The sequence below is a fragment of the Pseudonocardia terrae genome, assembly GCF_021343995.1.
In the GTDB taxonomy this organism is placed as follows: domain Bacteria; phylum Actinomycetota; class Actinomycetes; order Mycobacteriales; family Pseudonocardiaceae; genus Pseudonocardia; species Pseudonocardia terrae.
Window position 1 is genome coordinate 1 of the sequence record NZ_JAJTTE010000037.1, and the last position, 57,671, is coordinate 57,671.

The following is a 57,671-nucleotide window of genomic DNA, read 5'->3' on the forward strand; positions in this document are numbered from 1 at the left end:
TCCCGCGCCCGCTCCAGCTCGGCGGTGAGCTCCTCGACGCGGGCGGTGGCGTCGTCGCGGTCGGACTCGGCGTCCCGGAGCGCGGTCGCGGCGTCCTCGAGGGCGTCGTCGGCGGCGTCGGCGGCCCGGCGGGCCTCGTCGACGGCCTCCCGGGCCTCGGCCCGCTCCCGTTCCCGCCGTTCGCGCTCCTCCCGCTCCCGGCGCTGGCGCTCGGCGCGCTCGGCGGCGCCGGTGTCCTCGGCGGTCTCGGCCGCCCCGGTCGTCTCGGTCGTCTCGGCGTCCTCCGCTTCCGCCCGCTCGCGCGAAGGCCGGCGCGCCGGGCGGCTGACGGGCCGGCGGCGCCGGGCGCCGTCCGCGTCCCGGTCTCGGGGCTTCCGGGTCCCGGTGCCGACGCTCGTCTCACCGCCGAACCCGAAGCCCGACCAGCTCACCGTGCGGGTCAACCGCCCGGACCGCACCTCGTCGGCGACCTCCTCGTCCGCGAGGGCTGCCTCGAGGATGCCGCGCAGGTCCTTCTCGACGGACTCGGTGACCCGGTGCCCGTCCTCGGCGGCCAGCCGCCGCGCCTCCCGGGCCATCGCCCCCACCAGCTTCGAGCGCTGCGCGGACAGGTGACGCAGCTGGACGCCGTCGAGGGTCCGCTGGGCGGAGGACAGCTCCTCGGCCAGGTCGAGCAGGGCGTCGAGCTGGTCGCCGCGTTCCCGGGCGAGCAGGTTGGCCAGCCAGGCCGCCTGCGTGGGCCGCCGAAACCGGCCGATCGCCTTCGCGGCCTCCTTGTCGCCGGCCTCCTTGGCCTCGGCGACCAACTCGTCGCGCACGGGGACGAAGTCGTCCGGGGCCACGCCGTAGAGCTCGTCGGCGGCGGCCTCGACCCGTTCCTCGGTGTCCACGGGCGCACCGGTGGACGTGCTGCCGGAGTCCGCTGCAGGCGGTCCGGCCGAGCCGTTGTGGGCATCCGGAGCAGAGCGGTTCATGCTCACTCGATTCAGTGTGGCATCGGTCACAGATCAATCCGGTACTCACGGATTGTGACAGGTCCTCAGTGGGCACCCGACGTCCATGAGCAGCACCGCAGTCATCGTAGTGATCGTCGTGGTGGTGATCGCGCTGCTGGCGCTCGCCGCATTCGCATGGTCGATGAACGGGCGCCGCAAGAGCCGGCGCCTGAAGGAGCGCTTCGGCCCCGAGTACGACCGCCACCTGGCGGAGACGAACGACCCGGCCGAGACCGAGCGCGCCCTGGCGGAGCGTGAGAAGCGCCACCGCGGGCTGAGCCTGCGCACCCTCGACGACCGTGAGCGGGAGACGTTCGAGCGCCGCTGGACGGCGGTCCAGGCGGAGTTCGTCGACGACCCCGACCACGCCGTCGACCGTGCCGACGCGCTGGTGGACGAGCTGATGTCCGCCCGCGGCTACCCGGTCGACGACTTCGAGCAGCGGGCGGCGGACGTCTCCGTCGAGCACCCCGTGGTGGTGCAGCGCTACCGCGAGGCGCGCCGGATCGCCCAGGCGAACCGGGAGCACCGCGCCGACACCGAGGAGCTGCGCGGCGCCGTGACCTCCTACCGCGAGCTGGTGCAGGCCCTGCTGGGCGGCGACCGGCACCACGACGGGCAGCACGACGGCCGGTCCGGCGGCGATGCCGCCGGTTCCCACGACAGCCGCCGGAAGGAGACGAGCGCATGAGCGAGCACGTGGGCCACGAGCGACGCACCGACGACACACGAGGTGAGCGACCGATGGACGAGCGCGACCCGCGAACCGGCGACGGCACCGACGGCAAGGGCCACGACCACGACGACCGCAGCTTCCTCGACAAGGTGCTGGGCCGGGAGCCGGGTCAGCACGGCGGTCACGGCGCAGGCCACCAGGACCGTGGCGGGGTGGGCACCCGTGAGCGCGAGTACGACACCGGCGAGGTCGGCGGCGTGCCGTCTCCCCGCGGGCACGACGACCATCTGCCGCAGGACCGCGGCCGCGGCGACCTGGGTCCGGGCGACGAGCCGGACGACGGCCTCCGCGCCCGCGACGCCGGGGGCACCGGGCACCGCGACGTCCGCAGCGACGAGGGCGCACGCACCGTCGACCTGCGCGGCGGCGGCACCGACACCGCCACCCCGCGTGACACGGACCGCGACCGTGGCAGGGACATGGGCGGGGACACGGGCGTGGACACGGGCGGGGACATGGGGCACGACACCCACGGGGCCCACCGCACCGCCACGCACGGCTCCGGCGTCCCGGACGAGCGGATGCCCGGGGACGAGGGCGGCAGCGGCCTCCGCGAGGCCGGCCGGCACGACCAGCAGCCCGACCGGCGTCACGACACCCACGACACCGGCCGCTCCCGCGCCGAGTCGATGGGCGCGGCGACCCAGGAGACCGACTCCTCCGGCCACGCGACCCTCGTGCCGCAGGACCGCTCCGCCGAGTACCTGCGCCGCTGGGAGTCGCTGAAGGCGAGCTTCGTCGACGAGCCCCGTGGGGCCGTCCGCGACGCCAACGTCCTGGTCGGCGAGGTGCTCGACGAGCTGGAGGCGCTGTTCAAGCGGCAGCGCAGCGAGCTGGAGCGCGACCTGAACAACGAGTCCGCCTCGACCGAGGACCTCCGGCTGGCCCTGGGCCGCTACCGGAGCTTCTTCGACCGCCTGCTCACGATCTGACGGGCGTCGCACCACCACGACGGAGGGGCCGCGGACCACCCGCGGCCCCTTCGTCGTGTTCGGGGATCAGAGGGTCAGCACGAACGCCGCGTCCGGTTCGACGACCTGGAACGTGAAGCTCTCCTCGAGGTAGAGGCCCACCGAGTCGGCGTCGTGGTGGGAGTAGCCGATGGCGAGGTCCTGCCCGACGTCGAGCGCGAAGTCCCCGCCGCGCTCGCTCACCAGGACCGCCCCGTCGACCCCGGCCGTCCAGATCACCGAGCCGCCGAGGATCCGCTTGAGGTGGTCGAAGAGCAGGTAGCCGCCGTGCTCCGTGGTCTCGACGATCTTGGTGTAGAGGTCCGGCCCGACCGCCAGCGAGTAGGGCCCTCCGATGCCGTTGCGGCGCAGGGTGTCCACCCCGCGCGCCACCACGCCCGGCCACGTGAGGCAGTCCGCGCCCAGGGCGAGCGACTCGTACGGCGCGACCTGGGCGATGCCCTCCACGAGCGCGGCCGGCCAGCCGTGGAACACGGCCCGGTTCTCGATCTCGGCGGCCACCCGGGCGGCACGGTCGAGGTCCTCGAACTCGGGGTCGGGGGCGCCGCGCTGGATGTCGTCGATCTCCGCGCGGGAGACCGTGAACGGCACCCGGACCTCGGCGAGCGGGAGGACCCGCCGGACGCGGGCGCTCACCCCGGCGCTGCTCTCGACGCCCGGCGGCGGGCCCGCGAGCCCGGTCGTGCGGCCCAGGCTGCGCGCGGAGTGCTGCCAGCCGCCGCTGCCGACGAAGTCGACCACCTTGCGCGCGGCCAGCAGCGGGGTGAGCCGCTCGCGGGCCTCGTCGTCGATCGCCTTCCAGGCCTCGGTGGGGACGGGCGCGTTCGCCCTGAGGAGATGGTCGGAGGGTCCGGTCACGTGGTGCTCCTTGTGGTGGGGAGGGCGTGGGGTCGGGGTCAGCGTCCGCGCAGGCCGCCGATGCCGAGCGAGACGTCGCCGGAGAAGTCCGACGGCGGGTGGATCTCCCGCTCGATGGTCTCCACGTACTCCTCGGGGTCCTTGTCGGTGATCTCGATGCCGCGCCCGTCCGGGTGCCGCTCCTTGAACTCGGTGAACTGCCGGCCGAGGGCGTCGCGCAGCCCGGACGGCGCGTTGAGCCGGAAGTCGGGGAGACCCTCGTTCTCCTCCTCGCCCATGTGCTCGTCGTTGGCCTCGCGGGCCTGGTCGACGCCGGCCCACCAGCCCGCGCTGCCGACCGGGTTGCGGTCCGCCTCGCGCACGCCGTCGCGGATGTCGTTGTGGTCGCCGATGGCGTCGAGCGTCTCCTCCTGCGGGTCGTTCTCGCCCTTCCGCAGCAGCTGCGGGTAGAAGATCTGCTCCTCGGCCTCGGCGTGGACGTCGAGCAGGTCCGCGAGCGGGCGCCAGACCGCCCGCAGTGCCGTCGGCTCGGCACCCTGGGCGCGCAGGTCGTCGAGCTCCGCGAAGCGGCGGCGGAACCACTCGTGGTCGTCGAGGATGAGCTGGGTGATGTCGGGCACGGCCGGACCGTACTGCCGTACGGCCCAGCCGCGCCCGTTCTGACCCCCGGCTCAGCCGGTGTTCTCGTGCGTCGCGGTGAGGGTCGCGCGCGCGATGGCGTGGCTGAACAGGTTGAACCCGAGGAAGGCCGGGGTGGCGCCCTCGGGCAGGCCGAGGCTCTCCACGTCGACGGCGTGCACCACGAAGATGTAGCGGTGCGGGCCGTGCCCGGGCGGCGGGGCGGCGCCGACGAAGCGCTTCATCCCGGCGTCGTTGGCCAGCACCACGGCGCCCCCGGGCAGCGACGACGCGTTCTCGTCGCCGGCGCCGGCGGGCAGCTCGGTGACCGACGCGGGGATGTCGGCGACGGCCCAGTGCCAGAAGCCCGACGCGGTCGGGGCGTCCGGGTCGTAGCAGGTCACCGCGAACGACTTCGTCCCCTCGGGGAAGCCGCTCCAGGACAGCTGCGGCGAGCGGTCCTCGCCGCCCGCGCCCATGAGGCCCGACAGGTGCGGCGTGGCCAGGGTGCCGCCGTCCGCGACGTCGTCGCTGGTCACCGTGAACGTGGGGAGCTGCGGGAGCTCGCTGTAGGGGTCGTGGCTCATGGCCCCCGATCATGGCACCGATCGGGCTGCGAAGCTTCCCCGGTGGAGAACCTGCTGCTCATCGTCGGCCTGATGCTCGGCGCGGTGCTGCTGGTGGGGGTCGGGGACCGGCTGCGGCTCCCGTGGCCCGCGCTGATGGTGGTGCTCGGCGCCCTCGTCGCGCTGACGCCCGGCCTGCCGGACACCTTCGAGCTGGACCCGGACCTGATCCTGCCGCTGTTCCTGCCGCCGCTGCTGTTCGCGACGGCGCAGCGCACCTCCTGGTCGCTGTTCCGCGCCCGGTGGCGGTCCATCGCGCTGCTGGCGATCGCGCTCGTCGTGGTCACGATCGTGGTGGTGAGCGGGCTGACGGTCCTGCTCGTCCCGGGGATCACGCTCACGGCCGCGGTGGCGCTCGGCGCGATGGTCGCCCCGCCGGACCCGGTCGCGGTGGAGGCCGTGGCCGGTCCGGTGCGGATCCCGCGGCGGCTGCTCGCGGTGCTGCAGAGCGAGGGACTGTTCAACGACGCCACGGCGCTCGTCGTGTTCCAGGCGGCGGTGCTGGCCACCGTGCAGGGCGACGAGCTGTCGCTCGGCGGCCTCGCGCTGTCCTTCCTGCTCGGCGCGGCCGCGGCCGTGCTCATCGGGCTGGTCGTGGCCTGGCTGGCGCGGATGGTGCTGTCCCGGGTCACCGACACGATCGGCCGCAGCGCCCTGACCCTGATCCTGCCGTTCGCCGTCTACCTCGCCGCGGAGGAGGTGCACGCGTCGGGCGTGGTGGCGGTGGTGGTCGTCGCGCTGCAGCTGCGCCGGCTCGGCGACGCCGACGAGGCCGCCGAACGCTTGGTCCAGCGCTCGTTCTGGGACGTCGTCGAGCTGCTGGTCACCGGCGTGGCGTTCGGGCTGATCGGGCTGGACCTGCGGGGGGTGGTGGAGGACGTGGGCGCGGCCCTGCCGCGGATGCTGGGCCACGCCGCGCTGGTCTGCCTCGCGGTCGTCGGGGTGCGGGCGCTGTGGATGACGGTCGCCTGGCTGACCGTCCGGCACTCCTCCGACGCGTCCGCCGCGCCCCGCACGGGCCGGGAGGCCGTGGTGCTCGCCTGGTGCGGCATGCGCGGGCTCGCAACCCTGGCCCTGGCGCTCTCGCTGCCGGTGACTGTCGCGTCCGGCGCGCCGTTCCCGGCCCGGGCCGAGATCACCCTCATCGCCGTGTCGGTGCTGCTGGTGACGCTGCTGCTGCCCGGGTTCACCCTGCCCACGCTGGTCAAGTCCCTGGGCGTGGCCGAGCGGGCCGACGCCGAGGAGCGCGCGGAGAAGATCGTGACCCGCCGGGCGCAGCGGGCCGCGCTGAACCGCATGGCGGCGCGGATCGGGGAGGTCGACCGGTCCGACGAGCTGCCGGAGGAGGTCGAGGCCGCCATCCGGCAGCGGATGAGCCGGCTGGACGCCGTTCTCTCGGGCGAGTCGCTGTCCGAGGACGAGCGCCAGCGGCTCCGCGCGATCCGGGACCGCCGGGACGTCCTGCAGGCCATCGAGGCCGACGCGCTCGCCGCCGCCCGCGCCGAGGTGCTCGCGGCACGCCGCGAGCCGGGGGTCGACCCGGAGGCCGTCGACCGGGTGCTGCGCCGGCTCGACCTCCGGACCGTCCTCCTCGACTGATTCGCGCTCCGCTCAGCGCCGATGTTCGCTCCGCACGCTCCGCTCAGCGCCGATGTTCGCTCCGCACGCTCCGCTCAGCGGGGCCCGTAGACCACCACGGTGTTGCCCCACGGGTCGCGGGCCACGGCCCGGACCTCGTGCGGGCCCTGCTCGGGCTCCCGGACCACGGACCCGCCGCCCTGCACCAGGGCGGCGAGCGCGGCGGCCACGTCCGGGACCTTGAACGACGCGGCCGGCACCCCTCCGGTGACGTCCACGGCCGGGCCGGCCAGGGCCAGCGTGGTGCCGCCGGCGTCGAGGGCGGCGTAGCGGTCGCCGTCGACGAACTTCGTGGCCAGGCCGAACGTGTCGGCGTAGAAGCGCACGGCGGCGTCGACGTCGGCCACGGGGTGCAGGACGTTGCCGATCTTCACGGGGGTCTTCGCGGGGTCGCTCACGAGGGGACCGTAGCCGGTCAGGTGATCGTGATGCCGCCGTCGACGGCGATCGTCTGGCCGGTGACGTACCCGCCCGCCGCGCCCGCCAGGAAGACCAGCGCGGCGGCCAGCTCCTCCGGGTCGCCCTTCCGCCCCAACGGGACCCGGGCCATCATCGAGTCCAGGTAGCCCGGCTTGTACTGGTCGGTCATCTCGGACTCGAAGAAGCCCGGCGCCAGCGCGTTGACCCGGATGCCCTTGCGCCCGCCCCACTGCTGGGCGAGGTCGCGGGTGAGCCCGATGAGGCCCGCCTTGCTGGCCGCGTAGGCCGCCTGCGGCAGGTTCGCGGTGGTGATCCCGAGGATGCTGGAGATGTTCACGATGCTGCTGCCCGGCTGCATGACCCGCCCGCAGGCCTGCGCCATCCAGTAGCATCCGTTCAGGTTCACGTCGATGACCTGCGTGAACTCCTCGACGGACTCCCGGGTGGCGGGCACGGCGGTGCCGATGCCGGCGTTGTTGACCAGGACGTCGACGCGACCGAGCTCGGCCATCGCGGTGTCGACGAGGTTCTGGCAGTCGGGCTGGCGTGCGACGTCCGTGGTCACCGCGACCGCCCGCCGGCCGAGGTCCTCGACCATCTTCCGCGTGCCGTCGAGCCGGTCGGCGCGGCGCGCGCCCAGCACGACGTCGGCGCCCGCCTCCGCCAGCGCCTTCGCGAACGCGACGCCGAGCCCCGACGACGCGCCCGTCACGATGGCCACCTTGCCCTCGAGCGAGAACCGCTGAAGTACCGTCATGGGCGGGACCTTAATGCAGTCGCACCAACTCAGGAACGAACGGAGACGTGGCGCGGGCGACAGCGGGTTGCGCCCTGTGGGGAGCCCGGTGCGAGGATCGGACCGAAACGATCGGTCGTTCGCACGGCCGGTACGTCAGCGCGAGTCGAGCAAGTCGAGCGAGTCCAGCAAGTCCAGCGAAGTCGAAGGAGACGAAGACATGGCGGAGTCCCAGCAGCGCGTCGCGATCGTCACGGGAGCGGCGCGGGGGATCGGTGCGGCCACCGCACAGCGCCTGGCAGAGGACGGGTTCAAGGTCGCGGTGATCGACCTCGAGGAGGCGGCCGCGAAGACCACCGTCGACGCCATCGTCTCCGCCGGCGGCACGGCCATCGCCGTCGGCGCCGACGTGTCCGACGCCGCGGCCGTCGAGGCCGCCGTGGCGCGGATCGCCGAGGAGCTCGGCGCGCCGACCGTCCTGATCAACAACGCCGGCATCACCCGGGACAACCTGCTGTTCAAGATGTCCGAGGGCGACTGGGACTCGGTCATGGGCGTGCACCTCAAGGGCTCGTTCCTCATGGCCAGGGCCGTGCAGAAGCACATGGTCGACGCCGGCTGGGGCCGCATCGTCAACCTGTCGTCGACCTCGGCGCTGGGTAACCGTGGCCAGGCGAACTACTCCACCGCGAAGGCCGGCCTGCAGGGCTTCACCAAGACCCTCGCGATCGAGCTGGGCAAGTTCGGCGTCACGGTCAACTGCATCGCCCCCGGGTTCATCGCCAGCGAGATGACCAAGGCCACCGCCGAGCGCCTCGGCGTGGACTGGGAGGAGTTCAAGGCGGCCCGCGCCAAGGAGATCCCGGTGCAGCGCCCCGGCGCGGTCGAGGACATCGCGCAGACCGTGTCGTTCTTCGTCGACGAGCGCTCGAGCTTCGTCTCGGGCCAGGTCATCTACGTCGCCGGCGGCCCGAAGGCCTGACGTGTCGGTCGATCTGATGGTGGCGCCGGTCCTGCTGACGGCGCCCCTCGGGCCGGACCGCCTCGTCGGGATGGGCCCGATCGAGGTCGACGACACCGGGCTGGTCCGCGCGACCATGCCCACCGCCCCGTGGATGGTCGGCCCGGACGGCCGGCCGTCCGCCGGGGCGCTGGGCGTGCTGCTCGACGCCGTGCTGGGGCAGGCCATGCTGCTGCCCCGGCCGGTCGACGGCTGGGCGGTGACCACCGAGCTGGCCGCCGACCTCGTCGCGCCGGTCCCGCTCGACGGTTCCCCCGTGACCGTCGAGGCCCGGGCGGTCGCGGCCGACGCCGAGGGTTCGCTCTCGCAGGGCCGGGTGCTGGCCGCGGACGGCACGCTGCTCGGCGTCGCGACCGAGTGGGGCAAGTTCACGTCGGGGGTGCCGGACGTCGACGCGGTGGTCCCGGAGGTGCGGGTGCCGCCGGCGGGCTCGGTCGTCGGGCTGCTGGGCGGCGAGATCTCCGGCGACCCCGTGGTCCTGTCGGTGCCGGGCGTGGCGGCGCTGGCCAACGAGCTGGACACGATCCACGGCGGGATCATGCTGACCGCCTCGGAGGTGGCCGCGGCGGCGGCGCTGCCCGGCCCACCGGAGCGGCCGCTGGTCACCGGGTCGATGCGGATCTGCTACCTGCGGCCCTCGCCGGTCGCCGGCACCACGCAGTTCCGCACCCGGGTGCTGCACGCCGGCCGGTCCTTCGGGGTGGTCGAGGTGGAGGCCTGGGGCCCCACCGGCAAGCTGGCCACCACCGCCACGGTCACCCGCCGGGTGCGCTGACCAGCACGGTCAGCGCCACACCGAGCGCACGCCGGGCCCCACGCCCGGCACGACTGCGGCCGCCGCGGGACGGCGGCCGCAGTCCGGCGGTCAGGTCGCGGCGGTGCGGAACCCGATCGCGTAGGGCGCCAGCGGCTGCTGCCCGGCGACCGGCACCTCCTTGTCGGACACGTTCACCACCACCGCGGAGCCGTCGGGCGCCCGGAAGGCGATCAGCGGGGCGTCCTGCGCGGTCCCGAGCTCCACGTTCCCCTGCGCGAGCCGCGGGACCAGCCACTCCCACGCCCGTGTGAGCGGGGTCGGTTGCCCACCGTCGGCCTCGGTGGCGTCGGTCCAGAGCGCGGAGTAGGGCAGCGAGCTGCCCTGGGGACCCCACAGCAGCGCGACCGACACCCCGGACCGGGCGAACGCGGCCAGCGAGGCGAGCGTCGACGCGGCGCTGGCCTGGCTGTCGGCGGCACCCGTCGCGCCGTCGGGCACCTCGGAGTAGAACTCGGTCCACCAGACGGGCAGCGGGCTGGTGTTCCGCAGGTACCGGGTGACGTCGGAGAACTTCAGGGCGGCGTCGTCGAGCCGGCCGCTGATCGTGCCGTCGCGCTGGGCCGTCCCGCCGTCGACGGCCAGGAAGTCGGCGCCGGCCTTGTTCGCCTCCCAGTACTTGAGCACGTCGAGGATCCGCTGGTCGACGGCGCCCCAGCTGCCCTTCAGGGCGTCCGAGGCGTTCGGGTCGTCCGCCGGCAGGCTGATCATGACGGGGTAGGGCCCGCCGACCTGGACGTCCGGCCGGACAGCCTTCACCGCGGTGTAGACGGCGTTGTAGAGCGCGGTGTAGCCCTCGTAGTCCCAGCGGTTCTTCGTCATGTCGAAGAAGCCCTTGAGCTCGTTCCACACCACGACCCGCTCGATCTGCGGGTAGCGCTGCACGGTCTGCGCCACGAGGTCGGCGTAGGCCTGGAAGTCCTGCGGCAGCGGCGCCACCTCGAGCTTGTCCCAGTCGGTCTGCCCGGCGACGCCGCCCTTCATCCAGTCCGGCGAGCAGCAGGCGGTGAGGACCGTGCGGGCCCCGGAGCGCTTCGCCAGGTCCATGCGCGCATCCAGCGTCGACCAGTCGTACCGGCCGGGCGCGGGTTCGGGGTTGAGCGTGCCGAAGCCCATGAGGTGCACGTTCTGCCACACCGCCGAGTCCTTGAGGATCGCCTCGCCGCGGGCGTTGGCCTCGGCCGGGTCGTGGTCGTCGAGGCTGTCCTGGGTGTGCGTCACGCCGAGGTCGAGCGGGGCGCCCTGGGGCGTCCAGTCCCAGCCCTGCCCGAGGTCGAGCCCGGCCGCGGACCGGTCGGTGTCCGGACCGGTCGCGGGCAGGGTGGTGGACGAGCAGCCGGTCAGCACGAGCAGGCCGGCCGCCAGGGCGGCGAGGACGGGAAGGCATCGGCGGAGACGCACGGCCCGGAGGGTGTCAGCGCCCGGCTGTGGCGGGGCTGAGAGCGCCCCTGTCCGACAGCAGCCCCGACGGCTGCCCCGACGGCTGTCCCTTCTGCCGGCCCGACAGCCACCCGTCGGTCGCGCGCAGCTCGGCCAGGGTGCCGTGCTCGGCCACCCGTCCGTCCCGGACGACGTAGACGTGGTCCATCCGCTCCAACCCGGCCAGGTCGTGGGTGATCAGCAGGGTGGCTCGGCCCACCGCGGCGTCGAGCAGGTCGTCGAGGACGGCGTCGCGGGTGTCCGGGTCGAGGTGCGCGGTCGGCTCGTCGAGGACGAGGAGCGCGGGGTCGGTCAGCAGCGCGCGGGCCAGCGCGAGACGCTGGCGCATGCCGCCCGAGAGCCGGCTGCCGCGGATCCCCACGGGGTCGTCGAGGTCCAGGTCGAGGCGCACGCGGGCGAGGACGTCGAGCAGTTCGTCGTCGGTCGCCGCGGGGCGGGCCAGGCGCAGGTTCTCCCGGACGGTGCTGTCGAAGACGTGCGGGTCCTGCGGCACCCCGCTCACCACGCCGCGGACGGCGTCGGGGGAGCGGTGGAGCAGGTCCGCGTCGCCCAGCCGCACCGCGCCGCCCTCGGCGTCCTGGAAGCGGAACAGGACTGCGGCCAGCGTGCTCTTGCCCGCCCCGCTCGGCCCGACGACGGCGACGTGGGCCCCGGCCGGGACGTCGAGGTCCAGGCCGTCGAGCACCAGGGGGCCGTCGTAGCGGACGGTGAGGTCACGGATGCGCAGGTCGGCGGGGCCCGCCGGGACCGGCTCGTCCGCCGCGGGGCGGACCTGCGGCGGCGTGTCGAGCACGCCGAAGAGCCGCTCGCCGCTCGCCCGCACCGCCCCGAGCCGGGCCGCCGCCGCGGGCAGCGGCGCCACGATCTCGAAGGCCGCCAGCGCGGTGAGCACCAGCACGGCCAGCGGGATCGGCTCGAGCCGGCCCGCGGTCACCGCCGCGACGCCGAGGAGCAACGAGCCCCACAGCGTGAGGCCGGCCAGCAGCGCGGTCGCGCCGGCGCCGAGGCCGAGCAGGCGGGCGTCGCGCCGGGCGGTCCGGGTGAGGTCGGCGTCGGCCGCCTCGACCCGCGCCACGGCCCGGTCCATCGCCCCGTAGGCGACGAGGTCCGGGGCGCCCTGCAGTGCGTCGACGAGTGCGGTCGACAGCTCGGCCCGGGCGACGGTGGCCCGGCGGCCGGGCCCGCGCCCGGCGCGCGCGGCGAGCAGCGGCACGGCCACGCCGGCGAGCACCAGGCCGGCCGCCAGCAGCAGCCCGCCCTCGGTGAGCAGCGCGGTCGACAGCGCGACCACCCCGCCGCCGACGAGCAGCGCGGCCAGGGGCGGGGTCAGGCCGCGGACCAGTAGGTCCTGGGTGGCGTCGGTGTCGCTGACCAGCCGCGAGACCAGGTCGCCCGAGCGGAAGCGGCGGACCGGCTCGGTCGCCGCGAGCCGGGCGTAGACCCGGTCGCGGGCGTCGGCGAGGGTGCGCAGCGCCGCGTCGTGGGTGACCAGGCGCTCGAGGTAGCGGGCCACCCCGCGGGTGACGCCGAGCGCGCGGGTGAGCACCACGGCCACGCTCAGCGCCGTGACCCCCGGGTGGGTCGCCGCGGTCGCGATCAGCCACGCGGCGAGCGAGAGCAGCCCGACGCCGGCGGCGGTCGCCGCGGCCCCGAGCACCACGCCGAGCGCGAACCGGCCGCCGCGTGGCCGCGCGAGCGCCAGCATCCGGACCAGGCCGTCCGGGTGGGCCGTGCCGTTCATCGCCGGAGACCCCCTGCCACCAGGGCGGGCGCCTCCAGCCGAGCCAGCTGCGCGTCGCCCGGCAGCTCGTCGGCCCACGCCGGGTCGTGTGTCACGATCACCGCGGTCCGGCCCTCGACCAGGCGCCCGACGGCGCGGCGCACCGCGGCCGCGTTGTCCGGGTCGAGGTGGGCGGTCGGCTCGTCGAGCAGCACCAGCGGCGACACGGGCGAGCGTTCGGCCCGCAGGAAGGCGCGGGCCAGGGCGACCCGCTGCCGTTGGCCGGCCGACAGCCGGGCGCCGCGCTCGCCGAGCCGGGTGGCGAACCCGGCGGGCAGACCGGCCACGACGTCGTCGAGCTCGGCCAGGGACGCCGCCCGGCGCACGGCCGCCATCGGGGCGTCGGGCTCGCCGAGTCGGATGTTGCCGGCGACGGTGTCGTCGAACAGGTGCGGGTCCTGGGGGACCCAGGCCACGCCGCGACGCCAGCCGTCCGGGTCGGCCGCGGCGAGGTCGTCACCGCCGACGGTGATCCGGCCGGCGGTCGGGTCGACGAACCGCAGCAGCAGCCCGAGCAGCGTCGACTTGCCGGCCCCGCTCGGCCCGGTGACCAGCGTGGTCCGGCCCGCGGGCAGGGTGAGGTCGAGGTCGTCGAGGGCGGCCCGGTCGCGGCCGGGGTAGCGAACCGTCACGTCGTGCAGGCGGAGGTCGCCGGAGGGGACGGCCCCCGTGCCGGCCGCGATCACGCCGGCCCGGTCGTCGAGCGCCGTGAAGACCTGCTGGGCCGCCGCGATGCCCTCCATGCTGGCGTGGAACCGGGCCCCGACCTCGCGCAGGGGCAGGTACGCCTCGGGCGCGAGGATCAGCACGAACAGTGCGGTCTCCAGGTCGACCTGCCCGTAGAGCAGCCGGAAGCCGATCTCGACCGCGACGAGCGCCACGGCGAGCGTGGCCAGCACCTCGAGCACGAACGCGGACAGGAACGCCACCTTGAGGGTGCCCATGGTGGCCTCGCGGTGCTGGTCGGTGACCTCCCGGACCAGCGCCGCCTCGGCCTTGGCCCGCCGGAACAGCGCGAGCGTGGGCAGCCCCTCGACGACGTCGAGGAAGTGTCCGCCGAGCCGGTTCAGCAGCGCCCACTGCCGGTTCGTCCGGGCCTGCGTGTGCATCCCGACCAGGGCCATGAACAGCGGGATCAGCGGGATGGTCACGGCGACGACGACCGCCGACACCCAGTCCGCGCCGGCGATCACCGCGAGCACGGCGACCGGGACCATCACGGCCAGCACGAGCTGGGGGAGGTAGCGGGCGAAGTAGTCGTCGAGCGCGTCGAGGCCGCGGGTGGCGAGCGTGACGAGCTCGCCGGCGTCCCGGTCCCGGGGAACCCCGGCGGTGACGTGCCGGACGAGCCGCATCCGCAGCTGCGACTTCGCCGTGGCGGCGCTGCGCAGCGCGGCGGCCTCGGCGCCGTGGGCGAGCCCGGCCCTGGCGACCGCGACCGCGGCGACGGCCGCGATCGCCAGAGCGAGGTCGGCGGAGGCGGAGCCGACCGTCGACTCGAGTCCCGCGCCGCCGGTCGCGCGGGCGACGACGCGGGACACGAGCCACGCCTGCAGCAGGATCAGCCCGGTGAGGGCCGCGCCGCACCCGGTGGCGACGAGCAGGTGGGTGCGGACGGCGCTCGCCGTGCGCAGCAGGCGGGGATCGAGGGGTTTCATCGGGTGGTGTCCTGGTGCGCCGGCCTGATGTGGGCGCGGGTGACCCGCTTGCGGAAGACCCAGTAGCTCCACGCCTGGTAGGCCAGGACCAGCGGCAGGAACACCGCCGCCACCCAGGTCATCACGGTGAGCGTGTAGGGCGCCGACGCGGCGTTGTCGACCGTCAGCGAGCTCGCCGGGTCGGTGGTCGAGGGCAGGACGTCGGGGAACAGCGACCCGAAGATCAGCACGGCCAGCGCGCCGACGGCGACCGCGGTGGCGGTGAAGGCCCAGCCCTCCCGCCCGCGCCGCACCAGCCCCGCGCCCAGCGCGAGGGCGACGACCGACACGATCGCCACGGGCAGCGTCCACGGCTCGCCACTGCGCCCCTGGGTCCAGCCGGCGAACGCCACCAGCAGCGGCAGCACCACCAGAGCCGACCAGGCCGCGAACGACCGGGCGCGCAGCCGGACCGGGCCGTCGGTCTTCAGGCTGAGGAACACCGCGCCGTGCAGGAGGAACAGGCCGAGGGTGAGCAGCCCGCCGAGCACCGCGTAGGCGTTGAACAGCCCGACGACGTTCGTGGTGACGACGTGGTCCGGGCCCATCGCCAGCCCGCGGACGAGGTTGGCGAACAGCAGGCCCCACAGGAAGGCCGGGAGCGCACTGCCGGCGACGATCACCGCGTCCCAGCGCCGCCGCCAGACGACCGAGTCGACCTTGCCGCGGTACTCGAACGCCACGCCGCGGCCGATCAGCGCCAGCAGGATCAGCAGCATCGGCAGGTAGAAGCCGCTGAGCATCGAGGCGTACCAGGCCGGGAAGGCGGCGAAGGTCGCCCCGACGGCGGTGATCAGCCAGACCTCGTTGCCGTCCCACACCGGGCCGATCGAGTTGATCATCACGCGGCGGTCGGTGTCGTCCCGGGACAGCACCGGCAGCAGGGCGCCGACGCCGAAGTCGAAGCCCTCCAGGACGAGGTAGCCGGTCCACAGGACGGCGATGGCGACGAACCAGAGCAGGGGGAGGTCCATGGTGCGCTCCTAGTAGACGAACGCGGGGACGCGTTCGTCGGTCTTCTCGGGTTCGGGGACGTCCTCGGGGTAGGGCATGACGGCCGCGGTGCCCGCCTTCACGTACCGCCGCAGCAACCCGAACTCGACCACGGCCAGCACGGCGTAGATCAGCGTGAAGGCGGACAGCGAGATCGCCACCTCGGTGAGGCTCACGCCGGGGCTGACGCTGTTCGCGGTGAGCAGCTCGCCGACGACCGTCCAGGGCTGGCGGCCCATCTCGGTGAGGATCCAGCCGAAGATGTTCGCGAGCAGCGCGGCGGGCAGCGCGGCGACGACGAGGCCGTACTGCCATCGGTAGGGGAACAGCCTCCCCCCGCGCGTCATCCACAGGCCGACGAGCGAGATCGCCACGCCGGCCAGGCCGAGCCCCATCATCATGCGGAAGGCCCAGTACAGGAGCCCGACGTTCGGGATGTAGCTGCCGGGGCCGAACTCCGCGGTCAGCCGATCCTGGATGTCGTTGATGCCCTGGACGTCGCCCGAGAAGTCGCCGGTGGCGAGGAAGGCCAGCAGGCCGGGGACCTGGACGTTGACGTGGTTGCGGCCGTCCTGGATGTCGCCGACGGCGAAGATCGAGAAGCCGGCGGCGTGCTCGTCGTCCCACAACGCCTCGGCGCTGGCCAGCTTCATCGGCTCGTACTGCGCCATGAGCTTGGCCTGGTGGTCGCCCGAGATCGACACGACGACGCCGGCGATCGCGGTGACCACGAAGCCCGCCCGCATGCTCTTGCGGAACAGCTCGTGCTCGCGCGAGTCCTTGTTCTTGAGCAGCTTGTAGGCGCTGACGGCGGCGACGAACAGCCCGGCGGCGATGAACGCGGCCGACACGACGTGCAGGTAGGTCGACCAGGCCTGGTCGTTGCTCAGCACGGCCCAGATGCTGGTCAGCCGGGCCTGGCCGGTGGCCGGGTCGATCTCGAAGCCCACGGGGTGCCGCATCCAGGCGTTGGCGGCGAGGATGAAGTAGGCGCTCAGGTTGGTGCCGATCGCCGCGGCCCAGATGCAGGCCAGGTGGATGCGGCGGGGGAGCTTGTCCCAGCCGAAGATCCACAGGCCGATGAAGGTCGACTCCAGGAAGAACGCGAGGAGTGCCTCCATGGCCAGCGGCGCGCCGAAGACGTCGCCGACGAAGGTCGAGTAGTCGCTCCAGTTCATCCCGAACTGGAACTCCTGCACGATCCCGGTCACGACGCCCATCGCGAAGTTGATCAGGAAGAGCTTCCCGAAGAACTTGGTGGCGCGCAGGTACTCCGTGCGCCCGGTCCGGTGCCACGCGGTCTGCAGGGAGGCGACGATCACGGACAGGCCGATCGTCAGCGGGACGAACAGGAAGTGGTAGATCGTCGTGATCCCGAACTGCCAACGGGCCAGGTCGAGTGCCATGGCGGCGGCTCCTCCCGAACTTCTACGACTTGTAGAGGTTCCGCGGTCATTTCTACACCACGTAGAAGGTCGGGGGTGCCCACCCGGCTGGTGTGTCGGATCACCGCCGTCCCCGGCTGCGCCGGCGCCCGCTACCGTCCCGGACCATGATCGGCGCGCGGCCCCGGGTCGGGGTGTTCCTGCTCGCCCCCGGCTTCCCCGGCCGGTCGGCCGCCGACGTCCTCGACGGGACGGTCGCCGCGGCCGTCGCCGCGGAGGAGGCGGGGTCGGTGACGTCCGGGACCGGGATCGGGCTCGCCGCCTCCCGCGCGCTGCCGATGCTGCTCGGCATGCACGCCGACGACGAGGAGAAGGCCCGGTTCGTCCGCGCCTACCGCGAGCGGGGCGGTCCCGAGGTCGCGCACATCAGCACGCACCTCGCCCACGTCGCCGACACCACGGCCCTCGCAGACGCCGAGGTCCGGGAGTCGCTGCCGCGCCGGCGCCGGCCGGGGCTCGCGGGCTACACGCGCCACGACGGCGCGCCCCGCACCCCGCAGGACGCCGCCTCCACCCGGTCGGCGACCCGCCCTCTGCCGCGCCCGCCTGGACCGGACCCTCCGGCGCACCGGCGCCCGCTCCCTCGCGCTGATGGTCGAGACCACCGGCGACACCGCCCGGACCTGCGAGAACGTCGCCCGGCTCGGCACCGAGGTGCCCCCCGCCCTCACCCTCCCCACCACCCCGGTGCGACCGGCCGGGCGAGGTGTGGAGGCTGGGCAACGGGCTGGAGAGGAACTCGACGCCGCCGCCCCGTGACGACCGCGGTGCACCCACTTCTGCCTTGCCACACCCACCCGCGCCCGGCACAGCCGTCGTGGCCCAGCCGCACACCTCGACGGTGCGTCGCACACGCCGTCGACCGGATGTGGACGGCGCGACGAGGTGTGCCGGCTCTGACCCGGGCGGGCGAGACGTGCATCCTCGTCGGGTGTGCGACCAGGCCACAGCGGGTGTGCCGAGCCGGCGGACGTCCCGCCGAGCACGGATCCGCCGACCCTCTCTCGCCCCGCCCGCGCCCCGCCCGGCGCCGGCCGACGGATCAGGCGGCGGTGCGGAGGACCGAGAGCGTGTTGTCGTCGAAGTTCGTGACGTAGGCGGTGCGCCCGTCGGGCGCCACGGCGATCGTCGTGGGGCTGCGTCCGACCTGCACCGTGGAGACGACCGCGCGGGTGCCGGTGTCGATGACGGAGACGGTGCCGTCGCCGTTGTTCGCGACGTAGGCGTGTCGGCCGTCGGGGGCGAAGACGACGCTCTGCGGGTTCGCCCCCACCGGGATCGTGCCGGTGACCTTCTCGCTCGCGACGTCGATCACCGAAACCGTGTTCTGGTCGTAGTCGACGACGTAGACGCTGCTCTGGTCGGGCGAGACGGCCAGGCTGTGCGGGCTGCGGCCGACCGGGATCACGGCGGTGACGGTGCGGCTCTGCACGTCGAGCACCGAGACGACGTTGGACTCGTGGTCGGCGACGAACGCCTTCGACCCGTCCTTGGTGAAGGCGACGAAGTGCGGGTTGGGTTTCACCGGGATACGCGCGACCACCGACCGGGTCCTCCAGTCGATCACGGAGATGTCCGCCGAGTCGTGGTTCGGCACCAGGATGGTGTTGCCGTCCGGGGAGACCGCCGAGGCGTACGGGTGCAGACCGACCGGGATGATGTGCGTGATCGAGTGCGACCCGGTGTCGACCACGTCGACGGTGTTGACGGCGGTGGTGGCGCTGGTCCCCGGGTCGTAGACGCTCACGTACAGCCGCGCGCCGTCGGGGCTGATGCTGGCGAACTGCGGGGGTCCGTTGGACACGGGGACCGTCGCGGTGATCGCGTTCGTCCCGGTGTCGACCAGGGAGATGGAGTTGGAGCCGCTGTTCACGACGTAGGCGGTGCGGCCGTCGGGGGACAGGAGGACGTCCTGCGGGTTCTTCCCGACCGGGACGGTCCCGGACACGGTCGGATCCGGGATGCTCGCGGTGACGCCGGGCGGGGTCGAGGTGGCCGGCGACGACCCGCCGCCGCGGAACAGGTACACGCCGATCCCCGCGCCGGCGAGCACCACGACGACGGCCACGACGGCGAGGACGATCCTCAGCGGGCGGCGCGGTCGGCCGCTCCCCGGGCCGGCGAGGGGCGGGGGACCGGCCGGTGGACCCGTCGGGAGGTCGGGGGGCGCGGTCACCGCCGTGCCCCCGTCGTCCACCCCGGCCCCGACACCGCCACCGACGCCGCTACCGGCACCCGCACCGCCACCGGCGCCGCCCGGACTCGCGCCGCCTGCCGCGCGCGGGTCGGTGAGCGGGGCGGGACGCACGGGTTCGGACGGAGGGCTGACCGGGGGAGGCTCCTCGGGGGCGGCCGGCTGTTGCACCGGCGCGGCGCTCGCCGGGACCGCGGCGGGTGCCGCGGCCGGCGGCACGGGCGGCTGCGCGGGCGCCGGCGGAGCCTCCGCCGGAGGTCCGGACGGCGGAGCTTCGGCGGTGCTCGCGGCGGAGGCAGCGACCAGCCCCGCCGCCACGCCGCCGACAGCGGTCCCCCCAGGCGGTGCCCCCCCGCCGGACGCGGCAGGCGCGCCGTCGGCCATCGCCACGTCTCCGCCGGAACGCGGATCGGCCGTCGTCTCCGCAGCCCCGATCCCGTTGCCGGAGGGCTCCTCGTACGCCCCGGCGAGGGCCGCCGCACCGAGCGCGACGACGTGCTTGGGGTGGGCGTCCACGGCGGTGGGCCGGCCCAGCGCCTCCGACACCATCTGCGACACCAGCGGGATGCGCGACGAGCCGCCGACGAGGAGGACGGCGTGAAGGTCCTCCGGCTCGACCTTCGCGGTCCGCAGCGCCCGATGGAGCGCACGGACGGTCGCCTCGATCGACGGCCGCATCATCTCCTCGAGCTCGGCGCGGGTGAGCCGGACCTCGGTCTGCAGGCCCGGCAGCAGCACCGGGATGATCGTCTCGATGTCGAACGAGAGCGTCTCCTTCGCCAGGACGCACTCCTGCCGCAGCCTGAGCAGCGCCGACGCCGTCTGCCGATCCCCGTGGTCGAGGGACGTCACCGCCCCGTCGAGGGTCCGGTCGACGAACGCGAACACCGCCTCGTCGAAGTCGATCCCGCCCAGGCCCTCCACGCCCTCGGGCACGCCGAGCGTCTCGAAGCCGGAGCCGCCGCGGTGCCGCAGCACCGTCGCGTCGAAGGTCCCGCCGCCGAAGTCGTACACGGCGATGATCGCCCCGTCGGGCACACGCTCGTTCGTCGCGTAGTGGGCCGCGGCGGCCTCCGGTTCGGTCGTCAGCGTCACGTGCTCGACCTCGGCGATCCGCGGCACGGACCCGAACAGCTCGAGCTTGTAGGGCCCCCAGTTCGCCGGGTGCGTCAGGACCACGTGCTCGGCCGGCCCGCCCTCCCGGTCGGCGACCTTGTCCACGACTGCGTGCAACAGCGAGGCCAGCACGGAGGCGACCGAGTGCGGCGCGCCGCCGAGGACGAGCGGCGTGGGGTCGCCGAGCCGGCGCTTGAACTCGCGGGCGACCCGGTCGGGCTCCATCATCGCCCGGCGGTTCGCGGCGTCCCCGGTGAGCACCGGGCCGTCGCTGCGCATGAGCACGACCGAGGGGATCGCCGCGGTACGGTCGCCGAGCGTGGCCATCTCGACGGCGCCCCGGCGGTCGACGGCCGCGGCCGTGTAGGTGGTGCCGAGGTCGATTCCGAGGCTGTAACCCACCGGGCCTCCTCCACGCGTCCAGGGGCGGCGGACGGCCCGAGGCCTCCCGCCCGGCCAACCTCCCGGCCACCGCCGCGCCCGTCATGAGTAGTGCGCTACTCACCCAGGCCGCCGGCCGCCGCCCGACTACTCATGTCCGGCGAGGCGCGGCCGTCGCCGCTCACCCGTGGCCGAGGTCGCCGAGGATGCCCTCGCAGCTGCGCACCAGCAGCCGTGCCGCCTGCCGGATCTCGCGGGAGGACGCGGGGTGCTCGGCCCGCAGCTGCCAGCGCAGGTGCTGGTCCGCGGCGGCCTTGCGGACCTGCTCGGGGGCGGCGTCGGCGGCCAGGCCGAGCCGGCTGCGTGCGTCCGTGCCGGCCGCCCCGAGCAGCAGCTCGGCCCCACTCGCCTCGTCGGGGGACAGCGGGACGGCTCCCGACCGCACGGCGTCCATCAGCGCGATCTCGGCGAACTCGTGGGCCTCCACGCGCACCCGCTCGACCTCGCGCGCCAGGCCGGACCCCGCCGGCGGGGGGTACCGCCGGACGAGCGCCTCGAGCGCCATGAGCGCCGACCGGGCCTTCAGCACCTCCGCCCGCGCCGCGAACTGGTCGGCCAGCACCGCCTGCAGCAGCGGAAGCCCGCTGGCCTGCGCGAGCGCGGCCGCGAGGTCACGGGCGCCGCTCACCTCGCCGTCGCGGACCATGCGCGTGGCCAGCCGCAACCCGAACATGCCGAACCGGTCCAGCAGCGCGGCGCGCTCGTCGGCCAACAACGGGACGTCGGTCGGCGCGGTCAGCAGCCGGTCGGCGGTGAGCAGCAACCGGTCCAGGTCCGGGGCGCGTGCGAGCACCTCGATCATCCGGTACTCACTCTCGCGCAGGCCCGCCGCGGCGGAGGCCAGCAACCCCGCCACCGGTACGACTGTCCGGCACAGTGCCCTGATCCTGGGGTCCGCGGCGTAACGCGTGGCGATCCGACCCGCGACCTCGAGGGCCTCGGGGCGGGCGTGCCCCACCTCGTCGGCACGGGCGAGCACACCCACGGTGTTCACCGGATTGCGGTCCGGCGAGCCGTCCTGGAAGGTCTCGAGGAACCGGACGTCCTCGCCGTGCACGTGGCGCATCAGGTAGACCACGGCGTCGACCTCGGCGGGAGCGCCCTCGAGCTCGGCCTCCGGGGTGAGCAGGGCCTCGGTCCGCTCGCCGAGCGCCGCGGTCGTCGAGCCCATGCCGGGGGTGTCGATCAGCGACATCGTCCGCAACGCCGGCGCCGGCCACTGGACCACGAGCCGCTCCACGTCCGTCGCGGTCACCCCCTCGAGCCGGATGTCCAGCGCCCCCTGCACCCGCCCGAACGGCACCTGCCGCGGCGGCCCCTCCCGCGGGTGCAGGTCCACGCGGTAGGTGAGCCCGTCGACGTACCAGGTGACGATGCGCGTGCACTCCCCGGCGTCGGTGGCGGCGAGCTGCTGCCCGACCAGCGCGTTGAGCAGCGTGGACTTGCCCGCCTTGACCCGGCCCGCGATCGCCACGCGGAGCGGCGCGGCGAGCCGGTCCGCCACTGCGCGCAGCTCTGCCTCGGCCGGGCCGCCGGGGTACTCGCCGATCGCCGCCTGCACGAGGGCGGCGACCCGCCCGGCGACCCCGGACCCGCTCATCGGGCCGGCTCCGGGGTCGTCGGGGCCGTTCGGGCCACCAGCTGCTCCGTGCGTGCCCGGAGCGTGGCGAAGAGCTGCAGGTCCTTCTGCAGCCGGCGCAGCTCGCCGGCGGCGTCCTCGTCGCCGCGCACCGCCTCGCGTGCCGCGTCGAGCGCCTCGGTGGCCGACCGCTGGAGCTCCTCGGCCCGCCGCGTGTAGCGCTCGCGCAGCTCCCGCTGAGCCCGCCGGACCGTGTCCCGGGAGTCCTTCGACACCTGGATAGAGAACTCCTCCACGAACCGGCGCACCGCGGTGCGCGCCGCGGCGCGGCGCTTCTCGATCGCCCGGCGCCGCTCCTCGCCCAGTGCGGCGCGGCCCATCAGCAGGCCCGCGACGATCCCGACGGGGCTGGGGATCACCAGCGCCGTCAGGTGCGTGAGCATCGTGAACATCATGAAACCGGCGTAGGTCTTCTGGAAGATCGCCATCTTCCCGGTGACCTTCTTCGGTCCTTCGAGGGCCGTCGTGTCGATCGCGAGCTGCTCCAGCATCCCCAGCGGCGCCCGGACGGTGAGGATCTGCTTCTCGACGAGCTCGAAGTGCTCGGCGACCCGGTCCGCCAGCTCGTCGGCGGCCTTGGTGAACCGCGCGTAGTTCTCCAGGGTCTCCGCGGCCAGCCGCGAGCGCAGCCACTTCTCGAACTCGTCCCAGTTCTTGGCGGGATCGCCGTCGTCGATCGCCTGCTCCGCCTCCGCGAGCACCGCCCGGGTTCGCACCCGGAGATCGAAGTCGACGTCCGAGGAGATGTCGGCGAAGCCGTCGTAGAGCACCTGCTGCCACCGTGAGCCGCGGCTGCGCAGGGTGTCCGCCCGCTCCCGCGCGCGGGTGAGCTCGGCCCGCACGTCGCCGGCGTCCTCCGGGCGGCCCAGCGCCGCGGCACGGGCCGAGAGGGCGGGGACGATCTGCCCGATCGCCGAGAGCAGATGGGCGCCGACGGTCTGCAGCGCGACGCGCTCCGCGTCCTCGACGACGTCGTCGATCCGGTGCACCAGCGGCGGGAACCCGGACTCCTCGTTCAGCTCCGCGTCGGTGGCCTCGGCCGCGGCCGACCGGACCTGCGAGGACACGGCGAAGGCGGCGACCGGCACCCCCTCCCGCGCCAGGTGCGCGAGGTCGAGCTCGAGGATGCGCCGCCAGTGCGGGTACAGGTCGATCTTGGTGAGGACGAACAGGACCGTGGGGCACAGCTCGGCCACCGTCCGCAGGAAGCGCAGCTCCGCCGCCGTGAGCTCCTGCGAGGCGTCGGACACGAACAGCACGGCGTGCGCCGAGGGCAGCGCGCTCGCGGTCACCGCGTTGCGGACCGATCCGAGCCCGCCGACCCCCGGCGTGTCCACCACGACCAGCCCGGACTCCAGCAGGGCCCGGTCCACGCCCACCGTCACCGACCGCAGGCGCCGCCGGTTGCCCGGGTTGCCGCCCTCGGCGACGTGCGCGGCGATCTGCTCGAACGCGATCGTCTCGGTCCACGGCGAGCCGATGTCGCCGTCCTCGGGCTCGTAGGTGGCCCGGGCGTTCGGCTCGGTCGCGAACTGCACGACGGTCGGGACGGCCGTGGCGATGTCGTCGTCCACGGGACACACCGATGTGGTCAGCAGGGCGTTGACCAGCGAGCTCTTGCCCTTCTTGTACTCACCGACGACGTAGACGGTGATGCCGGATCCGGACAGCAGGTCCCGGGCGCCGCGCAGCCGCTCGACGAGGTCGTCCCGGCCGTACGCGTCGGCGCCCTCGATCGCCAGGTCCACGGTCTCGCGCGCGTAGCGCACCGCGGCGCTCGGTCCCTGCTGTCGGGTCATGCTCCCCCCGGCCCGGCCACCGACCCCCCGGTGGCCCTCCCGGCGCGGTCGTGGACCGCGTCCGGTCGCGGATCAGACGTGCTCGGTCCCCGCGTCGTGGCTCCCCATGTCGCGGTGCTCCTCGTGACCGTGGTCCTCGGACCGGTCGTGGTCGTAGCGGTCGCCGTCGTGCTCGGAGCGGACGTCCTGGTGCTCGTACCGGTGCTCGTCGTCGCGGTGCTCGCCGCGGTGTTCGTCGCGGTCCCGGTGTTCGTCGCGGTCGCGGTGATCGTCCCGGTCGCGGTCGCGGTGTTCCTCGCGGTCGCGATGTTCGTCGCGGTCGCGGTGCTCGTCCCGGGTGCCCTCGAAGTGCCGGCCGTGCTCCCCGCGGTCGTGGTGCTCGTCCCGGTCGCGGTGTTCGTCCCGGTCCCGGTGTTCGTCCCGGTCCCGGTGTTCGTCCCGGTCGCGGTGTTCGTCGCGGTCGCGGTGCTCCTCGCGGCGGTGCTCCTCGCGGTCGCGGTGTTCGTCGCGGTCCCGGTGCTCGTTCCCGAAGACGTCCCCGCTGCGGGTGTGCTCGCCCGTGCCGTGCTCGGCCATGTCGGTCCCTCCTGCCCCGTGCCTCCCGGCTGGGTTCCTCGTACGGCGACCGGGCGGCCGCCGGCAGCAGTCTCGGGGCGGTCCGGGTGCGGCGTCGTGAGTAGCCGGGTACTTCCCTGCGTCCTGATACGCGCCGGACTACTCATGCGCGCACCGTCGGGCCCGCGCCCGGGTCGGCCCCGCCCGCCCGCACCGCCCCGTCGGCGGGGTCTCACCCGCCCACGCCCGCCCGCAACGCCACGCCCAGCTCCCGCCTGCCGGGCACGCCGAGCTTGCGGTAGATCCCGTGCAGCACGTTGTCGACCGTGCGGACCGACACCATGAGCTGGGCGGCGATGGCCTTGCTCGTCATCCCGGCGGCCGCGAGCGTCGCGATCTCGGACTCCCGGGACGTCAGCACCTCGGCCGCACCGAGGGACGCCAGCGGCGGGGTCGTGGCGCCTTCGCAGCGCCCGGCCCACTGCCGTGCCCGGGTGGCCGTGAGCCGGGACGCGCCCTTGCGGCCGGCGAGCTCGTGCAGGCGGGCGGCCTGGGCGGCGACCTCCGCGGCGAGCAGCAGCATGCCGTGCCGGGCGAAGACGTCTGCGACCTCGCCGAGCGCGCGGGCGTCGCCGGCGGCGAGCGCCTGTGCGTGGCGGGCGTAGGCGGGCGCGATCGGGCCGTCGACCCGCGCCGCCACCTCGGTGATCCGTTCCAGGGCCGCCTCCGCCGCATCGAGCCGCACGCAGCCGTGCAACGCCTGCAGCTCGACCTGCAGCTGGGAGACCGCGCGTGCCCGCCGGGCCGCGTCCAGCGCCCGGGACACCGCGTCACCGCCCTGGGCGGCCGCCGTCCACGCCGACGCGAGCGCCACCCACGCGTCGCCGGCCCCGCCGACCGCCTCCGCCGCCCGCTCGGCGTTCCGTAGCGCGGCCGCCGCGGCGACGGAGTCCCCCCGCATCGCTTCGGCCTCCGCGATCTGTGCCCGCACGAGCGCCAGGAACGGGAACGCTCCGTCGCGGACCGCGCCCGCCGCGTCGTGCAGCCGCTCCACGGCCGCGGCGAGCCTCCCCTGTCGGGCGAGCACGATGCCGTGCCAGCCCCCGTACAGGGCCTGGGCGACGGGTTGGCCCGCGCCGACCGCACGTCGGTGCCCGGCCTCGGCGAGCGCCGCCGCCTCCGGCAACCGCCCCAGACCGATCAGCGCGCCGCAGCTCGCCGAGTCCAGGTGCGGGAGTCCCCAGCCCGCGGCCCACGATGCCGCGGCCGACAGTGCCGCACGACCTTGCCCGGCCACGGTGAGCGCGGCCTCGTGGCGTCCCGTGCCGCACCACGCCTCGGCCGCGACGGCTCGTGCCGGGCCGGCCAGCGGGCCGAGCCGTTCGGCGTCGTCGAGGAGGGGCGCGACGGCGGCGAGCGCCTCCCCGTAGCGGCCCGCGTAGGCCAGCCCCGCCGCGCGCAGCACCAGCAGCTCCGGGCGCCGGGCGTCGGTCCGGCACGTCCGGTCGATCTCCGCGGCCAGTTCCGCCGCGCGATCCGGCGAGCCGACCCCCCACCGCAGGTTCCCGAGACGGATCACCGCAAGGCCGAGGCGTCGCGCGTCGCCGTCCGTGGCGGCGAGCACCTCGGCCAGGCCGGCGAGGACCTCCTCGGCCTCGGCCGGCCTCCCGAGCGCCGACAGCGCCTGCGCCAGCACCAGGGACGCGTCGGAACCCGCGCCGCGGCCGACAGCGGCGCGGGCCACCCGGACCGCGGCCGCCGGATCCGGCTCTGCGACCTCCGCGGCCTGCCGGGTCACCGCCACGAGCGTCTCCGACGCGACCGGCAGCCCCCCGGCCAGCCGCCAGGAGGTGGCCCGGATCCGGTCCACGGCCTCGAGGTCCGGGCCGTCGAACGTGTCCGCGAGGAGCCGGTACACCGCCCGCTCGCGCAGCGGCGAGGTCGCCGAGCGCAGCACCTCGACGTCGAGGGGATGCGCGGGCGCCACCCGCACCCGGTCGCCCACCGCGCGCGACACCAGCAGGCCCCGCTGCTCGAGCCGGTCGAGCAGGTCGGCGCCGTAGCGGTGCAGCAGGCCGTCGGCATCGAGGTCGCGGCCGAAGGCCAGGAGCTCGAGCGCCTCCTGCTCCTCGGGGAGCAGGGGGCCGATCCGGGCCCGGACCAGGTCGCTCAGCCGGCGCGTCGGGCACAGCGGCCCCACCCACCGCCAGACGCCGTCGACCGGGGAGAGGGCGCGCGACCGCAGCCCCTCCTCGACGAACTCGCGCAGGTAGGTCGCGTTGCCGCCGGTCAGGGCGTGCAGCCGGTGCACGGTCGCCCGGCCCACCTGCCCCTCCACGACCCGGCCCAGCAGCTCGGCCGTCTCGTCCTCGTCGAACTCGTGGAGGTCGACCCGTTCGAGCAGGTTCTCCTTCCAGAGCGCGAACACCGGGTCGGGCACGGCCACCTCGGTGTGTGCGGCGAGCACCAGGAAGGCGGAGCGCGTCACGGCGAGGTGGTGGAGCACGCTCGCGGAGACGGGGTCGAGGAGGTGGGCGTCGTTCACACCGACGATCAGGCCGCGCCCGTTGGTCCCCGCGACGAGGTGCCCGGCGACCTGCGTCAGCACCTGCGGCCCGTCGGGCTCCGCCCCGACCAGTACCTGGGCGAGCGCGCCGAGGGGGATCTCCGAGGCCGACCGCGTGGCCATCACCCAGCGTGCGGTCCAGCCCTCCGCGGCGGCCGCGTCGAGGACCGCGCGCGCCAGCCGGGTCAGGCCGGACCCGGCCGGCCCGACCAGCACCACACCCGCCCGCGCGCCGGGCCCGGACCGGATGCGGCGCACCCGGGCCAGCTGGGCGGCGCGGCCGACGAAGGGCCAGTTGCGCACCATCACGGCCGCCCGGACGCCCCGAAGACGGACGGGACGACCGGCACCCCCGGGACCGGACGCGGATCGCCGCGAGCGGGACGGTCGAGAGCACAACTCATCGAGACCTCACACGCGAGTCCCACCGCCCCGAACCGCCCCCCGCGGATCGGCACCCGGGACTCTGCCCATGTGGCGCCGTGCTGCCAACCGCGGCTCCGCGAATTCATCCGCCTGCCGCAGTGCGCGCCCCGGACGGCCCGGATCGGGCGCGTGGGGGACTCGCCGAGGACCACCTGGTACGGGCGGGACCGGCCCGACGACCCCGCCCGCCTCCGCATGCAGGGTCGTTCGACCCGGACCCTTCCCACCGTTACCCGACGACGGCGTCCCCGCCGCGGGGTCGGGCAGCCGGCTGGGCGGCTCTCAGACGTTCACCTGCGCGTACTCCTCGCCGGCGGTGTTCTCCACGACCACGCCCGCAACCTGGTCGGCGGGGACGCCGGCGCTGCCGTCGAGGTGGACGCCGCCCGCCTCGCCCTGCGGCGGGACCACCCAGCCGCCGGCGATCTCCCGGGAGCCGTCCTTGGCCACCACGACGAGCCGGCAGTGCTCGCCCGCCGGGACGCCCTTGACGTTCGCCGCGAGCCGCACCCAGCCGTTGGCCGGGGTCACGGTGACCGCGGCCGTCACGGCGCCCTGGGTGGTCTCCATGGTCCGGGCACCGGCCGCCACGGTGGTGGCCGGTGCGGTCGGGGCGAGGGCCCGACCGGCGACTATCCCGCCGCCGAGCAGCGCCGCGGCCACCACCACCGCGGCGACGGCGCGGGTCAGGAGCCGCCGGCGTCGCTCGCCGGCGCGCTCGTCGCGGATCTCGCGCAGCGCCCGGTGCAGCACCAGGTCGCTGTCGGGCGGGCCCTCCAGCAGGGCCTCGTCGGGCAGCTCGTCCAGCGTGCGGGTCATCGCGCGCAGGTCCTCCCACTCGGCGCGGCACTGCGCGCACCCCTCCAGATGAGCCTCGACCGCGGTCGACTCCTCGGGCGTCAGCAGCCCCAGGACGTGCGCGGACAGCTCGCCGCCGTCGATGCCGCAGGTCGTCATCCCGGCACCCCCTCCACGGTCGGGCCGAGCGCCGTGCGCAGGGCGCGCAGCGCGTAGTACGAGCGGGACTTCACCGTGCCCGGCGGGACCCCGAGCACCTCGGCGGCCTCGGGCAGCGTCCGGCCGCGGAAGTAGACCTCGGCCAGGACGTCGCGGTGGTCGGGCGAGAGCCGTTCCAACGCGGGCAGGACGGTCAGGGCGTCGACGACCCGGTCCGCGTGGTCGCCCGTCGGGACCGGGGGAGCGGCGTCCTCCTCGACCTCCGACGGCCGGGCGCGCTGGGCCCGCACCCGGTCGGTCACCAGGTTGCGCGCGACGGTCAACAGCCAGCTGCGGACCGAGCCGCGGCCGTTGGTCAGCACGTCGGAGTGCTGCCACGCGCGGACCAGGACCTCCTGGACGACGTCCTCCGCCGCCGCCCGGTCGCCGAGGAGCCGGGTGGTGAACGCCAGCAGCGCCCGCCCGTGCTCGGCGTAGACGGCGCGGATCAACGCCTCGTCCGGGTCCCGTGGACCCCTGCGTTCCCGGGCGCCGCCCCGCGCCCGGTGACCCGACCCGACCATGCACGCTCCCGGAGAGACGACGGACGACACCGCGGGCGGAACGGGCCGGGCCCACCGGCGGTCCCGTCTCCCTGCGGGCGCGGTGAGGGTAGCGAAGTCCACGTCAGCGACACGGACGCACCGCGTGAACGGTTCACGCCAAATTCTTCCGGTTTTTTCCGGATCCGGTGAACCGCTCCGGGCTCGCGCCCGTGTCCGTCGGTGAACGCTCCCCCACGAACGAGGTGATCCGATGAGGACACGCGGCCCGATGCTGACACTGCTCGCCGTGCTGGCGGTCGGCCTGGCGGTGTTCGCCGTGAACACGGTCCTGGCCCGCGGTCCCGCCGACGAGCCCGCCGTGACCAGGACCGCGCAGTCCGGTTCGACGGGCGCCGACGGCTACGGCATCCCCGCCGCGCAGACACCCCGGGCGGCACCCCGGGCCCAGGTCGCCCCCGAGGCCGCGCCCCAGCAACAGGCCCAGCGGCAGGCGGAGGCCGCCCCCGTCTCCGGCGCCGCCTTCGCCGGCCGCTCCGCCGGCAACGAGGTGACCGTCGCGATGGGCGTCGAGGGGGACGAGGTCGTCGCCTACGTCTGCGACGGCAAGAAGGTCGAGTCCTGGTTCGAGGGCACGGTCAACGGCGCGAAGCTGCAGCTCAGCGGCGTCGACGGCGACCTGACCGCCGACGCGACCGACAAGGCCGTGTTCGGGACGGTGGCCGTCGGCGACCGGAGCTGGCCCTTCTCGGCGCAGCCCGAGGACGCGCCCGCCGGGTCGGCCACCGACCGGACCGTCCTGAAGAAGCTCGGCACCGCCTGACCCCGATCCCCCGGAGGACCCCGTGAGCCGCTCCCCGCGCGCCGGTGCCACCGACCTCGGGTACGACCCCGAGACCGGCACCCGCTCCGAGCACCACCCCGACCACGCCGTCGGCTTCGACACGGCCGACACCGGCTACCGGCTCGAGTACGACCCGGGCCGCTTCGACCCGCCGACGGACCCGAACCTGCCGATCGTCCCGACGTACCTCGGCGCCGGGATGCAGGAGGCCACCACCTCGATCTTCGCCGCCGTGCCCGCGCAGGCCGGTCGTGAGGAGAGCGCGGACGACAGCTGGGCCGACCCCACCTGGGGCCATCGCTCCTGGGACCGCCCGGACCACGACGACCACGATCACCAGGGCGACTACGGCGTCCACACCGACTACGCCGGCTACGCCGACGGGGCCGACGGTCTCGGCGAGTTCGACCGGTTCGGCGGGTTCGACGGGGCCGACGGATTCGGCGCATTCGGCGGATTCGCCGGGGTCGGCGCCGCCCCGGACCCGCACGGTGCGCTGCCCGCCCCCGCCCTCGCAGATGCCCCGGCCCGCCCGGGCACCCGGCTCGCCGCCCTCGTTGTCCCGGTCGTCGTCGGGGTGGCGATCTCCGTCGGCCTCGGCGTGTACGCCCGCGTCCACGAGGGCACCGGCACCGCCATCAACCTGGCCGGCTTCTCCAGCGGACTCGCGGCGAAGAGCTGGCTCACCGCGGCCGCGTTCGTGCTGGTCCTGGTGCAACTGTGGACCTCGATGCGGATGTACGGCCGGATCGGGCGGAACCGTCCCGCCGGCCCCCGGACGGCGACCGTGCACCGCTGGGCCGGCCGCCTCGCCGTCCTGGTGACCATCCCGGTCGCGGTGCACTGCCTGTACGCACTCGGCTTCTCCGACGCGAACCTCCGCGTGCTGGCACACTCGCTGCTCGGCTGCTTCTTCTACGGTGCCTTCGCCGCCAAGATGCTCGTGCTGCCCCGGCACGACGCCCCGCGCTGGGCCCTGCCCGTCCTCGGCGGTCTGGTGTTCACCGTGCTGACGGGCCTCGTCCTCACGTCCGCGGTGTGGTTCTTCACCACCAAGGGCCTGACCTTCTGATCCCCGGAGACCCCACCATGAGCCCCCGCTCCCCCCTCCTGACGACGGCCGCCCTCCTGAACCGCAGGACCGTCCTCGCCGGCACCTGCGCCGCCGGGTGCGCCGCCCTCGCCGGCTGCGCCACCTACTCGGCGTCGTCGAAGCCCGAGGCCGCCCCGCAGGCGGGCGGCACCGCAGCACCGCAGCCCGGCGGGGCGGCGGCCCCGCTCGTGAAGACGGCCGACGTGCCCGTCGGCGGCGGCGTGATCCTGGCCGCGCAGCAGGTCGTCGTGACCCAGCCGACCGCGGGCCGGTTCAAGGCGTTCTCGACGACGTGCACCCACCAGGGCTGCGAGGTGACGTCCGTCGCGGACGGCTCGATCATGTGCCCCTGTCACGGCAGCTACTTCTCCGTGACCGACGGTGCGCCGACCCAGGGACCTGCGAAGAAGCCGTTGCCCGAGAAGGACGTCACGGTGTCGGGCGACTCCGTCACCCTGGCCTGATCAGAGGCCCAGATCACGACGGTCACGGCTGACCGTGCCCCGTGCGCTCACTAGACTCCGCACAACCCCGCGTAGCGACGACGCACCACGGCGTGTGCGCTCGCCGGGGTGGGTGAGGAGTTGCGCGGATGACATCAGGCAGGGCACCGCAGGACGCCCCGACCGACCAGGTGGACGAGCGGGAGCTCAGCGAGAACGCCCCCGAGCCGCCGGAGCACCTGGTGCTCGCGGCCGAGTTCGAGGACGCCACCCGCGAGCAGTGGGCGGCGGCGGTCGACGGCGTCGTCCGCAAGTCGGGGCGGATCGGCGAGGATGCGCCGCGGGGCGCGGGCGTCGAGAAGCTCGCCTGGGACACCGCCGACGGCATCCGCGTCCAGCCGCTCTACACGGCCGACGACGTCGCGGACCTGCCCGCGACCGGCGTCCCCGGCGCGCTGCCCTTCGTGCGCGGCTCCCGCGCCGGTGGGCACGTGCCCGCCGGGTGGGACGTGCGCCAGCACCACGCCGCGCCCTCGGCGGCGGCGGTGCACGACGCGCTGCTGGCCGACCTCGAGAACGGCGTCTCCTCGGTGTGGCTCGCCGCCGGGACCGGCGGGGTGCCGGTCGCCGAGCTGGGGGCGGCGCTCGAGGGCGTCATGCTCGACCTCGCCCCGGTCGTGCTCGACGCGCGCGAGTCGGCCGAGGAGGCCGCCGAGGCCTTCCTGAACCTCGCGGAGGAGCGCGGTGTCGCGAAGGACGCCCTCCTCGGCACGCTCGGCCTCGACCCGATCGGCCTGCGCGCCCGGTCCGGCTCCGGTCCGGCGGTCGAGTCCGTGGTCCCGCTCGCCACCCGCGTCGCGCGGGAGTACCCGCAGGTGCGGGCCGTGGTCGTCGACGCCACCCCGGTCCAGGAGGCAGGCGGGTCCGAGGCGCAGGAGCTGGGCTTCTCGCTGGCCGCAGGCGTGGCCTACCTGCGCGCGCTGACCGAGGCCGGCCTCGCGGTCGCCGACGCCGCCCGCGTGCTCGAGTTCCGCTACTCGGCCACTGCCGAGCAGTTCCCGACCATCGCCAAGCTCCGGGCCGCCCGCCGGCTGTGGGGCCGGGTCCTCGAGGCGTCCGGCGCGGACGGCCCGGGCCAGGCCCAGCACGCCGTCGTCTCGCCGACGCTGTTCAGCAGGCGCGACCCGTGGGTGAACATGCTGCGCGGCACGGTCGCCGGGTTCGCCGCCGGGGTCGGCGGCGCCGACGCCGTGACGGTGCCGCCCTTCGACATCGCGATCGGGGAGGCGGAGCCCTTCTCCCGGCGCGTCGCGCGCAACACCCAGTCACTGCTGATCGAGGAGTCGCACCTGTCCCGGGTGATCGACCCGGGTGGTGGCTCCTGGTACGTCGAGCACCTCACGGACGACCTGGCCCGCGCCGGATGGGCCTTCTTCCAGGAGCTCGAGGCCGCGGGGGGCGCCGTCGCCGCCCTCGACTCCGGCCTGCTCGCCGGGAAGGTCGAGGAGGTCCGGGCGAAGCGGGAGAAGGGTGTCGCGACCCGGCGGACCCCGCTCACCGGCGTCAGCGAGTTCCCGGACCTCGACGAGAAGCCGGTCGAGCGCACCCCGCTGCCCGAGCCGGTGGTGCGCGGCGGCCTGCCGCTGTACCGGCCCGCGGCGGCCTACGAGGCGTACCGGGACCGGTCGGACGAGATCCTGGCCGAGACGGGGGCACGACCGGCCGTCTTCCTGGCCACCCTCGGCCCGCTGGCGGCGTACGCCACGCGCGCCGGGTTCGCGCGCAACCTGCTGCAGGCCGGCGGGCTCGCCGGGCCGGAGGCCGGCCCGACGGAGACGCCGGAGGAGGTCGCCGAGGCCTTCCGCAAGTCCGGCTCCACGGTGGCGGTCCTCTGCTCCACCGACGCCCTGTACGGCGAGCGGGCCGAGGCGACGGCCGCCGCGCTGCGCGAGGCCGGAGCCGCGCGCATCCTGCTCGCCGGCAAGCCCTCGTCTCCCGGGGGTTCCTACGACGGTGTCGACGGGTACCTGTTCGCCGGGTGCGACGCCCTGGCCGTCATCGACGACGTCTACACCGCGCTGGAGGTCGCGAAATGACTATCCCCGACTTCACGAAGGTGGACCTGGCCCCCGGTGCGGCGCCCACGGCCGACTGGGCCGGCGGTCCGGCGGGCTGGGAGGCCCCGGAGGGCATCGAGGTCAAGCCGTTCTACAGCGCGGCGGACACCGAGGGCCTGGACTTCCTGCGCACCTACCCGGGCATCACGCCGTACCTGCGCGGGCCGTACCCGACCATGTACGCGAGCCAGCCGTGGACGATCCGCCAGTACGCGGGCTTCTCCACGGCCACCGAGTCCAACGCCTTCTACCGCCGAAACCTCGCGGCCGGGCAGAAGGGGCTGTCGATCGCGTTCGACCTGGCCACGCACCGCGGCTACGACTCGGACCACCCGCGCGTGGGCGGCGACGTCGGCATGGCGGGCGTCGCGATCGACTCGATCTACGACATGCGGCAGCTGTTCGACGGCATCCCGCTGGACAAGATGTCGGTGTCCATGACGATGAACGGCGCGGTGCTCCCGGTGCTCGCGCTCTACATCGTCGCGGCGGAGGAGCAGGGGGTGAAGCCGGAGCAGCTCGCGGGGACCATCCAGAACGACATCCTCAAGGAGTTCATGGTCCGCAACACCTACATCTACCCGCCGCAGCCGAGCATGCGGATCATCTCGGACATCTTCGGCTACACGAGCCAGAAGATGCCGAAGTTCAACTCGATCTCGATCTCCGGGTACCACATCCAGGAGGCCGGGGCGACCAACGACCTCGAGCTCGCCTACACCCTGGCCGACGGCGTGGAGTACCTGCGGGCGGGCATCGACGCGGGTCTCGACGTGGACAAGTTCGCGCCGCGGCTGAGCTTCTTCTGGGCCATCGGCATGAACTTCTTCATGGAGGTCGCCAAGATGCGGGCCGCGCGCCTGCTCTGGTCGAAGCTCGTGAACCAGTTCTCGCCGAAGAACCCGAAGTCGCTGTCGCTGCGCACGCACTCGCAGACGTCGGGCTGGTCGCTGGCGGCGCAGGACGTCTACAACAACGTCGTCCGCACCTGCATCGAGGCGATGGCGGCCACGCAGGGCCACACCCAGTCGCTGCACACGAACTCGCTCGACGAGGCGCTGGCGCTGCCCACCGACTTCTCGGCACGCATCGCCCGCAACACCCAGCTGCTGCTGCAGCAGGAGTCCGGCACCACGAAGGTCATCGACCCGTGGGGCGGCTCGTACTACGTCGAGAAGCTCACCTACGACCTGGCCCGCCGGGCGTGGGGGCACATCGCCGAGGTCGAGAAGGCCGGCGGCATGGCCCGGGCGATCGACGCCGGCATCCCGAAGCTGCGTGTCGAGGAGGCCGCGGCCCGCACCCAGGCCCGCATCGACTCCGGCCGCCAGCCGGTGATCGGCGTGAACAAGTACGTGGTCGACTCCGACGAGGTCGTCGAGGTCCTCAAGGTCGACAACGCGCAGGTGCGCCGCGAGCAGATCGAGAAGCTCGAGCGGCTGCGCGCCGAGCGGGACTCCCGCGAGGTCGACGCGGCGCTGGAGAAGCTGACGAACTCGGCGTCGGCCATCGCCGAGGGCGCCGAGCGCGGCTTCGACCAGAACCTGCTGGCCCTGGCCGTCGACGCCGCCCGCGTGAAGGCCACGGTCGGCGAGATCTCCGACGCGCTGGAGAAGGTGTTCGGGCGGCACTCCGGCCAGATCAGGATCATCTCCGGCGTGTACTCCGAGGAGGCCGGGGCCAGCCCGGCGATCACCCGTGCCCGCGAGCTCGTCGCCGGGTTCGCCGAGGAGGAGGGCCGCCAGCCCCGCATCCTCGTCGCCAAGATGGGCCAGGACGGGCACGACCGCGGCCAGAAGGTGATCGCGACGGCGTTCGCCGACCTGGGCTTCGACGTCGACGTGGGCCCGCTGTTCCAGACCCCGGCCGAGGTGGCGCGGCAGGCCGCCGAGGCCGACGTCCACGTCGTCGGGGCCAGCTCCCTCGCCGCCGGGCACCTCACGCTGGTGCCCGAGCTGAAGGAGGAGCTGGCGAAGCTGGGCCGCGAGGACATCATGGTCGTCGTGGGCGGCGTGATCCCGCCGGCCGACGTGCCGCAGCTGATCGACATGGGCGCCGCGGCGGTGTTCCCGCCCGGCACCGTGATCGCGGAGTCGGCCGTCGAGCTGCTGGGCAAGCTGTCGGCGGCGCTGGGGCACGGGGAGCACGCGGAGGCCGGGTCGGAGCACGGCGACTGATGCCCCGCAAGCCGCCGGACGTCCCGACGCTCGCCAAGGGCGTGCTCGACGGCAACCGCACGGTCCTGGCCCGTGCGATCACGCTCGTCGAGTCGAACCGCGCCGACCACCGGCAGGCGGCCCAGCAGCTGCTCCTGGAGCTGCAGCCGCACGCCGGTGGCGCGACCCGGGTCGGGATCTCCGGCGTGCCCGGGGTCGGGAAGTCGACCTTCATCGAGGCGCTCGGCACCCGGCTGACGGGGGAGGGGCACAAGGTCGCGGTCCTGGCCGTCGACCCGTCGTCCACCCGGACGAAGGGGTCGATCCTGGGCGACAAGACCCGGATGGCCGCCCTCGCCGTCGACGACAACGCGTTCATCCGGCCCTCGCCGAGCGCCGGCACGCTCGGCGGGGTCGCCCGGCGCACCCGCGAGACGATGGTGCTGATGGAGGCCGCCGGCTACGACGTCGTGCTGGTCGAGACGGTCGGCGTGGGCCAGTCCGAGGTCACCGTGGCCGGGATGGTCGACACCTTCCTGTTCCTCACCATCGCCCGCACCGGCGACCAGCTGCAGGGGATCAAGAAGGGGATCCTGGAGCTGGCCGACGTCGTCGCCGTGAACAAGGCCGACGGGCCGCACGAGCGGGAGGCGAAGGCCGCGGCCCGCGACCTCGCCGGTGCCCTGCACATGATGGCTCCGTCGAGCGAGCACTGGCGGCCCAAGGTGCTCTCCTGCAGCGCGCAGACCGGGAAGGGCCTCGACAAGGTGTGGGGCACGGTCCTCGAGCACCGCGCCGCGCTGGAGAAGGCCGGTGCGCTCGCGTCGCGCCGCGCCGACCAGCAGGTCGAGTGGATGTGGGCGATGGTCCGCGACCAGTTGATGGACCGGCTGACCGGCGATCCCGGGGTGAAGGAGCGGCTGCCCGCGCTGACCGACGAGGTCCGTACCGGGGAGCTGACGCCGACGCTCGCGGCGCAGGAGATCCTCGACCTGCTGGGCTGACGGCCGCGCGGCCGGGCCGAGGTCCTCGGGGTCCGTGGCGTCATCGGGGTCGCCGGAGTCGCCCCGGACGCGCCGGGACCCGGACGAGACAGGCGGCGCAGGTCGGCGCATGCTGGGGGCGTGACGGACCTGGCGGGGCGAGCCCGGGAGCGCGCGCAGGCGCATCCCGGCGACGCCCCGCGTCCGGACGGGACCGCGGCCGAGGCGGGCTCGTCCCCCGACGCGGACACCCGGCCCACCCGGTCGGACGCTCCCACCCCGTCCGACGCCCCCACCCCGTCCGACGCCCCGACCGTCCGGCTCACCTCCGCCGGGGAGCCGCGGCCCTACGGCCGGCACGGCACGTGGCTGCTGGTCAAGCGGACCGTTGTGCGGGCCTGGGACGACAACATCTTCAGCGAGTCCGCGGCGGCCGCCTTCTGGCAGACGCTGTCGCTGCCGCCGCTGCTCCTGGGGCTGCTGGGCAGCCTCGGTTACATCGGCGGCTGGTTCGGCCCCGACACCATCGGCCTCGCGGAGCAGCAGATCCTGCGCGGCGCGTCCACGGTCTTCAGCCGCAACGTCGTCGAGGAGATCATCGCGCCGACGGTCTCGACGCTGCTCACCACCGGCCGCAGCGAGCTGGTGTCGCTGGGCTTCGTGATCTCGCTGTGGTCCGGGTCGTCGGCCATGTCGTCGTTCGTCGACGCGATCACCCGGGCGCACGACCAGTACGGTGTCCGCAACCCCGTCTGGCAGCGGATCCTGGCACTGCTCATGTACCTCGTCGCGCTGACCGGCGGGATCATCTCCCTGCCGCTGCTGGCCCTCGGACCGGACCGGGTGCCGAAGCTGCTCCCGGCGTCGTGGCAGGACCCGGCGGTCACGTTGATCGGCTGGCTGTACTACCCGGTGCTCGGGTTCGTGCTGGTCTTCGCGCTGACCACGCTCTACAAGCTCGCGCTCCCGGCCAAACCGCCGTGGCACCGCGGACTTCCGGGCGCGCTGCTCGCGGCCGTGGTGTTCCTGGCCGGGGTCACCGGGCTGCGGGTCTACATCAGCTGGCTCACCACCACCGGCTACACCTACGGCGCCCTCGCCGCGCCCATCGCCTTCCTGCTCGCCGCGTTCTTCATCGGGTTCGCCATCGTGCTGGGCGCCCACTTCAACGCCGCGGTGCAGCACTACTGGCCGAAGCGCCTCAAGGACCGCCGCAACGTGGTGCCCCAGCCACCACTCCCGTAACGCTCCCGAGATCGGCTCCGAACGCCCGCGGTCGACGACGACCACGGAGGTGTCCGCGTGCTGACCCCGGGCGAGACGAAGGACCTGATGCGGCGCTTCGAGGCCGCCATGAACGAGCGCCGGCTCGACGACCTCGACGCGATCGTCGCGCCGGACGTCGTGCGGCACTGCGAGGCGACGCCCGGAGTCGTCGTCACGAACCTGGAGCAGTTCAAGGACTTCCTGCGGTTCGACACCACGGTCTTCCCGGACAACAAGCAGACCTTCGAGCACATCGTCGTCGACGGGGACATGGTCGGGCTCTGGGCGACGTACGAGGGGACACAGGAAGGCGACTTCGGCCCGTTCCCGGCGACGGGGAAGTACGCGAAGTTCAGCTTCGGATCCGTGTTCCGGCTGTCCGGTGGCCGGATCGCGGAGTGGTGGATCACCTGGGACAACACGGCGGTCCTCCGGCAGCTCGGGCATCTACCGGGCTGACAGGGGGCCGCGTCGGCGGCAGGATTCCCGCCATGACCTCACCGGGGGCGTGGCTGCGCCGTCACGATCCCGGGCTGTCCGCGGTCCGGCGGGCCGCGCGCGTCACGATCGTCGCCTGCCTGGGCTTCTACGTGTGCCGGTACGTCCTCGGCGAGCCGGAGATGGCGGCGTACGCACTGTTCGGGGCGGTCGCGCTCGGCGCGCTCTCGCAGATCCCGGGCCCGCCGGCCCGGCGGGCGCGCACGCTCCTGGCGATGCTGCCCGTCGGCGCCGTGCTGATCACGCTCGGGACGCTGCTGTCCTTCGACCTCGTGGCCGCGACGGCCGGGATGTTCGTCCTCGGGTTCGCGGTCAGCTTCGTCGGTGTGGGCGGTCCGCGGCTGGTGGGGCTCGCCGCCGGCGCCCAGCTGCTCTACATCCTCCCGTGCTTCCCGCCGTTCGACCCGGGATCGCTGGGGTGGCGCATCGCCGGCTTCGCGATCGCCGTCGTGCTGCTGACGGCCGCCGAGCTGGTGCTGTGGCCCGACCGGAGCCCGCCGCCCTACACCGGCCGGCTGGCCGCGGCCGTCGACGGGCTGGCCGGATGCCTCGACGCGGTGGCCGACGCCTGGTCCGGCCGGGGCCCGAACCGGCTCGAGGCCCTGCTACCGGAGGCGGTCGACGCCGCCGATGCCCTCCGACCCTCGCGGCTCCCACCGGGCCAGGCGCCGGCCTCGGCGAGCCGCCGCGACCACGCCCTGGCCACGGCCGCCGGGACGGCGCGGCTGCTGCTCGGGCGCACCGCCGACCTCGCCCTGGCCGACGACCGCGAGGCCGCGGACCTGCCCGCCGCGGCGGCCCTGCTGCGCGTGGTGTCCGGCTGCGCCGCGGCCGCCGCCGCGTGGCTGCGCGGGGAGGGCGAGCTCCCCGACACCGACCGCGTCGCCGAGGCGCTGCGCGAGTTCCGGGCGGCCCGCGAGGCGGTCCCGCCCGACGGCCTCCCGCCGGAACGGCTGCGGCTCGGGTCGATGGCGCTGCAGCTGGGGGAGTGGACGAAGACGCTGGTCACCGCGCTACGGGTGGCCGCGGGCGCGCCGATCCCGCCCGACCCGACGCCGGCCTCGGCCCGGCCCGGCGTGTTCTGGTTCGCCCACGAGCCGGGGTGGGCCCTGCTCTGGCACCGGGTGCGCGAGCACCTGACCCCGCGGTCCGTCTACTTCCAGGGCGCCCTGCGGCTTGCCGTGGCCCTCGCCGTCGCCCGACTGCTGGCCGGGGTCTTCGACCTCTCGCACGGGTTCTGGGTGCTGCTCACCATCCTCACCGTGCTCCGGACGACCGCGGCCGAGACCCGCGCCCTGCTGCGGCCGGCGCTGATCGGCACCACGATCGGCGCGCTCGTCGCGGCCGGTCTGCTGGTGCTCGGCGTGCCGTCGACGACGTACGCGGTCCTGCTGCCCGTCGTCATGCTCGTCGGCTTCGCGGCCGGTCCGCTGCTCGGCCCCGGCTGGGCGCAGGCGCTGTTCACGCTCGTCATCTCGATGGTGTTCGCGCAGGTCAGCCCGGCGGACTGGCATCTCGCCGAGGCCCGGCTGCTCGACGTCGCCGTGGGCGCCGCGATCGGCGTGGTGATCGGCCTGATCGCCTGGCCCCGGGGCGGGACCGGCGAGCTGCACCGCGCCGCGGCCGAGTTCCTCGCCGACTCCGCCGGCGTGGTCCGCGAGACGGTCCGGGTGGTCGCCGAGGGCGCCCGCCCCGCCGACGCCCTGCCCCGCTCCCGTCGCACCGGCCGGCTCGCCGAGGCCTCCTACGCGCTGTACCAGAGCGAACGGCACCCACGGCCGGGCGCGGTCGACTGGCAGGCGACCCTCGTGGCCGGGCACCACGCCGTGCGCGGTGCCGAGGCGCTGCTCCGCGAGTGCCCGACCGGCCGCCTGCTGACCTGCGTCGGCCCGCTCGACCTCGCCGCGGCCGACGTCGCCGCCCGCTTCGAGCACGTCGCCCTCGGCCTCGCCCGCCGCGACCGCACGGCCCTGTCGGCGCCGACCCTCCCGGAGCCCGACCTCGACTGGCCCACCGACCTCGGCGTGGACCTCTTCCACCTCGCCGACCTGCGGGTCTGGCTCGACGGCCTGCGCGACGACCTCTCCCGGGTCATGACGGCCCCGGCCGCCGAGCCCGTGTCCCCCGGCGCCGGCGTCCGCGTGCGGCTGGCCCGGATCGCGGACGGGGCGCCGGGCTGAGGCCCGCCGGCTCGACCTCGCTCAGCCCCGGAACGCGGCGACGGCCGTGCCGAGCGCGCCCTGCAGCAGTGCCGCTTCGGAGGGCAGCGTGAGCCAGGTGAAGCCGAGCTCGCGGAAGATCGGGGCCCAGGCCGGGGCGCCGCAGTAGACCCCCACCGGCATGCCCGCCTCCCGGCACCGCGCGGTGACGGACCGGAGGAGGTCGCGGTACTCGTCGTCGTCGACCGGCGGGATCGCGGCCCGCCCCGAGCTCAGCGAGAGGTCCGACGGCCCGACGAAGATCGCGTCGACCCCCTCGACCTGCAGGATCGCCGGGAGGTCCTCCACCGCCGCCATGGTCTCGACCATGATCACGCAACGGCCCCGGGCGAGGACGTCCGCGCCGGTCCAGCCCACCCGCGTCGGACCGAAGCTGCGCACCCCGGCCGGCGGGTAGGCGCAGGCGGACGCCGCGGCCGCGGCCTCCGCGGCGGAGTCGACGAGCGGGACGATCACGCCGTCGGCCCCGCGGTCCAGGGCCCGCGCGATCGCATGCGGCGCGTTGTGCGGCACCCGGACCAGGGTGGGCACGCCGCGGAGCGCCTGGAGCGAGGCGAGCAGGAAGTCGTCGTCGAGGAGGCCGTGCTGGGCGTCGAGGCAGACCAGGTCCACGCCCGAGGAGCCGACGATCTCGGCCGTGGTGGGGGAGGGCAGCTGGCACCAGCCGGCGACGGCGCCGTCGAAGGAGAGGCTCATGACCCCTGACCCTGCCCGCTCGGCGCGCCTCGCGGGAAGCGGGGCGCGGCCACCGTACGGTCACGCGGTGCTCGGGGTCAGTCACGCCACGTCCGGAGCGGCCCTCGGGCTCGCGGTCGCGGGGCTCGCCCCGCAGGTCGTCGGCACGTCCCCGACCGCGGGCACGATCCTGACCTTCGCCGGGGTCACGGCCGGGGCGGCCCTCCTGCCCGATCTCGACCACCCGTCGTCGACGGCGAGCCGCCGGTTCTCCTGGGCCTCCTGGCTCGCCGCGCACGCCGTCCGGCCGCTGTCGGCGCTGGTCTTCCGGCTCACCCGCGGCCCGCGGGACACCGGGCGCGGCACGCACCGCGGGCTGACCCACACGCTCGCGGGGGCGCTGTTCCTCGCCGCGGCCGTCGGGGTGGCGAGCGCGCGCTGGGGCACCCCGGTCACCGCGGGCGTGCTGTTCGTCTGCCTCGCGCTGGCGATCAAGGGGCTCGACGGCCTGGTGCCCGGCCCGCCCTCGCTGGTCATCGCCGCCGGGCTGACCTGGCTGGCCGAGGAACGGCTCCCCGGTGGCACGGCCGGTACCGCGGGCTGGCTCGGCCTCGCGGTCGGGCTCGGGATGCTGGTGCACTCGCTGGGCGACGCCGTCACCGAGTCCGGCGCCCCGTTGCTGTGGCCCCTGCCGATCGGCGGCCGGAACTGGTACCCGATCGGCAGCCCGCGGCCGCTGCGGTTCCGGGCGGGCGGGCGCGTGGAGGCCCTGCTGGTGGCGCCGCTGCTCACCCTCGGCACCCTGGCACTGGCGGTCTACGTGGTGCCCGGGGCGCTCGACGTCGTGCTGGCCCTGCGCGCCCGCCTCCTCGCGGGCGGATGATGGTCGACGTGAGCGACTGGAGCCTGCCCGCCCGGCCCGTGATCGGGATCCTGCACCCCGGGGCCATGGGTGCCGCCCTCGGCTCGGCGCTGAAGGCCAGGGCCGGCGCCGTGATCTGGGCCGATGCGGGCCGTTCCCGGGCGACGTCGAAGCGCGCGGAGCTGGCCGACCTGATCGCCGTGCCGGACGTCGGGGAGCTGGCCCGCCGCGCCCACGTCGTGATCTCGATCTGCCCGCCCGGTGCGGCGCGCGAGGTGGCCGAGCAGGTGGCCGAGGCCGTCGCCGGGCAGGACCGCACGCCGCTGTACGTCGACGCGAACGCCGTCTCGCCGGCCACGGTCACGGGGATCGGCGGCCTGTTCCCCGACGGGTCCGTGGTCGACGGGGCCGTGATCGGGCCGCCGGCGTGGGAGGCGGGCACCACGGTGCTGTGGCTCTCGGGGCCGCACGCGACGACGGTCGAGGCGCTGTTCGCCGGGACCCCCTTCGCGGCCCGCACCCTCGGGGCCGAGCTGGGCACCGCGAGCGCGCTCAAGGCCTGCTTCGCCCTGCAGAGCAAGGCGTTGCCCGCGATCTGGCTGGCGCTCGACGAGGCCGCCCGCACCCTCGGCGTCGACGGCCCGCTGCGCGCGGAGCTGGCCCGGACCGGCGTCGACTACCCGACCGAGCTGGCCGCGGTGTCGGCGCGTGCGAAGGAGAAGGGCTGGCGGTGGGTCGCGGAGATGGAGGAGGCCGCCGACGCCCTGGCCGCGGCCGGGGTGCCCGAGGGCTTCTCCCGCGCCGCGGCCGAGATGTACCGGCGCGCCTGAACTCCCGGCTCGGGCGTCCAGAGCTCCCGAGTCGCGGGTTCGTAGCTCCCGACTCGCGGGTTTCGTAGCCCCGGACTCGCGGGGCGGGTCAGGTCGAGGGGCCGAAGCGCTCCACCCGGATCCGGTCCGTGCCCACCCCGAGCCCTGTGAGCAGGTCGGTGGCCGTGTCGCAGAAGGGCGGCGTGCCGCAGACGAAGACCGTCTGGTCCGGCTGCAGCAGGGGCTCGAGATCCGCGGCGGTGAGCCGGCCCGGCGCCCGCGCGTACCCCGGCGGCACCTGACGGGTGTAGATGATCGTGGTCTCCGGCCCCGGCAGCTCGTCGGCGTAGTAGAGGTCGGCCGGGCGTCGCGCCGAGACGATCAGCCGGAACAGCCCCGACCCTGCGATCCGGGCGGACCGCAGCATCGCCATCAGCGGCACCACGCCGGACCCGCCGGCCACGCCGAGCGCCGGGGTGGCTCCGGGCCAGGCGAACCACCCGCCGATCGGCCCCCGGACCTCGAGCTGGTCCCCGGGCTCGACGACCTCGTGCAGGAACTCCGACACCTCGCCACCGGGCAGCAGCTCGACGGTCAGGTCGATCTCGTCCGTGCCGGGCACCGACGCCACGGAGTAGTCCCGCTGCGCCGTGTAGCCGTCCTCGGCGGTCAGCCGCACCACGAAGTACTGACCGGCGATGTGCCCGGACGCCTCCGGGAGCTTGAGGCGGAAGGTCTTCGCCGTGGGCGTCTCCCGCCGGACGTCGACGACCGTCGCCGTCTGCCAGACCGCCATCAGTCCCCCTGGTAGCGCTGCTCGAGCCAGGGGTCGCCCCGGTCGTGGTACCCGTTGCGCTCCCAGAAGCCCTGGTCGTCCTCGGCCATGACCCGCAGGCCGGAGGCCCACTTCGCGCTCTTCCAGAAGTACAGGTGCGGCACGAGCAGCCGCGCCGGGCCGCCGTGCTCGACGGTCAGGGGCCGCCCGTCCGCCTGCCACACGACCCACGCTTTGCCGCCGGTCACGTCGGCCAGCGGCAGGTTCGTGGTGTAGCCGGTGTGCGCCGTGGCCATGACGAACCTCGCCTCCGGCTGCACGCCCACGGCGTCGAGCAGGGTGTCGACCGAGACGCCGTCGAACGTCATCCCCAGCTTCGACCACGTCGTGACGCAGTGGATGTCGCCGGAGTAGCGCGACCCGGGCAGGGCGTGGATCTCGTCCCAGGTCCAGCTGCGCGGGCGGTCGACGAGCCCCTCGATCGTGAAGGTCCAGCGGTCGGTGCCGATCCGCGGCGTGGCCTCGGCGTTGAGCACGGGCCAGTCGTCCTTCGCGTCGTACTGGCCCGGGGGCAGCCGGGGGTCCCGCGTCGCCCGACCGCGTCCGGTGAATCCTCGCGTGATCGCCATGCCCGTCCCTTCGCCCGTCCGGCCTCCTACGCGGGACACAGCATGGCGGACCCGGCCGACATTCCCGCGCCCGGAGCGGTGCGAGGTCGGTCGGGACTCACAGCCGGTTCAGGCCGGGCTCCCGGTCGGGGATCACGAACGACCCGGCGGTGCGGATCGGGAGGCCGGGCGTGGTCACGGCGTCGAGCACCCGGACGTCCGCCGTGACCTGCCCCGGCTCGTACCGGGCCCGGACGTACCCGCGCCGGTTGCTGCGGAACCGCAGGTGCGGGTTGGTGTGCAGGTCGGGGTGGTCGGTGGCGGCATCGCCGTCGCCCTCGGAGGTGATCGAGCTGGACACGAGCTCGGTGCCGACGACTCGTGCGTCCGGGTCGCGGTAGTCCAGCTTCAGCTCGTTGGCCCAGTGCGTGTGCACGTCGCCGCTGAGGACGACGGCGTTGCGCACCCCGGCGTCGACCCAGCTGCGGGTGACGCGGTCGCGGGAGGCGGCGTAGCCGTCCCAGCCGTCCATCGAGAACCTCTCCGGCGGCCCCGGGTCGGTGTCGTGCTGCGCGAAGAACACCTGCTGGCCGAGCACGTCCCAGCGCGCCCGGGACCGGCGGAAACCGTCGGCGAGCCAGCGCTCCTGGGCGGCGCCCGGCAGCGAACGGGCGGGATCGAGCCGCGCCGCGCAGCCGACGCGCTGCCCGTCGCCGCACGCCTGGTCGTCGCGGTACTGGCGGGTGTCGAGCATGTGGAAGGTGGCGAGGCCGCCCCACTGCACCCGGCGGTAGAGCTGCATGTCGTAGCCCCGCGGCACCGACGTGCGGCGCAGCGGCATGTTCTCGTAGTAGGCCCGGAAGGCGGCGGCCCGGCGGGCGAGGAAGGCCCCCCGGGGCTGGCCGTCCTCGGGCACGTCGCCGGCCCAGTTGTCGTCGACCTCGTGGTCGTCCCACACCACCAGCCAGGGCGCGACGGCATGGGCCGCCTGCAGGTCCGGGTCGCTCTTGTACTGCGCGTACCGCTGCCGGTACCCGGCCAGGTCGGTCGTCTCGGCCCCGGCGACGGGCCGCACGGACCTCTCCGGGGTCGGGTACTCGTACTGGTAGTCGCCGAGGTGCAGGACGAGGTCCGGTTCGTCCTCGGCGAGCCGCCGGTAGGCCGTGAACCACCCGACGGGGTAGTTCGCGCAGGATGCGAAGCAGGTGGTGAGGGCCGGGCCGAGGGTCCCGGCCGAGGGAGCGGTACGCGTCCGGCCCGCGGGTGAGAGCGCGCCGTTCGCGCGGAACCGATAGTGGTACTCGCGTCCCGGCGCCAGGCCGGTCGTCTCCACGTGCACGGTGTGCGCGGCCTCCGGTGCGGCGTCGACCGTGCCCCGCTGCTCGACCTGGATGAAGCGCTCGTCCCGGGCGACCTCCCACTCGACCGGCACCACACGGCCGGGCATGCCGCCCAGGCCGTCGGCCGCCAGGGGGTCCGGGGCCAGCCGCGTCCACAGCACCACGCCGTCGGACGTGGGATCGCCGGACGCGACACCGAGTGTGAAGGGTTCGCGCGCCCCGGTGACGCCCCGGATGCCGGTCGCGAGCACCACGGTGGCGGCGGAGGCTCCGAGCAGGAACACGCGGCGGCCGAACGGTGGGATCGTCACGCCCCCCGTGCGACGCGGCGGAGACGACCGGCTGCCCTCTCCGTGGATGGCGCCCACCCCACCTCCCGGTGAACAGCGGTGCTCAGCCGGCGGCGAGCCCCGGCAGCCTGCGGTCCAGGGCGAGTGCCCCGAACCCGAGGCCGACGAACAACAGGGCGACGACCAGGCAGTTGATCGCGACCCGGGCGTAGCCGTGCGCGACGACGTCGAGGAACGGGTACGGGTACCAGTCGATCACCGCCCCGCGGACGAGCGTGAACGCCAGCCACGCGAGCGGGTAGACCGCCGAGAGCAGGACGACGTTCCGGTCCACCAGCCCGCGCGGCCCGAACAGCAGCCACCCGAGGACCGCGAGCAACGGCGTGATCATGTGGCAGAGCACGTCGGCGACCTCGTGCAGGCCCTGTGGGTTCGCGGTCTGGGCGAGCACCAGGTTGTAGACGATGCCGGTGACCGCGATGGCCACCACGGCGTCGAGCAGCAGGACCCGCATCGCCCGGGAGTCCCGCTCGGGGTCGGCCGCCAGCCGCACGTGGACGATCCCGACCAGCAGGTTGCTGAGGATCGTGAAGAAGGCGAACACGTTGGCCACCCGCGCCCCGGTGCTGGTGAAGATCGAGTACGGGCCTGAGTGCACCGCCGTCGCCACCACCTGCAGCACGACTCCGAGCAGGGCGAACGCCGCCACGAGCCCGAACCACGGCCGGGCGAGCGGGAGGTAGCGGGGCACCGGGGGACTGTAGCCGCGGAACCTCGCTCCCGGGGACGAACCGCAGAGAGCGATCGTCATGCCGGTGGAACGCCGCCGTCACGACTGCGTAACACACTGCCGAAAGCGTGCGAGGCGCCGACCCTCACCACCGCGATCAGGGAGCCCTATGACGCCCGCCGACGACCTCGACATCGGCTTCACCGGTGCCCGCTTCGGCGGCGCGCCACGGAAGCGGCGGCGCAGAAAGGCGGAGGAGTCGGCGGAGGGTGCCCGCGTCCGGCCCGAGCGCCGGACCGCCGACGAGGTGGCCACCGCGGAGATCCCGGTCGTGTCCGAGCGGGTGCCGCTGCCCCCGGACCTCCCGGTCGAGGACGTCGACGACGAGGTCGTCCACGACATGCGCCGCCGCTCGCTCGCGGTGCGGCCGTACTTCTACACCAAGGGCCGCACCCGGTCCCGCTACGAGCTGGCCCTCGAGACGCTGGTGTCGACCCCGCCCGCGGCCCTGGGCCGCCCCGAGCTCGCCGAGCATCTCGCCGTCCTGGAACTGTGCCGGGAGCCGCGGTCCGTCGCCGAGGTCGGGGCGATCACGAGGATGCCGCTCGGCGTGGCGCGGGTCGTGGTCGGCGACCTCGCGGTGACGGGCGGGCTCGAGGTGCACCGGACCGTCACGGCCGAGGGCCCGGACCTGGCCCTGATGGAACGGGTGCTCAGCGGACTGCGCCGGCTCTGACCACCCGTCCCGCACCGGCCGCGGGGGCGGGCCCGGCCTGCCCGATCGGCCGGTCCCGGCGGGCATGCGGGGCCGCGGTGTGGCACAACTCCTCCATGAGCGACTTCCTGGCCCCGCCCGTCCCGGTCGTCCCGGCGCCGTTCCACACGCCGGAGCGGGAGAAGCTGCAGGAGCAGGCGCGCGTCTTCGCCGCCGAGCGCGTCCAGCCCGTCGCGGACGAGCTGGACAAGGTCAAGGGCGAGATCCCGCCCTCGCTGCTCGACGAGATGGCCGAGCTGGGCTACTTCGGCATCACCGTGCCGCGCGAGCACGGCGGCCTCGGGCTGGGCGCCTTCGAGTACTGCATGATCGCCGAGGAGCTGGCGCGGGGCTGGATGAGCGTGGGCAGCATCATCGCCCGCGCCCAGGGCGCGGGCACCGGGGTGGCCGACGAGGCGCGCAGGACGGAGCTGTTGCGCCGCAGCGCCGCCGGCACCTGGATCGGGGCCATCGCGTTGTCCGAGCCCGACGCCGGGTCGGACCTCGCCGCCGTCGCCACCCGGGCCGAGCGCGACGGCGACGAGTTCGTGGTCACCGGGCGCAAGCGCTGGACCGGCAACGCCAAGGCCGCCGACTTCATCCAGGTGCTGGTGCGGACGGAGGACCCGCGGCCGGGGGAGCGGCGTTCCGCGGGTCTGGCGACCCTCGTCGTCGAGAAGGAGCGGGACTCCTTCCCCGAGGGGCTGACCGGCCGACCCATCGACAAGATCGGCTACCACGGGTTCGTCACCTGGGACCTGGAGTTCGACGGCCTGCGGGTCCCGGCCGGCAACCAGCTGGCGTCCGGCGACCAGGGTTTCGCGGATACGCAGCAGTGGCTGAACATCGCGCGCGTGCACACCGCGGCGCGGGCGGTCGGGCTGGCGCGGGCGGCCGTCGAGGACTGCGTCGTGTACCTGCAGGAGCGCGAGCAGTTCGAGCACCCGATCGGCGACTTCCAGGCCGTGCGCTTCACGCTCGCCACCATGGCGGCGCGCGTGGAGCAGGCGCGCTCCTTCTACCAGCATGTGGCGCACCGCCTGGACCAGGGCGAACCGTGCGAGCGCGAGGCCGCGATGGTCAAGCTGCTGGCCACCGAGATGGCCGCGGAGGTGACCGGGGACGGCATCCAGCTGCACGGCGGCAACGGCTACACCACCGAGCACCGGGTCGAGCGCTACTGGCGGGACGCCCGGCTCACCACGATCTTCGAGGGCACCAGCGAGATCCAGCAGAAGATCATCGCGGACCGGCTGCTCCCGCGGAGCCCGCTCGGCTGACGGCCCAGGCAGGGAACCCGAGCGTCCGGCACCGCCGCAACCGGTGGTGGCAGCGGCGGGGGCGGCGCCACACTGCGGGTGATTCGCGGGGGCAACGCGACGATCTACGTCACCGAGCCCCTGGTGGGGGTCGGCGCGGCGCCCTGGGCTTCGATGATCGGGTGCCGAAGACTGTGTCGGACCGACGGTTCCGGCTGTTGTGGACCTCCTACTCCCTCAGCGCGTACGGGTCGGGGCTGGGGTTCGGGGCGCTGCCGCTGCTCGCGGTGCTGGTCGTGGGCGCCGGCCCGGCCGAGGTCGCCGCGCTCTCCGCGGTGGGCCCCGCGGTGGGCGCGCTGCTCGCGGTGCCGCTCGCGCCGTGGATCGAGCGCCGGCGCAAGCGGCCGGTCATGATCGTCATGGACCTGACCCGGTTCGCAGCGATGGTCAGCGTGCCGGTGGCGGCGGCCGTGGGCGTGCTCGGCATCGCGCAGCTGATGGTCGTGTCCGCCGTGGTGGCCGCGGCCAAGATCGCCTTCACCGCGGCCACCGGTGCGTACCTGAAAGCGCTGCTGCCGAGGGAGGAGCTGCTGCGGGCGAACTCCCGCCTCGAGTCGACGACCTGGAGCGCGCTCGTCGTCGGGCCGCCGCTCGGCGGCGCGGCCATCGGGCTGTTCGGGCCGGTGACCACCGTGGTCGTCGACGCGGTCAGCTACCTGGCGTCGGCGCTCGGGCTCACCGCGATCGGGGGCGGGGAGACGCGGGCCGGCCGGCCCCGGGTCCGGGCGGCCGAGCTGCTCGACGGCTGGCGCCACCTGCTCACCCACCCCGGCCTGCGCGGGCTCTACCTCAACACGCTGCTGGTCAACGGGCTGGTCATGGCCACCGAGCCACTGCTGGTCGTGCTCCTGCTCCGGGACCTCGGGTTCGCGCCGTGGCAGTACGGGCTCGCGTTCGCCGCGCCGTGCCTCGGGGGGCTCGTCGGCTCGCGGGCGGCCCGCCGCGTGGTCACCCGCTTCGGCCGGCGGCGCGTGCTCCGGACCGTGGGCGCGCTGCGCGCGGTGTGGCTGGTCGGCCTGGCGTTCGTCCCCACCGGGGCGGCCGGGCTGGCGACGGTGATCGCCGTGGAGTTCGCGATGATCGTCGCGATGAGCCTGTACAACCCGGTGCTCGCCACGTACCGGCTCGAACGGACCCCCGACGACCGCGTGGCCCGCACGCTCTCGGCCTGGTCGATCGGCACGGGCACCTCGATCGCCCTGCTCACCGCCCTGGCCGGGCTGCTCGCCGAGGCCGTGGGCACCCGCACGGCGATCGGCGTCGCCGGTGTGCTGGTCCTGGCCGCGCCCGTGCTCCTGCCGAGCGCACGAGCCCTGTCCGAGGACGGTCGGGAAGGGGACCTCGGCGCTGCCCGACCATGATCGAACAGCGCTGCTGTCCCGCTCCGGTCGGGAGCGAGCGGCAGCTAGTGCGGTCACCGCACTAGTCGCCGAAGCCCGTGATCCAGACGACGGCCTCGCCGGCCTCGTCCGACGCGGCGAGGTCGACCTCCGCGGTGATCGCCCAGTCGTGGTCGCCCTCGGGGTCGTCGATCACCTGGCGGACGAGCCAGCGCTCGGGCTCCTCGACGATGTCGATCATCTTCGGGCCGCGGGCGTTCGGGCCGATGCCGATGCCGCCGAAGCCGTGCAGGTCGAAGAAGGGCTGGAACGCCTCGCGCCAGCGCTCCGCCGTCCAGCCGGACTCCTTGTCCAGCTCGCCGAGCAGGTCCCAGCGGTTGAGCGAGGCGAGCTCGACCCGGCGGAACAGCGCGTTTCGGACCAGCACCCGGAAGGCGCGGGCGTTGCGGGTGACCCCGGCCGGACCCTGGTCGAGCGACGGGGGAGCGGACTCGTCCTCGACCCCGCCGCCGGCGGCGAGCTTCTCCCACTCGTCGAGCAGGCTGGAGTCGACCTGACGGACCAGCTCGCCGAGCCACTCGATGAGGTCGGTCAGCTCGTCGGTCCGCGCGTGCTCCGGGACGGTCTGCCGCAAGGCCCGGTAGCAGTCCGCGAGGTAGCGCAGCACCAGCCCCTCGGAGCGGGCGAGCTGGTAGAAGGCCACGTACTCGTGGAAGGTCATCGCCCGCTCGGACATGTCCCGGACCACGGACTTGGGCGAGAGCCGGGCGTCCTCGACCCACGGCGCGCCGCGCCGGTAGGTCTCCAGCGCGCCGACCAGCAGCTCCTCGAGCGGCTTCGGGTACGAGACGTCCTCGAGCAGCGTCATCCGCTCCTCGTACTCGATGCCCTCCGCCTTCATCGAGGCGACGGCCTCGCCCTTGGCCTTGTTCTCCTGCGCGTAGAGCACGGGGCGCGGGTCGTCGAGCGTCGCCTCCACGACCGAGACGACGTCGTGCGCGTACGACGGCGTCTCCCGGTCGAGCAGATCGAAGGCGGCCAGGGCGAACGGCGACAGCGGCTGGTTCAGCGCGAAGTCCAGCTGGAGGTCGCCGACCAACCGGACCGTGCGGCCCTCGGCGTCGGGCTCGTCGAGCTTCTCCACCACGCCGGCGGCGAGCAGCGCCCGGTAGATCGCGATGGCGCGCAGGATGTGCTTGCGCTGCCGCGGGCGCGGCTCGTGGTTGTCCTCGAGCAGGTGCCGCATCGCGGCGAACGCGTCCCCGGGGCGGGAGATCACGTTCAGCAGCATCGCGTGCGACACGTGGAAGTGGCTGGTCAACGCCTCGGGCTGGGCGGTCTGCAGCTTCTCGTAGGAGGTCTGCGACCAGCCGACGAAGCCCTCCGGCGGCTGCTTGCGCACCACCCGGCGGCGCTTCTTCGGGTCGTCGCCGGCCTTCTGCAGGGCCTTGTGGTTCTCGATCTCGTGCTCGGGCGCCTCGGCGACGACCGTGCCGACGGTGTCGTAGCCCGCCCGGCCGGCCCGCCCCGCGATCTGGTGGAACTCGCGTGCCTTGAGGGGTCGGGTGCGCCGGCCGTCGTACTTCGACAGCCCGGTGAACAGCACCGTCCTGATCGGCACGTTGATGCCGACGCCGAGGGTGTCCGTGCCGCAGATGACCTTGAGCAGGCCGGCCTGGGCGAGGGTCTCCACGAGCCGCCGGTAGCGGGGGAGCATGCCGGCGTGGTGCACGCCGATGCCGTGCCGCACCAGCCGGGACAGGGTCTTGCCGAAGCCGGCGGTGAAGCGGAAGTCGCCGATCAGCTCGGCGATCGCCGCCTTCTCCTCCTTCGAGGTGACGTTGACGCTCATCAGCGCCTGTGCCCGCTCGACGGCCGACTGCTGGGTGAAGTGCACGACGTAGACCGGTGCCTCGTGCGTCTCGAGCAGCTCGGTGATCGTCTCGTGCAGCGGGGTGAGGACGTACCGGTAGTGCAGTGGCACGGGCCGCTCGACCGACGTGATCTCCCGGGTGGGCCGGCCGGTGCGGCGGGTGAGGTCGTCCCGGAAGAACGAGGTGTCGCCGAGCGTGGCGCTCATCAGCAGGAATTGCGCCTGGGGCAGCTCGACCAGCGGCACCTGCCAGGCCCAGCCGCGGTCCGGGTCGGCGTAGAAGTGGAACTCGTCCATCACCACCGAGCCGACGTCGGCCTTCGCGCCCTGGCGCAGGGCGATGTTGGCCAGGATCTCGGCGGTGCAGCAGATGATCTCGGCGCCCTCGTTCACGGCGGCGTCGCCGGTGAGCATGCCGACCTTGTCGGCGCCGAACACGTCGATCAGGTCGAAGAACTTCTCGCTGACCAGCGCCTTGATCGGCGCGGTGTAGAAGGTGCGGGCGCCGCGGGAGAGCGCGGCGGCGTGCGCGGCGATCGCGACCAGCGACTTCCCGGACCCGGTGGGGGTGGAGAGGATGACGTTGCCGCCGGTCGCGATCTCCAGCAGCGCCTCCTCCTGCGCGGGGTAGAGCGAGAGGCCCCGCTCCTCGAAGGCCCAGTCCGCGAACACCTCGACCAGGGCGTCCGGGTCGTCGCCGGTGGGCAGGCGGTCGGTGAGCAGCGCGGCGGAGGTGGCGGTCATGATGAGGTCGATTGTCCACGAGTCCCGCCGGCGGGGCCGGGCCGACCTGCCCGGCCGCCCCCGGCACGAACGGCACCATCCGCCGCAGATCACTGTGCCCTGGGCGCGCGGCGACCGCCGTACGGCCGATCAGGTGACATTCGGCCCGTTCGGCCGTTTACCGTAGGCGCTGTGACAGGGCGGGGAGCGGGCAGCGGCATGCCCGACGTCGTCCCGCCGATGCTCCCCTCCCAGGGGGACCTCGCCGACGGCGAGCGGGGTGGCGACTGGGCGGTCGAGTTCGCCTGGGCGGGCTTCCGCTGCGTCGCGTACGTCCGGCCCGGACACGTCCGGCTGCTGTCCTCGACCGCGCGCAGCGTCACCCGCAGCTTCCCCGAGCTGGCCGTGCTCGGCGAACGGGTCCGCGGGTCCGGGATGGTGCTCGACGGCGTGGTCGTCGCCCTCGACGACGCCGGCCGCCCCAGCCGCCGCCCGCTCATGCGCCGCACGTCGACCGTCGCGCCCTCGGCCTCCCTGCGCGCCCGGGTGCCCGTCGGGTTCGTGGTCACCGACCTGCTCTGGCTCGACGGCCGCCCGCTCCTGCGCCGCCCCTACGCCGAGCGCCGCCGGCTGCTCGAGGGCCTGGCCATCGCCGGTGAGCCGGTGCTGGTCCCGCCCTCCCACCCCGCGTCGGAGGCCGGGTTCGTGATGGAGGCCGCCGAGCGCTACGGCCTCGACGGGCTGCACCTCAAGCGGGTCGACGCCGCGTACAAGGCCGGCCGGCGCACCCGGGACTGGCTGCGGGTCCCGCTGCGCCGGGCGCGCCCGGTCGTCGTCGGGGGCTGGATGCCGGCCGAGCGCAACCGCCCCGGCCGGGTCGGTGCGCTGCTGCTCGGCATCCCCGAGTCCCCGCCCGGGCCGGGTGAGCCCCTCGGTCCCCTGCGGTACGTCGGACGTGTGGGGATCGGCTCCGGCCCGGCGCGCCGCGAGATCGGCGAGCTGCTACGCACCCTGAACGCGCGGATCTCCCCCTTCGTGGCCGACGGGCCCGGCGCCGTGCCCGAGGCGGTGGCCGAGGACGCCCGCTGGCTCGTGCCCCGGCTCGTCGGGCAGGCCGAGTACCAGGGCTGGACCCGCGGCGCCCACCTGCGGCTGCCGGTGTGGCGCGGGATCGTGCGGCCCGGCGACGTCGGGCCGGAGGAGTGGGCGGGCACGCCCTGGGGTCGCGAGGGCGCCGCGCAGGCCGACGACGGGGCCGAGGTCTGGGGTCCGGGGCGCCGCTCCGAGCGGATCCGTCCGCCGCAGGAACACCGCCGGCCCACCCCCGCCCCGGCCGCGCCGGAACCGCCCGCCCTCCGCGCGGTGCCGCCCGAGCCCGCCGCCCTCGCGCCGGCGGCTCCGGCCAGCTCGATCAACCGCAGCCTCGAGCAGCATTTCGTCTACAACGCCTTCAACACGATCGCGGCCCTCATGCGCACCGACCCCGGGCAGGCCCGCGAGCTCCTGCTCGGGTTCGCCGACCTCAGCCGGACCGCCGACCGCGTCGGCACCCCGGAGATCCCCCTGGCCGACGAGCTGGACGCCGTCCGCGCCTACCTCGCGATCGAGAAGGCGCGGTTCGGCCGGCGCCTGGAGGCGTCCGTGACCATCGAGGACGGACTGCGCCCGGACGATCTCGCCGTCGCGCCCCTGCGGGTGCTCGTCCTCGTCCGCGAGACGGTGCAGCAGCACATCGAGCCGCGCCCGGAGGGCGGGGAGATCACCGTCCACACCGCACCGGACGGGGCGGGCGGCGCCGAGGTCGTCGTCACCGACCGTGGGCACGGCGAGACGCGGCTGCGGGTGCCGGCGCCCGCCGCCTGCACGGGATGAACCACTCTCCTGTGTGAACGGCGGGTGACAACCTGCACGGAGCGGGGGTGACGTCACGGCGCCGGTCTACGGACGCGATCAGCGGGACGCTACGGTGCGCGCATGCTCGGCCTTCCCGAGGGCGCCCGCGCCTGCCTGTTCGACCTCGACGGTGTGCTCACCGACACCGCCAGCGTGCACGCGGCGTCGTGGAAGACGATGTTCGACGAGTACCTGCAGAAGCGCGAGGGCCCGGGCTACCGGCCCTTCGACGTCGCCGCCGACTACGGCCCGTACGTCGACGGCAAGCCGCGGCTGGAGGGCACCCGCAGCTTCCTCGCCTCCCGGGGGATCACGCTGCCCGAGGGCACCCCGGACGACCCGCCCGACGCCGAGACGCTCTGGGGCCTGTCCACCCGCAAGAACGACCTGGTGCAGGTGGTGCTGCAGGAGAAGGGCGTCGATGTCTACCCGGCCTCGCGGCCGTACCTGGAGGCCGTGCGCAAGGCGGGCCTGAAGGTGGCGGTGGTGTCGTCGTCGGCCAACGCCGAGCAGGTGCTCGACGTCGCCGGGCTCGCCGACCTCATCGACCACCGGGTCGACGGCGTGGTCGCGCGCGAGCGCCGGCTGCCGGGCAAGCCGAAGCCCGACACGTTCCTCGCCGCGGCGCAGGACCTGGACGTGCCGGCCACGGCCGCCGTGGTCTACGAGGACGCGCTGGCCGGCGTCGAGGCGGGCCGGGCCGGCGGGTTCGGCCGGGTCGTCGGCCTCGACCGGCTCGGGCACGCCGACAAGCTGCGCGAGCACGGCGCCGACGTCGTGGTGTCCGACCTCTCCGAGCTGTTGGAGGACCAGTAGTGAAGCCGGACGCGGGCCGCACGTTCGCGGTCGAGCCCTGGGTCGTGCGCGAGCCGACCCTCGACATCGCCGCGATGGGCCAGACGGAGTCGGTCTTCGCGCTGTCCAACGGCCACATCGGGCTGCGGGGGAACCTCGACGAGGGCGACCCGCACCACCTGCCCGGGACCTACCTGAACTCGTTCTACGAGGTCCGGCCGTTGCCGTACGCCGAGGGCGGCTACGGCTACCCGGAGTCCGGGCAGACCATCATCAACGTCACCAACGGCAAGCTGATCCGGCTGCTGGTCGACGACGAGCCGTTCGACCTGCGCTACGGCAAGCTCCGCCGGCACGAGCGGGTGCTCGACCTGCGCGCGGGCACGCTGACCCGCGAGGTCGAGTGGGAGTCCCCGGCCGGACGCGTCGTGCGGGTGCACAGCACCCGGCTGGTGTCGCTGACCCAGCGGGCGATCGCCGCGATCTGCTACGAGGTCGAGGTGCTCGACGAGCCGGCGCTGCTCGTCGTGCAGTCCGAGCTGGTGGCCAACGAGCAGCTGCCTGCCCGGGGCGCGGACGACCCGCGCCTGGAGGCCGCGCTCACCAACGCGCTCGAGTCCGAGATGCACCGCGCCGACGAGGCCGGGGCCACGCTCGTGCACAGCACCCGCAGGTCGGGCCTGCGCGTCGCCGCCGCGATGGACCACGAGGTGCACGGGCCCGAGGGCATCAAGATCACCTCGGACGCGACCGAGGACACCGGCAGCACCACGATCATCGGGCGGGTCAAGCCGGGCGAGACACTCAAGATCCTCAAGTACCTGTCCTACGGCTGGTCGTCGCAGCGGAGCCTGCCCGCGGTCTACGACCAGGTCCGGGCGGCGCTCGCGGCGGCGCGCTACACCGGCTGGGAGGGGCTGCTCCGCGAGCAGGCCGAGTACCTCGACGACTTCTGGGAGACCGCCGACGTCGAGATCGACGGCGACGCGGAGCTCCAGCAGGCGGTCCGGCTGGCCACGTTCCACGTCCTGCAGGCGGGCGCCCGCGCCGAACGCCGGTGCGTCTCGGCCAAGGGCCTGACGGCCGACGGCTACGACGGCCACACCTTCTGGGACACCGAGACCTTCTGCCTGCAGGTGCTGTCCTTCCTAGCCCCCGACGCCGCGGCGGACGCGCTGCGCTGGCGGCAGTCGATCCTGCCGAAGGCGTTCGAGCGTGCCCAGCAGCTCGGCCTGGACGGCGCGGCCTTCCCGTGGCGCACCATCCGCGGCGAGGAGTGCTCGGGCTACTGGCCCGCCGGCACCGCGGCCTTCCACATCAACGCCGACATCGCCGACGCCGTCCGCCGGCACGTGGCCGCCACCGGCGACACCCAGTTCGAGCTGGAGGTGGGCCTGGAGATCCTGGTCGCCACCGCGCGGCTGTGGCGCTCGCTGGGTCACCACGACTCGGCCGGCGAGTTCCGGATCGACGGCGTGACCGGCCCGGACGAGTACTCGGCGATCGTGGACAACAACGTCTACACGAACCTCATGGCGCAGCTGAACCTGCGCTACGCCGCCGAGGTCGCCGCGAAGCACCCGCGCAGCGCGGCCAAGCTGGGCGTGAACTCCGAGGAGATGGCCAGCTGGCGCGACGCCGCGTCGTCGATGCGGATCCCGTTCGACGACGAGCTGCGCGTGCACCCGCAGTCCGAGGGCTTCACCAAGCACAAGATCTGGGACTTCGAGAACACCCCGGCCGACACCTACCCGCTGCTGCTGCACTACCCGTACTTCGACCTGTACCGCAAGCAGGTGATCAAGCAGGCCGACCTCGTGCTGGCGATGCAGCTGCGGCCCGACGCCTTCACGCCGGAGCAGATGCGCCGCAACTTCGCCTACTACGAGGCGATCACGGTGCGGGACTCGTCGCTGTCGGCCTGCACGCAGTCGATGGTCGCCGCGCGCACCGGGCACCTGGACCTGGCCTACGACTACCTGGCCGAGGCCGCGCTGATCGACCTCAACAACCTGGCCGGCAACACCGACCACGGCATGCACATCGCGTCGATGGCCGGGACCTGGGTGGCGATCACCACCGGGCTCGGCGGCATGACGTGCGACGCGACGGGGCTGGCCTTCGCGCCGGTGCTGCCGGCCGCGCTGACCCGGATCTCGTTCGGGCTGCGCTGGCAGGGGCGGCACATCCGGATCACGATCACCCAGGACGACGTGGAGTACCGGCTGACCAGCGGGCCGCCC

47 protein-coding genes (1 of these 47 running past the window's edge) are annotated in these 57,671 nt (G+C 74.5%); 23 read left to right on the top strand and 24 right to left on the bottom strand.

The window, feature by feature from the left end; genetic code table 11:
• On the bottom strand, nt 1-890 hold an 890-nt coding region (locus tag LWC33_RS22960; RefSeq protein ID WP_233306509.1), incomplete at its 3' end, for a hypothetical protein.
• 169 nt (nt 891-1,059) lie between these two features.
• Between LWC33_RS22960 and LWC33_RS22965 the strand changes: the two genes are divergently transcribed.
• A complete protein-coding gene (locus tag LWC33_RS22965; RefSeq protein WP_233306510.1) occupies nt 1,060-1,686 on the top strand; it encodes a hypothetical protein in 627 nt (208 codons plus the stop codon).
• Nucleotides 1,683-2,663, top strand: a complete 981-nt coding sequence (locus LWC33_RS22970) for a hypothetical protein (RefSeq protein WP_233306511.1) — start codon at nt 1,683-1,685, stop codon at nt 2,661-2,663. Before LWC33_RS22965 ends, LWC33_RS22970 begins: the two co-directional genes overlap by 4 nt.
• Nucleotides 2,664-2,729: 66 nt before the next feature.
• Here LWC33_RS22970 and LWC33_RS22975 read toward each other — a convergent pair whose 3' ends face one another.
• From LWC33_RS22975 to LWC33_RS22985, 3 genes are read right to left on the bottom strand one after another with little or no spacing between them, the layout of a single operon-like run.
• A complete protein-coding gene (locus LWC33_RS22975) occupies nt 2,730-3,560 on the bottom strand; it encodes a family 1 encapsulin nanocompartment shell protein (RefSeq protein WP_233306512.1) in 831 nt (276 codons plus the stop codon).
• Between the two features lie 38 nt (nt 3,561-3,598).
• On the bottom strand, nt 3,599-4,180 hold the full coding sequence (locus LWC33_RS22980; RefSeq protein WP_233306513.1) for a hemerythrin domain-containing protein: 582 nt from the start codon (nt 4,178-4,180) through the stop codon (nt 3,599-3,601).
• A 51-nt stretch (nt 4,181-4,231) separates the two neighbouring features.
• Nucleotides 4,232-4,765 carry a YbhB/YbcL family Raf kinase inhibitor-like protein gene (locus LWC33_RS22985; RefSeq protein ID WP_233306514.1) on the bottom strand — a complete coding sequence of 178 codons (534 nt, stop codon included), beginning with the start codon at nt 4,763-4,765 and terminating at the stop codon, nt 4,232-4,234.
• 42 nt (nt 4,766-4,807) lie between these two features.
• Here LWC33_RS22985 and LWC33_RS22990 point away from each other — a divergent pair, with 42 nt between their 5' ends.
• A complete protein-coding gene (locus tag LWC33_RS22990) occupies nt 4,808-6,403 on the top strand; it encodes a Na+/H+ antiporter (RefSeq protein WP_233306515.1) in 1,596 nt (531 codons plus the stop codon).
• Between the two features lie 74 nt (nt 6,404-6,477).
• Here the strand turns inward: LWC33_RS22990 and LWC33_RS22995 are convergent, their stop codons facing one another.
• Both LWC33_RS22995 and LWC33_RS23000 read right to left on the bottom strand, forming a co-directional pair.
• Nucleotides 6,478-6,840 (bottom strand): VOC family protein, encoded by a 363-nt coding sequence (locus tag LWC33_RS22995; protein ID WP_233306516.1) that lies wholly within the window; start codon nt 6,838-6,840, stop codon nt 6,478-6,480.
• A gap of 17 nt (nt 6,841-6,857) precedes the next feature.
• Complete coding sequence (locus LWC33_RS23000; RefSeq protein WP_233306517.1) at nt 6,858-7,619, bottom strand: SDR family NAD(P)-dependent oxidoreductase; 762 nt, start codon at nt 7,617-7,619, stop codon at nt 6,858-6,860.
• Nucleotides 7,620-7,818: 199 nt separating this feature from the next.
• Here LWC33_RS23000 and fabG point away from each other — a divergent pair, with 199 nt between their 5' ends.
• Together fabG and LWC33_RS23010 are read left to right on the top strand one after the other, a co-directional pair.
• Nucleotides 7,819-8,580: a 3-oxoacyl-ACP reductase FabG gene (fabG, locus tag LWC33_RS23005; protein ID WP_233306518.1), complete on the top strand. Its 762-nt coding sequence runs from the start codon at nt 7,819-7,821 to the stop codon at nt 8,578-8,580.
• A gap of 1 nt (nt 8,581) precedes the next feature.
• The gene (locus LWC33_RS23010) at nt 8,582-9,394 is read left to right on the top strand and encodes a PaaI family thioesterase (RefSeq protein WP_233306519.1); all 813 of its coding nucleotides are present in this window, start codon (nt 8,582-8,584) and stop codon (nt 9,392-9,394) included.
• Between the two features lie 90 nt (nt 9,395-9,484).
• Here LWC33_RS23010 and LWC33_RS23015 read toward each other — a convergent pair whose 3' ends face one another.
• Genes LWC33_RS23015 through LWC33_RS23035 form a run of 5 tightly spaced genes read right to left on the bottom strand, consistent with a single transcriptional unit; the run spans nt 9,485 to nt 16,749 of the window.
• Nucleotides 9,485-10,834, bottom strand: a complete 1,350-nt coding sequence (locus tag LWC33_RS23015; protein ID WP_233306520.1) for a GH39 family glycosyl hydrolase — start codon at nt 10,832-10,834, stop codon at nt 9,485-9,487.
• A gap of 13 nt (nt 10,835-10,847) precedes the next feature.
• A complete protein-coding gene (cydC, locus tag LWC33_RS23020) occupies nt 10,848-12,614 on the bottom strand; it encodes a thiol reductant ABC exporter subunit CydC (RefSeq protein ID WP_233306521.1) in 1,767 nt (588 codons plus the stop codon).
• Complete coding sequence (cydD, locus tag LWC33_RS23025) at nt 12,611-14,311, bottom strand: thiol reductant ABC exporter subunit CydD (RefSeq protein WP_233306522.1); 1,701 nt, start codon at nt 14,309-14,311, stop codon at nt 12,611-12,613. Before cydD ends, cydC begins: the two co-directional genes overlap by 4 nt.
• Nucleotides 14,308-15,324 (bottom strand): cytochrome d ubiquinol oxidase subunit II, encoded by a 1,017-nt coding sequence (gene cydB / locus LWC33_RS23030; RefSeq protein ID WP_233306523.1) that lies wholly within the window; start codon nt 15,322-15,324, stop codon nt 14,308-14,310. Before cydB ends, cydD begins: the two co-directional genes overlap by 4 nt.
• A gap of 9 nt (nt 15,325-15,333) precedes the next feature.
• A complete protein-coding gene (locus LWC33_RS23035; protein WP_233306524.1) occupies nt 15,334-16,749 on the bottom strand; it encodes a cytochrome ubiquinol oxidase subunit I in 1,416 nt (471 codons plus the stop codon).
• Nucleotides 16,750-17,379: 630 nt separating this feature from the next.
• On the opposite strand from LWC33_RS23035, the gene LWC33_RS23040 reads away from it, so the two are divergent.
• Complete coding sequence (locus tag LWC33_RS23040) at nt 17,380-17,547, top strand: hypothetical protein (RefSeq protein WP_233306525.1); 168 nt, start codon at nt 17,380-17,382, stop codon at nt 17,545-17,547.
• 283 nt (nt 17,548-17,830) lie between these two features.
• Here LWC33_RS23040 and LWC33_RS36215 read toward each other — a convergent pair whose 3' ends face one another.
• The 7 genes from LWC33_RS36215 to LWC33_RS23075 form a co-directional block, all read right to left on the bottom strand.
• Nucleotides 17,831-20,500 (bottom strand): Hsp70 family protein, encoded by a 2,670-nt coding sequence (locus LWC33_RS36215; protein WP_233306526.1) that lies wholly within the window; start codon nt 20,498-20,500, stop codon nt 17,831-17,833.
• Between the two features lie 160 nt (nt 20,501-20,660).
• Nucleotides 20,661-22,139, bottom strand: coding sequence for a dynamin family protein (locus LWC33_RS23050; protein WP_233306527.1), 1,479 nt, complete (start codon nt 22,137-22,139; stop codon nt 20,661-20,663).
• Entirely contained in the window at nt 22,136-23,977 is a 1,842-nt protein-coding gene (locus tag LWC33_RS23055) for a dynamin family protein (RefSeq protein ID WP_233306528.1), read from the bottom strand. Before LWC33_RS23055 ends, LWC33_RS23050 begins: the two co-directional genes overlap by 4 nt.
• A gap of 72 nt (nt 23,978-24,049) precedes the next feature.
• The gene (locus LWC33_RS23060; RefSeq protein WP_233306529.1) at nt 24,050-24,553 is read right to left on the bottom strand and encodes a hypothetical protein; all 504 of its coding nucleotides are present in this window, start codon (nt 24,551-24,553) and stop codon (nt 24,050-24,052) included.
• Between the two features lie 211 nt (nt 24,554-24,764).
• On the bottom strand, nt 24,765-27,404 hold the full coding sequence (locus LWC33_RS23065) for a helix-turn-helix transcriptional regulator (RefSeq protein WP_233306530.1): 2,640 nt from the start codon (nt 27,402-27,404) through the stop codon (nt 24,765-24,767).
• Nucleotides 27,405-27,806: 402 nt separating this feature from the next.
• The gene (locus LWC33_RS23070; protein ID WP_233306531.1) at nt 27,807-28,481 is read right to left on the bottom strand and encodes an anti-sigma factor family protein; all 675 of its coding nucleotides are present in this window, start codon (nt 28,479-28,481) and stop codon (nt 27,807-27,809) included.
• A complete protein-coding gene (locus tag LWC33_RS23075) occupies nt 28,478-29,044 on the bottom strand; it encodes a sigma-70 family RNA polymerase sigma factor (protein ID WP_233306532.1) in 567 nt (188 codons plus the stop codon). Before LWC33_RS23075 ends, LWC33_RS23070 begins: the two co-directional genes overlap by 4 nt.
• 232 nt (nt 29,045-29,276) lie before the next feature.
• On the opposite strand from LWC33_RS23075, the gene LWC33_RS23080 reads away from it, so the two are divergent.
• From LWC33_RS23080 to LWC33_RS23120, 9 genes are all read left to right on the top strand, one after another.
• Nucleotides 29,277-29,846 carry a hypothetical protein gene (locus LWC33_RS23080; protein ID WP_233306533.1) on the top strand — a complete coding sequence of 190 codons (570 nt, stop codon included), beginning with the start codon at nt 29,277-29,279 and terminating at the stop codon, nt 29,844-29,846.
• Between the two features lie 22 nt (nt 29,847-29,868).
• Nucleotides 29,869-30,939, top strand: a complete 1,071-nt coding sequence (locus tag LWC33_RS23085) for a DUF6529 family protein (protein ID WP_233306534.1) — start codon at nt 29,869-29,871, stop codon at nt 30,937-30,939.
• 17 nt (nt 30,940-30,956) lie between these two features.
• Nucleotides 30,957-31,424 carry a Rieske (2Fe-2S) protein gene (locus LWC33_RS23090; RefSeq protein ID WP_233306535.1) on the top strand — a complete coding sequence of 156 codons (468 nt, stop codon included), beginning with the start codon at nt 30,957-30,959 and terminating at the stop codon, nt 31,422-31,424.
• A gap of 128 nt (nt 31,425-31,552) precedes the next feature.
• On the top strand, nt 31,553-33,499 hold the full coding sequence (locus tag LWC33_RS23095; protein ID WP_233306536.1) for a methylmalonyl-CoA mutase family protein: 1,947 nt from the start codon (nt 31,553-31,555) through the stop codon (nt 33,497-33,499).
• Nucleotides 33,496-35,697 (top strand): methylmalonyl-CoA mutase, encoded by a 2,202-nt coding sequence (gene scpA / locus LWC33_RS23100; RefSeq protein ID WP_233306537.1) that lies wholly within the window; start codon nt 33,496-33,498, stop codon nt 35,695-35,697. Before LWC33_RS23095 ends, scpA begins: the two co-directional genes overlap by 4 nt.
• Nucleotides 35,697-36,680, top strand: a complete 984-nt coding sequence (gene meaB, locus LWC33_RS23105; protein ID WP_233306538.1) for a methylmalonyl Co-A mutase-associated GTPase MeaB — start codon at nt 35,697-35,699, stop codon at nt 36,678-36,680. Before scpA ends, meaB begins: the two co-directional genes overlap by 1 nt.
• A gap of 348 nt (nt 36,681-37,028) precedes the next feature.
• On the top strand, nt 37,029-37,904 hold the full coding sequence (locus LWC33_RS23110; protein ID WP_233306572.1) for a YihY/virulence factor BrkB family protein: 876 nt from the start codon (nt 37,029-37,031) through the stop codon (nt 37,902-37,904).
• A 57-nt stretch (nt 37,905-37,961) separates the two neighbouring features.
• A complete protein-coding gene (locus LWC33_RS23115) occupies nt 37,962-38,384 on the top strand; it encodes an ester cyclase (RefSeq protein ID WP_233306539.1) in 423 nt (140 codons plus the stop codon).
• A 32-nt stretch (nt 38,385-38,416) separates the two neighbouring features.
• On the top strand, nt 38,417-40,603 hold the full coding sequence (locus LWC33_RS23120) for an FUSC family protein (protein ID WP_233306540.1): 2,187 nt from the start codon (nt 38,417-38,419) through the stop codon (nt 40,601-40,603).
• Between the two features lie 21 nt (nt 40,604-40,624).
• Here LWC33_RS23120 and LWC33_RS23125 read toward each other — a convergent pair whose 3' ends face one another.
• The gene (locus tag LWC33_RS23125) at nt 40,625-41,338 is read right to left on the bottom strand and encodes an HpcH/HpaI aldolase family protein (RefSeq protein WP_233306541.1); all 714 of its coding nucleotides are present in this window, start codon (nt 41,336-41,338) and stop codon (nt 40,625-40,627) included.
• A gap of 67 nt (nt 41,339-41,405) precedes the next feature.
• Between LWC33_RS23125 and LWC33_RS23130 the strand changes: the two genes are divergently transcribed.
• The gene (locus LWC33_RS23130) at nt 41,406-42,200 is read left to right on the top strand and encodes a metal-dependent hydrolase (protein ID WP_233306542.1); all 795 of its coding nucleotides are present in this window, start codon (nt 41,406-41,408) and stop codon (nt 42,198-42,200) included.
• A gap of 8 nt (nt 42,201-42,208) precedes the next feature.
• Nucleotides 42,209-43,009 (top strand): DUF1932 domain-containing protein, encoded by an 801-nt coding sequence (locus LWC33_RS23135; RefSeq protein ID WP_233306543.1) that lies wholly within the window; start codon nt 42,209-42,211, stop codon nt 43,007-43,009.
• 88 nt (nt 43,010-43,097) lie between these two features.
• Here LWC33_RS23135 and LWC33_RS23140 read toward each other — a convergent pair whose 3' ends face one another.
• The 4 genes from LWC33_RS23140 to LWC33_RS23155 form a co-directional block, all read right to left on the bottom strand.
• Nucleotides 43,098-43,784, bottom strand: coding sequence for a ferredoxin reductase (locus LWC33_RS23140; RefSeq protein WP_233306544.1), 687 nt, complete (start codon nt 43,782-43,784; stop codon nt 43,098-43,100).
• Nucleotides 43,784-44,392 carry a sulfite oxidase-like oxidoreductase gene (locus LWC33_RS23145; RefSeq protein WP_233306545.1) on the bottom strand — a complete coding sequence of 203 codons (609 nt, stop codon included), beginning with the start codon at nt 44,390-44,392 and terminating at the stop codon, nt 43,784-43,786. The genes LWC33_RS23140 and LWC33_RS23145 overlap by 1 nt, the downstream gene beginning before the upstream one ends.
• 97 nt (nt 44,393-44,489) lie before the next feature.
• Entirely contained in the window at nt 44,490-46,022 is a 1,533-nt protein-coding gene (locus LWC33_RS23150) for an alkaline phosphatase D family protein (RefSeq protein WP_233306546.1), read from the bottom strand.
• 82 nt (nt 46,023-46,104) lie between these two features.
• Nucleotides 46,105-46,752, bottom strand: a complete 648-nt coding sequence (locus tag LWC33_RS23155) for a Pr6Pr family membrane protein (protein ID WP_233306547.1) — start codon at nt 46,750-46,752, stop codon at nt 46,105-46,107.
• 148 nt (nt 46,753-46,900) lie between these two features.
• On the opposite strand from LWC33_RS23155, the gene LWC33_RS23160 reads away from it, so the two are divergent.
• From LWC33_RS23160 to LWC33_RS23170, 3 genes are all read left to right on the top strand, one after another.
• Nucleotides 46,901-47,467, top strand: a complete 567-nt coding sequence (locus tag LWC33_RS23160) for a DUF742 domain-containing protein (RefSeq protein ID WP_233306548.1) — start codon at nt 46,901-46,903, stop codon at nt 47,465-47,467.
• 95 nt (nt 47,468-47,562) lie between these two features.
• Complete coding sequence (locus LWC33_RS23165) at nt 47,563-48,765, top strand: acyl-CoA dehydrogenase family protein (protein WP_233306549.1); 1,203 nt, start codon at nt 47,563-47,565, stop codon at nt 48,763-48,765.
• Nucleotides 48,766-48,926: 161 nt separating this feature from the next.
• On the top strand, nt 48,927-50,165 hold the full coding sequence (locus LWC33_RS23170) for an MFS transporter (RefSeq protein WP_233306550.1): 1,239 nt from the start codon (nt 48,927-48,929) through the stop codon (nt 50,163-50,165).
• Nucleotides 50,166-50,226: 61 nt separating this feature from the next.
• Here the strand turns inward: LWC33_RS23170 and LWC33_RS23175 are convergent, their stop codons facing one another.
• Nucleotides 50,227-52,761: a DEAD/DEAH box helicase gene (locus tag LWC33_RS23175; protein ID WP_233306551.1), complete on the bottom strand. Its 2,535-nt coding sequence runs from the start codon at nt 52,759-52,761 to the stop codon at nt 50,227-50,229.
• Between the two features lie 171 nt (nt 52,762-52,932).
• On the opposite strand from LWC33_RS23175, the gene LWC33_RS23180 reads away from it, so the two are divergent.
• The 3 genes from LWC33_RS23180 to LWC33_RS23190 all read left to right on the top strand — a co-directional run.
• The gene (locus tag LWC33_RS23180) at nt 52,933-54,612 is read left to right on the top strand and encodes an ATP-dependent DNA ligase (protein ID WP_233306552.1); all 1,680 of its coding nucleotides are present in this window, start codon (nt 52,933-52,935) and stop codon (nt 54,610-54,612) included.
• 102 nt (nt 54,613-54,714) lie between these two features.
• Nucleotides 54,715-55,449 (top strand): beta-phosphoglucomutase family hydrolase, encoded by a 735-nt coding sequence (locus LWC33_RS23185; RefSeq protein ID WP_233306553.1) that lies wholly within the window; start codon nt 54,715-54,717, stop codon nt 55,447-55,449.
• Nucleotides 55,449-57,671: the 5' portion of a glycoside hydrolase family 65 protein gene (locus LWC33_RS23190; RefSeq protein ID WP_233306554.1), read on the top strand. The gene runs 138 nt beyond the window's last position; 2,223 of the gene's 2,361 nt are visible here — the first part of the coding sequence; its start codon is at nt 55,449-55,451; its stop codon lies off the right edge, out of view. The genes LWC33_RS23185 and LWC33_RS23190 overlap by 1 nt, the downstream gene beginning before the upstream one ends.

What these genes read in the sequence shown, in the direction of transcription:
- LWC33_RS22965 (WP_233306510.1), top strand. Translation starts at nt 1,060, where the DNA reads ATGAGCAGCACCGCAGTCATCGTAGTGATCGTCGTGGTGGTGATCGCG.
- LWC33_RS22970 (WP_233306511.1), top strand. Translation starts at nt 1,683, where the DNA reads ATGAGCGAGCACGTGGGCCACGAGCGACGCACCGACGACACACGAGGT.
- LWC33_RS22985 (WP_233306514.1), bottom strand. Translation starts at nt 4,765, where the DNA reads ATGAGCCACGACCCCTACAGCGAGCTCCCGCAGCTCCCCACGTTCACG.
- LWC33_RS23000 (WP_233306517.1), bottom strand. Translation starts at nt 7,619, where the DNA reads ATGACGGTACTTCAGCGGTTCTCGCTCGAGGGCAAGGTGGCCATCGTG.
- fabG (WP_233306518.1), top strand. Translation starts at nt 7,819, where the DNA reads ATGGCGGAGTCCCAGCAGCGCGTCGCGATCGTCACGGGAGCGGCGCGG.
- cydC (WP_233306521.1), bottom strand. Translation starts at nt 12,614, where the DNA reads ATGAACGGCACGGCCCACCCGGACGGCCTGGTCCGGATGCTGGCGCTC.
- cydD (WP_233306522.1), bottom strand. Translation starts at nt 14,311, where the DNA reads ATGAAACCCCTCGATCCCCGCCTGCTGCGCACGGCGAGCGCCGTCCGC.
- cydB (WP_233306523.1), bottom strand. Translation starts at nt 15,324, where the DNA reads ATGGACCTCCCCCTGCTCTGGTTCGTCGCCATCGCCGTCCTGTGGACC.
- LWC33_RS23035 (WP_233306524.1), bottom strand. Translation starts at nt 16,749, where the DNA reads ATGGCACTCGACCTGGCCCGTTGGCAGTTCGGGATCACGACGATCTAC.
- LWC33_RS23040 (WP_233306525.1), top strand. Translation starts at nt 17,380, where the DNA reads ATGGTCGAGACCACCGGCGACACCGCCCGGACCTGCGAGAACGTCGCC.
- LWC33_RS23050 (WP_233306527.1), bottom strand. Translation starts at nt 22,139, where the DNA reads ATGAGCGGGTCCGGGGTCGCCGGGCGGGTCGCCGCCCTCGTGCAGGCG.
- LWC33_RS23055 (WP_233306528.1), bottom strand. Translation starts at nt 23,977, where the DNA reads ATGACCCGACAGCAGGGACCGAGCGCCGCGGTGCGCTACGCGCGCGAG.
- LWC33_RS23060 (WP_233306529.1), bottom strand. Translation starts at nt 24,553, where the DNA reads ATGGCCGAGCACGGCACGGGCGAGCACACCCGCAGCGGGGACGTCTTC.
- LWC33_RS23065 (WP_233306530.1), bottom strand. Translation starts at nt 27,404, where the DNA reads ATGGTGCGCAACTGGCCCTTCGTCGGCCGCGCCGCCCAGCTGGCCCGG.
- LWC33_RS23070 (WP_233306531.1), bottom strand. Translation starts at nt 28,481, where the DNA reads ATGACGACCTGCGGCATCGACGGCGGCGAGCTGTCCGCGCACGTCCTG.
- LWC33_RS23075 (WP_233306532.1), bottom strand. Translation starts at nt 29,044, where the DNA reads ATGGTCGGGTCGGGTCACCGGGCGCGGGGCGGCGCCCGGGAACGCAGG.
- LWC33_RS23080 (WP_233306533.1), top strand. Translation starts at nt 29,277, where the DNA reads ATGAGGACACGCGGCCCGATGCTGACACTGCTCGCCGTGCTGGCGGTC.
- LWC33_RS23090 (WP_233306535.1), top strand. Translation starts at nt 30,957, where the DNA reads ATGAGCCCCCGCTCCCCCCTCCTGACGACGGCCGCCCTCCTGAACCGC.
- LWC33_RS23095 (WP_233306536.1), top strand. Translation starts at nt 31,553, where the DNA reads ATGACATCAGGCAGGGCACCGCAGGACGCCCCGACCGACCAGGTGGAC.
- scpA (WP_233306537.1), top strand. Translation starts at nt 33,496, where the DNA reads ATGACTATCCCCGACTTCACGAAGGTGGACCTGGCCCCCGGTGCGGCG.
- meaB (WP_233306538.1), top strand. Translation starts at nt 35,697, where the DNA reads ATGCCCCGCAAGCCGCCGGACGTCCCGACGCTCGCCAAGGGCGTGCTC.
- LWC33_RS23120 (WP_233306540.1), top strand. Translation starts at nt 38,417, where the DNA reads ATGACCTCACCGGGGGCGTGGCTGCGCCGTCACGATCCCGGGCTGTCC.
- LWC33_RS23125 (WP_233306541.1), bottom strand. Translation starts at nt 41,338, where the DNA reads ATGAGCCTCTCCTTCGACGGCGCCGTCGCCGGCTGGTGCCAGCTGCCC.
- LWC33_RS23140 (WP_233306544.1), bottom strand. Translation starts at nt 43,784, where the DNA reads ATGGCGGTCTGGCAGACGGCGACGGTCGTCGACGTCCGGCGGGAGACG.
- LWC33_RS23145 (WP_233306545.1), bottom strand. Translation starts at nt 44,392, where the DNA reads ATGGCGATCACGCGAGGATTCACCGGACGCGGTCGGGCGACGCGGGAC.
- LWC33_RS23160 (WP_233306548.1), top strand. Translation starts at nt 46,901, where the DNA reads ATGACGCCCGCCGACGACCTCGACATCGGCTTCACCGGTGCCCGCTTC.
- LWC33_RS23165 (WP_233306549.1), top strand. Translation starts at nt 47,563, where the DNA reads ATGAGCGACTTCCTGGCCCCGCCCGTCCCGGTCGTCCCGGCGCCGTTC.
- LWC33_RS23175 (WP_233306551.1), bottom strand. Translation starts at nt 52,761, where the DNA reads ATGACCGCCACCTCCGCCGCGCTGCTCACCGACCGCCTGCCCACCGGC.
- LWC33_RS23185 (WP_233306553.1), top strand. Translation starts at nt 54,715, where the DNA reads ATGCTCGGCCTTCCCGAGGGCGCCCGCGCCTGCCTGTTCGACCTCGAC.